The sequence below is a fragment of the Pseudomonas sp. NFPP12 genome (assembly GCF_900103205.1).
GTDB classification, from domain to species: Bacteria; Pseudomonadota; Gammaproteobacteria; order Pseudomonadales; family Pseudomonadaceae; genus Aquipseudomonas; species Aquipseudomonas protegens.
Genome location: NZ_FMWW01000002.1, coordinates 937,549 through 991,683 on the forward strand (window position 1 = coordinate 937,549; position 54,135 = coordinate 991,683).

The following is a 54,135-nucleotide window of genomic DNA, read 5'->3' on the forward strand; positions in this document are numbered from 1 at the left end:
ACCGAAGTGCTTAGGCGGTTATTTTCTGTGGCACTTTCCGTAGGCTCACGCCCCCCAGGCATTACCTGGCACTCCGCCCTATGGAGCCCGGACTTTCCTCCCCCCTCTAATTTTCATAGAGGGCAGCGACTGTCCAATCGACTCTCCGCCGCGCAGGTTAACGGCAGAGCGAACGAAGAACAAGCGCTAAAAGCCTTTGGCCACCCTGCTACGCAATTTATTGTTCTTTCTGTTTATCCAGGGCCACCTGATACAACACATTCTTGCGCTCGCCAGTGATTTCCGCAGCCAAAGCAGCAGCCCGCTTCAGCGGCATTTCCTTGAGCAACAGGTCGAGGATACGCATCGACTCACTACTGATCACCTCATCACTTTCCGGTGCTGTCCATCCCGCGACCAGCACCACGCACTCCCCACGCTGCTGATTGCTGTCGGACTCGACGAATTGGCGCAGCTCGGAAAGTGGCAGCCCCTTCAGGGTCTCGAAGGTCTTGGTCAATTCACGCGCCAGCAATGCCGGCCGCTCACCACCCAATACCGACTCCATATCCTGCAGGCATTCAAGTATGCGATGCGGCGCCTCATAGAAAATCAGCGTACGTGGCTCTTCCTTGACCGCTTCCAGGCGCGCCCTGCGCCCGACCGCCTTGGCCGGCAGAAAGCCTTCGAAGATGAACCGGTCTGAAGGCAAGCCCGCCGCCGACAACGCCGCGATCAGAGCACAGGCCCCCGGTACTGGAACCACGTTGATACCCGCCGCCCGCGCCTGGCGCACCAGGTGGTAGCCGGGATCGGAAATCAGCGGTGTGCCCGCATCGGAGATCAAGGCGACATTATCCCCAGCCAGCAGACGAGTAATGAAGCGACTGCCCTCATCACGCTCGTTGTGCTCATGGCAGGCAGCCAGGGGCGTGGAAATACCAAAATGCTGCATCAGGCGCTGGGAATGCCGGGTATCTTCGGCAGCGATCAGCGACACCTCGCGCAACAGCTTCAAGGCCCGGGCGCTGATATCGTCCAGGTTGCCGATGGGCGTCGCCACCACATAAAGCGAGCCAGCAGCGGAATTCAAAGGACCTGGAGCAGTCAAAGCGCACACCTCTTGATCGGCAAAAGCGCCATTGTAGCGCGTTGAAGCATTCTCAATACGCCTTGCGATCAGCCGGTATGGCGCTGCGCTGCGACCTTTCAGGCAGCCACGCAACATTTGCTTGAGCTAAATCGACGGTTTATCGCCAGTAACATCGCACCCCAGCCAGCGCTTGGGTACAATTCCACGCTCATTTGATCGAGTATCAGGAACACTTACATGATCGCTTGCCTGCGGCTGTTTCTTGCCCTCTGCCTGGCTACCCTTCTGGTGGCTTGCGCCAGCTCGCCCTCTTCCAGCCTTGGCGAACTTCCACGGACACCGGATGCCAGTATCGAGCAACTGCTCGAACAGGCCGCCACCAGCAAAACTCCGGAAAAAGCAGCCCTGCTGCGCCTGAGCGCCGCCGACCTGGCGTATCGTCAAGGCAATGCCGGACGCGCCGGACAAATCCTGCAGCAAGTGCCGCTGGATCAACTCAAGCCTGCCCAGCAAATCTTCGCCAGCACCCTGTCCGCAGAGCTGGCCCTGGTGCGCAACCAGCCAAAGGCTGCCCTCACCGCACTGAGCCATCCAAGCCTGCAACACCTGAGCGAACTGCCGGCAGCTCAACAGATTCGCACCGGCAGCGTTCATGCTCGCGCACTGGAAGCCGACGGCCAGACATTGGCCGCCGCCAAAGAGCGCATCGTTATCGCGCCCTTGCTCAAGGATGATGCAGCAGCCAAAAACCACGAAGCCATCTGGGCACTGATTGCCGCCCTGCCGACCGATCAGTTGCAGCCTGCCGGCAATGACGACCTGGCCGGCTGGATGAGCCTGGCCCTGGCAGTCAAGAGCGCCGGCACCCTGGAACAGCAGCAGGCAGCCATCGATACCTGGCGCGCCCAGAATCCAAAGCACCCGGCTGCCATTCAACTGCCTCAACCCCTGATCAAGCTCAAGGAACTGGCCAGTCAGCCGGTATCGAAAATTGCCTTGCTGCTGCCACAGGACGGCCCCCTCGCATCGGTTTCCAAAGCACTGCGCGAAGGTTTCATGGCTGCTCACTACCAGGCTCAGCAAGCCGGACAGAATCCACCCAGCATCGAGTTCTATGACAGCTCGCGCCTAAGCTCGCTGGATGACTTCTACCGCAAGGCTCAGGCCGCTGGCGTGCAACTGGTCGTCGGCCCACTGGAAAAGCCCCTGGTCAAACAACTTGCCGCTCGCCCGCAACTGCCGATCACCACCCTGGCCCTGAATTACAGCGAAGGTGAACAAGGCCCGGCGCAGTTGTTCCAGTTCGGCCTGGCAGCCGAAGACGAAGCCCGCGAGGTTTCCCGTCGCGCCCGCGCCGATGGCCTGCACCGCGCCGCCGCTCTGGTTCCGAAAGGCGAATGGGGCGATCGCGTGCTCAAGGCATTCCGTCAGGATTGGGAAGCCAACGGTGGTAGCGTAATCGGTATCGAACGCGTCGATCAGCCCGTCGCCCTGGCACAGCAGATTGCCGACCTGTTCCAGCTGCGCCAGAGTGAAGGCCGCGCCAAGAGCCTGCAGAGCACCGTAGGCACCCAGGTAGCCGCACAGCCATCACGTCGCCAGGATATCGAGTTCATTTTCCTCGCCGCCACTCCGCAACAGGCTCAGCAGATCAAGCCGACCTTGAACTTCCAATACGCTGGTGATGTACCGGTCTACGCCACCTCCAATGTGTTCAGCGCCAGCGGCGACCAGAACCAGTACAACGACATGAACGGCGTGATGTTCTGCGAAACGCCATGGCTGCTGGATGCCAACGGCCCGCTGCGCCGCCAGGTCACCGCACAATGGCCGCAAGCCGGCGGCAGCCTAGGGCGCCTGTATGCCATGGGCGTCGACGCCTACCGATTGGCGCCACGCCTGGGCCAACTCAAGGCCCTGCCAGACAGCCGGATAGAAGGTGAATCCGGCAGCCTGGGCATGGCTGCCGGGCAACGCATCGAGCGTCAGTTGCCATGGGCCAAGTTCGTCGGGGGCCAGGTGACCCGCCTGCCCGACACGCCGCGCTAATGCTCCAAGGATCAAGCCAGCACAGCGGACGAGATGCCGAAAGCCAAGCGCTTCGGCATCTCCAACAGCAAGGACTGCGCCTGCTGGCGCAGAACTGGTTGTGTAAACGCGGCGAGCTTGATCTGGTCATGCTTGACGGCGATACAGTAGTATTCGTCGAAGTCCGCTACAGAAAACACACGCAATGGGGTGGCGCACTGGGCAGTATCGATGGGCGCAAGCGTCAAAAACTGATCCTTGCCGCGCAGCTTTTCCTGCAAAGCGAATCACGCTGGTCCAGCCATCCTTGCCGTTTCGACGTGGTCGCCATTGACGGCGCCTCGGGTGCAGAAGCCCGCTTGAACTGGCTACGCAATGCCTTCGACAGCTGAAAGAAGCCCTCAGGCCGCACCCATTTTCACTCAACTTTTTTGCTCTTTGCTTTGCGGGCTGCACATTTACGTGCCACCAAGCCGCGCCACTTAAGGTCACACAGATGGACATGCAATCCCGAATTCGCCAGCTTTTTCAGGCCAGTATCGACACCAAGCAACAGGCGATGGACGTACTTGCACCGCACATCGAGCAAGCCAGCCAGGTCATGGTCAACGCCCTGCTGAACGAGGGCAAGATGCTCTCTTGCGGCAACGGTGGCTCCGCCGGCGATGCCCAGCATTTCTCCTCCGAACTGCTCAACCGCTTCGAGCGCGAACGCCCGAGCCTGCCGGCCATTGCCCTGACTACCGACAGCTCTACCATTACCTCGATCGCCAACGACTACAGCTACAACGAAGTCTTCTCCAAGCAGATCCGCGCCCTGGGCCAGCCCGGCGACGTATTGCTGGCGATTTCCACCAGCGGCAACTCCGCAAACATTATTCAGGCGATCCAGGCCGCACATGATCGCGAAATGATTGTCGTAGCATTGACCGGTCGTGACGGCGGCGGCATGGCTTCCCTGCTGCTGCCTGAAGATGTCGAGATCCGCGTACCGGCCACCGTCACTGCACGCATTCAAGAAGTCCACCTGCTGGCGATCCATTGCCTCTGCGATCTGATCGACAGCCAATTGTTCGGGAGTGAAGAATGACCCCTAATCGCCTTGGCCTCCTGGCCTTGACCTTGTGCCTGAGCATCACTGGTTGCAGCTCGGTGATTACCGCCACCCGCGACAAACCCATCGATGATGACCGCGGCACCCGTACCTTTGGCAGCAAGATCGACGACTCGCTGATCGAGACCAAAGTCGCCGTCAACGTCGCCAAAGCCAGCCCAGACCTGGAAAACAACTCGCACATCGTTGTCACCAGCTTCAACGGCATCGTCCTGCTGGCCGGACAAACACCCCGCCCGGACCTCAAGGCCATGGCCGAACAGGCCGCCAGTGAAGTGCAGCGCGTCAAGAAGGTGCACAACGAACTGCAGGTACTGCCACCTTCCGGCTTCCTGGCCCGCCAGAACGATGGCTGGCTGACCACCAAGATCAAGACCCAGATGCTCACCGACGCCAGCGTGCCCGCCTCGCGAATCAAGGTGGTGACCGAGAACGGCATCGTCTACCTGCTGGGCTTGCTGACCCAACAGGAGGCCACCCAGGCCACCAACCTGGTTCAAGGCGTGTCCGGTGTGCAGAAGATCGTCAAACTGTTCGAATACATCGACTGATACACAACCGCGAGATACAAAAAAGGCGATCCGGATGGATCGCCTTTTTTATTACTTGACCACTTTCAAGCTGGGCCGGCCACTGGGGCGCGGCGGCTCACTGTCCGGTGGCGGCAGGTCGTCATCCGGCTCGAGATCATCCTCTTCATCCAGAGGCGACTCCAGATCGAAGACCATGCCCTGGCCATTCTCACGGGCATAGATCCCCAGGATCGCCGCAACCGGCACATGCAGGCTGTGCGGCACACCACCGAAGCGCCCTTCGAAGGTCACTACGTCGTTATCCATATGCAGATGACGCACGGCACTGGGAGAAATGTTCAGGACGATCTGCCCATCACTGGCAAAGCCCTGGGGCACCTGCACTGCCGGATAGTCGGAATTGACCAGCATGTGCGGGGTGCAATCGTTGTCCACAATCCACTCATAGAGCGCGCGGACCAGATAAGGTCGACTGGAGTTCATAGCGGCTCCTTAAGCCTCAGCGCATATCGCGTTCGACACCAGACAGACTCGCCTGGAAAGCCTCACGCGCAAATTGGCGTTCCATATAATCAAGCAACGGCTTGGCCTGCCGCGGCAGTTCGATACCCAGGACCGGCAATCTCCAGAGTATGGGCAGTAGGCAGCAGTCCACCAGACTTTGTTCCTCACTGAGGAAAAATGGCTTGTCGGCAAACAAAGGAGAAACACCCGTCAGGCTTTCACGCAATTCCTTGCGCGCCTGCACTCGAGCAGCCTCCTTGGTCCGCGGATCAAGAATCAGATCCACTTGCCCGCACCAGTCACGCTGGATCCGGTGTATCAGCAGACGGCTGTTGGCTCGCGCCACAGGATAAACCGGCAGCAGTGGCGGATGCGGATAACGCTCATCCAGGTACTCCATCACCACTGTCGACTCCCACAACGCCAGGTCGCGGTCGACCAGCGTTGGCAAGCTCCCATAAGGGTTCACTTCGATCAGCTTCGGCGGCTGACGCCCCGCCTCCACACTGATGATCTCGGCGCTGACACCCTTCTCTGCGAGCACAATGCGCACCCGGTGGGAATAGTGGTCGGCGGGGTCGGAGTAACAGGCCAACCGATTGGTCACGCCCATGGCGATCCTCCTCGCTTGTTGAAATTATCGGAAGCAGAAAAAACGAGCGCGCCCTCAGGGCGCCTCTGGTAACCCCCGAATGATACAGGGTTGTTACAGTTTCAGAGACGCCCTTGGGCGCGCACGTTCAACAACTGATGCTTAAAACGCTATCAATGCACATCCTTCCAGTATTCGCGCTTGAGCAGATAGGCGAACACGAAGAAGAAGGCCAGGTACAGCAGTACGTAGGTACCGATGCGCTGGTGCTGCAGCTTGACCGGGTTGGCCGAGTAAGCCAGGAAGGTCACCAGGTTCTTGACCTTCTCGTCGAACTGAGCCTCGTTGAGAGTCCCGGTGTTCTCCTTGATGGTCAGCTGGTCACAGGCTTCATGAGTCAGCGGCGTGCCGGTCAGCGGATCGTATTGCTTCTTGCCGTCTTCGACGATCTGCACCTGCTTGCAACCGATCACCTGGCGACCCTGCAGGCCAACCAGAACGTTAGGCATGCCCACGTTCGGGAAAACCTTGTTATTCACACCCCAAGGGCGCGCCGGGTCCTCATAGAAGGACTTGAGGTAGCCATAGAGCCAGTCGGTACCCCGCACACGGGCCACCAGGGTCAGATCCGGTGGCGCAGCGCCGAACCAAGTCTTGGCATCTGCCGGCTGCATGCCGATGTTCATGTGGTCACCGATCTTGGCGCCGGTGAAGACCAGCTTGCTCAACATCAGATCGTGAGGAATGCCCAGATCGTCGGCAACCCGCTCATAACGCTGGAACTTGGCGCTGTGGCAGCCCATGCAGTAGTTGGCGAAGGTACGCGCGCCGTCTTGCAGGGCTGCTTTGTCGGCCAGGTCGATATCGACCTTCTCCAACTCAGGTCCGCCGTGCTCGGCCGCGAAAGACAATACAGGCATAGCAGCAAGAATCAGTACAGCAAATAGCTTTTTCATCAGCCAGTCACCCTTTCCGGAACCGGTTTGGTCTTCTCGAGCCTGGTGTAGAACGGCATCAGAATGAAGTAGGCGAAGTACAGGAAGGTACATACCTGCGACAGCAGCGTACGGCCCGGAGTCGGTGCCAATACACCCAGCACACCCAGGATCACGAACGAGATGCAGAACACCAGCAGCCAGATCTTGCTCAGCCAGCCTTTGTAGCGCATGGACTTGACCGGGCTACGGTCCAGCCAAGGCAGCACGAACAGCACGGCAATGGCAGCCCCCATGGCAATGACGCCCATGAGCTTGTCCGGCACCGCACGCAGGATCGCGTAGAACGGGGTGAAGTACCAAACCGGAGCAATGTGCTCAGGCGTCTTGAACGGGTTGGCCTGTTCGAAGTTCGGCTTCTCGAGGAAGTAGCCACCCATTTCCGGGAAGAAGAACACGATCGAGCAGAAGATGAAGAGGAACACCACTACGCCGACGATATCCTTCACGGTGTAGTAAGGGTGGAAAGGAATACCATCCAGCGGGATGCCGTTCTCATCCTTGTTCTTCTTGATGTCGACGCCATCCGGGTTGTTCGAACCCACTTCGTGCAGTGCCAGGATGTGCAGCACCACCAGACCGAGGATCACGATCGGCAGGGCAACAACGTGCAAGGCGAAGAAGCGGTTCAGGGTGATACCGGAAATCAGGTAGTCACCGCGGATCCACTGAGTCAGGTCGTCGCCGATGACCGGGATCGCACCGAACAGCGAGATGATCACCTGGGCGCCCCAGTAGGACATCTGGCCCCACGGCAGCAGGTAGCCCATGAAGGCCTCGGCCATCAGTGCCAGGTAGATCAGCATGCCGAACAGCCACACCAGCTCACGGGGCTTCTGGTAGGAACCGTAGAGCAGGCCACGGAACATGTGCAGATAGACCACGATGAAGAACGCCGAAGCGCCGGTGGAGTGGAGCAGACGCAGGATCGCGCCGTACTCGACGTCGCGCATGATGTATTCAACGGAAGCGAAGGCCTCTTCCGCCGAAGGGGTGTAGCTCATGGTCAGCCAGACACCGGTTACGATCTGGTTGACCAGAACCAGCAGCGCCAGGGAGCCAAAGAAATAGAAGAAGTTGAAGTTCTTCGGAGCGTAATACTTGCTGAGATGGTCTTCCCACATCTTGGTCGCGGGGAAGCGCGCATCAACCCAATCCATGAACTTGCTCATCACGCTTTCTCCGTGTCGACGCCAATGACGATGATGTCATCCGACTCATAGGAATGCGGGGGTACTGGCAGGTTCAAAGGCGCAGGTTGCGACTTGTAGACGCGACCAGCCAGATCGTAGTGGGAACCGTGGCAAGGGCAGAAATAGCCACCTACCCAGTCCTTGCCCAGATCCGCGGGCGCCACTTCAGGACGGAAGGTCGGAGAACAGCCCAGGTGGGTGCAGATACCGATCAGCAGCAGAATCTCTGGCTTGATCGAACGCACTTCCGGGTCGACGTAGGTTGGTTGTACTGAGTTCTTGGAGTCAGGGTCAGACAACTGGCCCTCGATCTTTTTAAGATTCCCCAGGATTTCCTCGGTACGGCGGACGATGAATACCGGCTGACCACGCCATTCAGCAATCATCTGCTGACCTGGGTCGATCTTGCTGATATTCACCTTCACCGGTGCACCTGCGGCTTTCGCCTTGGCACTGGGAAACCATGACCCCACGAACGGGACCGCAGCCCCCACCGCTCCAGCAGCACCCACCACGGATGTGGCTGCTACTAGGAAGCGACGCCGGCCTGCATTCACGCCGTCATTGCTCATTCAGTCCTCTCCCATCAGCTTTGTGGCCTGTTAAATCAGGCATCTACTAAGTAAAAATCTGAACTTATAAAAATTTTGCCGAATGGTAATGAAAAGCCCCTATTCTGACAAGGTAATTACCAAGCCGAGCCGGCCCGAAGCCTTGCAGTATAGGGCCTCCGCGGATGTGGCAAGTTGTCACAGAGCAAATTCTAGACAATAAAAAACGCCCAGCTCCGCGAGGAGACTGGGCGTTTTTGAACGCAGTAGCGAATTAACGCTTGGAGTATTGCGGACGCTTACGCGCTTTACGCAGACCCACTTTCTTACGTTCAACTTCACGTGCGTCACGGGTTACGAAACCAGCTTTACGCAGCGCGCTGCGCAGAGTTTCGTCGTAATCCATCAGAGCGCGAGTGATACCGTGGCGGATTGCGCCAGCTTGACCACTTACACCGCCGCCGATAACGGTGACATAGATATCGAACTTCTCAACGGTCTCGGTCAGCTCCAGCGGTTGACGAACTACCATGCGGGCAGTTTCGCGACCGAAGAAGTTATCCAGGGAACGGTTGTTGATCGAGATGTTGCCAGTGCCCGGACGCAGGAAAACGCGTGCGGTTGCAGTCTTGCGACGGCCAGTGCCGTAATTTTGAGTCGCCGACATAATGAACTATTCCGTTAAATCTTCAGTTCTTGGGGCTGCTGAGCAGTATGAGGGTGTGCAGCGCCCGCATAGACTTTCAGCTTACGGTACATGTCGCGACCCAGCGGGTTCTTAGGCAGCATGCCTTTTACCGCGGTCTCGATCACGCGCTCAGGGGCTTTGGCGATCAGCTTTTCGAAGTTGATCGACTTGATGCCGCCCGGGAAACCGGAGTGGGAGTAGTACATTTTGTCAGTGGTTTTAGCGCCAGTAACACGTACCTGCTCGGCATTGATCACAACGATGTAGTCGCCGGTGTCAACGTGAGGAGTGTACTCAGGCTTGTGCTTGCCACGCAGACGGCTCGCGATTTCGGTGGCCAGACGACCCAGGGTCTGACCAGCAGCGTCGACGACGAACCAGTCGCGCTTTACTGTTTCCGGTTTAGCAGTAAAAGTTTTCATTCTTTATAGCCTCAGGGGCCGCCCAGCAAAATAGACGGCGGATCTTACTGAATAGTGCTTACTTTGACAAGGTCAAAGGCAGCCGGACACAGACGCTATCGGGGGCTCGGGTCAGCGCGTCTGATATACGGCAAGATTCTTCGGCAGGCGGCGCATCACTTCCACTGCAGAAAGAGCTGCCGAATTATGCAGATTGCGAAAAAAATTTCAACCTGCTTTTATGATTGTTTTGCCAAGGGAGCACCCGATGGACTACCGCCAGCTGGGCCGAACCGATCTGAATGTGAGTGCAATTTGCCTGGGCACCATGACCTGGGGCGAGCAGAACACCGAGGCTGAAGCCTTCGCTCAGATCGAGCGGGCCAAGAACGCCGGAATCAACTTCATCGACACTGCCGAGATGTACCCGGTGCCGCCAAAGGCCGAAACCTACGCCACCACCGAGCGCTATATCGGCAACTGGTTCAAGCAGCGCGGCGACCGCGCCGACTGGGTCCTGGCCAGCAAGATCGCAGGTCCGGGCAACACCATCGACTACATTCGCGACAAACAGCTCAAGCACAACCGCAAGCATATAGTCGAAGCCGTGGATGCCAGCCTCAAGCGCCTGCAGACCGACTGGATCGACCTGTACCAACTGCACTGGCCCGAGCGCAGCACCAACTTCTTCGGCCAACTGGGCTACAAGCACCAGGCCGATGAAGACTTCACTCCGCTGGAAGAAACCCTCGAAGCTCTGGACGAGCAGGTCAAGGCCGGCAAGATCCGCCATATCGGCCTGTCCAACGAAACGCCATGGGGCACCATGAAGTTCCTTGCCCTGGCCGAGAGCCGTGGCTGGCCGCGGGCGGTTTCGATCCAGAACCCCTACAACCTGCTCAACCGCAGCTTCGAAGTAGGCCTGGCGGAAATAGCCATTCGTGAACAATGCGGCCTGCTGGCCTACTCTCCCCTGGCCTTTGGCTACCTGTCCGGCAAGTACGAAGGCGGCGCGCGGCCAGCCAAGGCACGGCTGAGCCTCTACAGCCGCTTCAGCCGCTACTTCAACCCTCAGTCGGAAGCGGCCTGCAGCCGCTATGTGGCGCTGGCCCGCGAGCACGGCCTGGATCCGGCACAAATGGCCCTGGCCTTCGTCACTCAACAGCCGTTCGTGACCAGCAACATCATCGGCGCCACCACTCTGGAACAGCTGGACAGCAACATCGCCAGCGCCGCCTTGAAGTTGTCGGATGAGGTCCTCGCCGGGATCGAGGCAATCCACAAGGATCACCCCAACCCCGCGCCTTAATCGGCCCACAGTTGCTGGCCTGCCAGCGAATGGATACGTCGCAAACCCGCTTCGCACCCTTCGCCGGCGGCCCGCTTCCTATAGTGAGCGGGCAATGATCTCCTTCATGATCTCGTTGGTCCCGGCATAAATGCGCTGCACCCGGGCATCGGCCCAGGCCCGGGCCACCGGGTACTCCCACATGAAGCCGTAGCCGCCGTGCAACTGCACGCATTCATCAAGCACCTTGCACTGCAGGTCAGTCCCCCAGTACTTGGCCATGGCCGCCGTCGGCACATCGAGCTTGCCCTGCAAGTGCAGCTCCAGGCAGCGATCGACAAATACCCGGCCGATCTGAATTTCCGTGGCCATTTCCGCCAGCTTGAAACGGCTGTTCTGGAAATCGGCAATTGCCTTGCCAAAGGCTTTGCGTTCGCGGGTGTATTCCAGGGTCCACTGCAATGCAGCCTCGGCACTGGCCAGGCCGCCAATGGCCACGGTCAGGCGCTCCTGGGGCAACTCCTGCATCAAATAGGCAAAACCTGCCCCAGCCTGCCCCAGCAGATTCTCCTTGGGTACTCGCACATCCTGGAAGAACAGCTCGGAGGTGTCCTGAGCCTTCATTCCCACCTTTTCCAGGCGCTTGCCCTTGGAGAACCCGGGAGTATCGGCCTCAACCAGAAACAGGCTGGTGCCCTTGGCTCCGGCCTTGGGATCGGTCTTGGCCACGACTATCACCAGGTCCGCCAGGTAGCCGTTGGTAATAAAGGTCTTGGAACCATTGATCACGTATTCGTCGCCGTCGAGCACTGCCGTGGTCTTCACCCCTTGCAGGTCGGAGCCCGCCCCCGGCTCGGTCATGGCAATGGCCGTGACCATTTCCCCCGAGACCAGCCGGGGCAGGTACTTGTGCTTCAGCGACTCACTGCCGTAATGCAGGATGTAGGGCGCGACAATGTCCGAATGCAGGGAAAAACCAATGCCCGTCAGCCCCAGCCGGCCAATCTCCTCGATCACCACCGCGCTGTAGAGAAAGTCCGCCCCCAGGCCGCCGTATTCCTCGGGAATGTGCGAACACAGCATTCCGGCCTCCCCCGCCTTGCTCCACAACTGACGGTCGATATAGCCCTGTTTTTCCCATTCTCCATGGAAGGGCACTGCCTCTTTCTCAAGGAATGTACGCACGCTGTCACGGAAGAGTTCGTGCTCGGAGCTGAACAAGGTTCTAGGGATCATGCAGGCACCTGTGATGGTTATTGATCATGGGTTGGCTGCCAGAGCCTAAGGCTAGCCACCTGCACGGGACACTGGACACATCCGACAAAAAATAAGACGATCCAGCCGTCTGGTGACCACTTTCCCCTATAAGAACAATTGAATTATGTCTAACCAAACCTCCACGCCCTTGCGGCGCGTCAGCATCCTGGCTATCGACCGGGTTTTCGCTTCCACCCTCATGCAAGCCAAGGATTTCTTCCATCTGGCCAGCCTGCGCTACGGCAAACAACTGGGCCAAGGCCTGACCCCGGCGTTCGAAACCCGCCTGGTCAGCCCCGACGGTCAACCCGTATGCAGTTTCAGCGACGTGATCATGCCAGTGGACGGCCCGCTGGAAGACACCGATATCATCATCCTCCCGGCGTTCTGGGACGACTTCGACACCCTGTGCCAGCGTTACCCGCAGATCCTGCCCTGGCTGCGCGCCCAGCACGCTCGCGGCGCGGTGCTCTGCGGCGAAGCCACCGGGGTATTCTGGCTGGCGGAAGCCGGCTTGCTCGATGGCAAGGAAGCCACTACCTACTGGCGCTTCTTCAGCGCCTTCAATGAGCGCTTCCCCAAGGTCCAGCTCAATCAGGACAAGCACCTGACCGACGCCGACAACCTCTACTGCGCGGGCGGTACCACCTCGGCCTGCGATCTGTACATCTACCTGATCGAACGCTTCTGCGGTGCCAACGTGGCCCAGGCCGTGGCTCGGGACATTCTCTATGAAGTACAGCGCAGCTACGCCCCAGGGCGCATCGGCTTCGGCGGCCAGAAGCTGCATCAGGACGTGATCATCCTGCAGATCCAGCACTGGCTCGAAGAGCACTTCGCCGACAAGTTCCGCTTCGAGGACGTGGCCCGCGAGCACGGCATGAGCATTCGCAACTTCATGCGCCGTTTCCAGACCGCCACCGGCGACAAGCCCCTGCATTACCTGCAGCGCCTGCGCATCGAAACCGCCAAGGGCCTGCTCTCGGGAACGCGCAAGAGCATCAAGACCATCAGCTACGAAGTCGGCTACGACGATGCCAGTTTCTTCGCCCGACTGTTCCGCCAGCACACCGAACTTTCACCCAACCAGTACCGCCAACAGTTCCAGCAACAGGCGGCATAAAAAAAGGGCCTGCAATGCAGGCCCTTTTTCATCTGGCAATGCTTATGGCTTGTGCGCCCGCGACAGGAACTCGTGGGACTGCATCTCCAGCAGGCGGCTAAGGGTGCGCTGGAACTCGAACGTCAGGCGGCCACCGGTGTAGAGGTCCTTGAGTTCGACCTCGGCAGAAATGATCAGCTTGACGTTGCGGTCGTAGAACTCGTCGACCATGTTGATAAAGCGCCGGGCGATGTCGTCGGTGGTGACGCTCATCTGCTCCACGCCACTGAGCAACACGGCATGGAAGATCTTGCCCAGCTCGATGTAGTCGTTCTGGCTGCGCGGGCCGTCGCACAGTTCCCGGAAGTCGAACCAGGCCACATCATCGCAGGTACGCAATGCGCGGATCTCGCGGTTCTCGATGATCAACACATCGTTTTCCACCGCCTGGGTGCACTCCGGCGTCAACGCCCGGAAGCTCTTGCGCAAGCTTTCCTGTGCTTCTTCGTTCAATGGATAGTGGAACAGCTCCGCCTGCTCCAGATGACGCAGGCGGTAGTCGACACCGCTGTCGACGTTGACGATCTCGGTGTTCTGCTTGATCAGGGCAATCGCCGGCAGGAAGCGCGCGCGCTGCAAGCCATCCTTGTACAAGCCGTCGGGGACGATGTTCGAGGTGGCGACCAGGGTCACGCCATTCTTGAACAGCTCCTCCATGAGGGTGCCAAGAATCATCGCGTCAGTAATGTCAGACACGAAGAATTCGTCGAAGCAGATCACCCGCGCCTCTTGCGAGAAACGCTTGGCGATGATGGTCAACGGGTTCTTCTCACCGCCCAGGGTCTTCATTTCTTCGTGTACGCGCTTCATGAAACGGTGAAAGTGCGTGCGTACCTTTTCCTTGAACGGCAAGGCTTCGAAGAAGGTGTCCACCAGATAGGTCTTACCGCGCCCCACTCCACCCCAGAAATACAGACCCTTGACCGGCGTCTGGTCCTTCTTGCCAAAGAGCTTGCCGAGCAGGCCCGGCTTGTTTTGCTCGGCCGCGATCAGATCGTCATACAGGCGCTGCAGATGACGCACAGCCGTTTCCTGTGCCGCATCATGAAAGAAATCCGGGCGTTTCAGATCTGCTTGGTATCGTTCTAGGGGCGTCATAATTCGTTAGCAAGGCAACAAAAACGGGCCGTCACTTTAGCGACGGCCCTGGGGAATGGCAATCAGCCCTTGGTCGGGAAGATGCCGATTAGTCCTGCGCCGGGGTCAGAGCAATGCGCAGTGCATCTACAGCCGCATCACGGGCGCTGGCATCGGCAAAGTCCGGGCTGTCCGCCACACAGGCGCCGTCCAGCCAGATACCGAATGCATTGCCCTCGGTCCGCAGATCCAGCTCCTGGCCCGATTGCAGTTGCTTGGTGACAGCACCTGCAGCCTTGCCATCAGCGAAATTGCGCGACAGCAGCAGTTGCTCGCCATCGGCCGACAGCAAACGGAAACGGAAGCTGCCGTCATCCTCGCGAAAGCTAATGAAACGCGCGGCCTTGGCGGCTTTTTTCTTGGTGGTGGCTGCCACCTGTACCTGGGCGGCGAAAGAGCGCAGGCCCACGGCTTCGCGCAGTTCGTTGAGGAACGGCGTGGCCACGGCACGGGCCTTGACGGCACCGGCACGCAAGATGTCTTCCAGGTCCGAAGGACGTGCGATCAGTTGGTGATAACGCTCGCGGGCTTCGCCCAGTTCGGCATCCAGCAATTGGAACAGGCGGTTCTTGGCTTCGCCCCAACCCAGGCCCTGAAGCAGCTCGCTGCGGAACTCGGCGGCTTGCGCAGGGGTGGAGAACGCCTGGTACAGGGTGAACAAATGAGAGTTGTCCGGATCCTTGGCCTCGCCTGGCGCCTTGGAGTCGGTGACGATCCGCGAGATCGCGTCCTTCATGTCCTTGGCGCTGGTGAACAGCGGGATGGTGTTGTCGTAACTCTTGGACATCTTGCGGCCATCGAGGCCTGGCAAGGTGGCAACACTTTCCTCGATCAGCGCCTCGGGCATGGTGAAGAACTCCTTGCCCTGGCCGAACAGGTGGTTGAAACGCTGGCCAATGTCCCGGGCCATTTCCACGTGCTGGATCTGGTCGCGGCCCACCGGCACCTTGTGCGCGTTGAACATCAGGATGTCCGCCGCCATCAGTACCGGGTAGCTGTACAAGCCCATGGTGATGCCGGCGTCCGGGTCTTCACCGGCCTCGACATTCTTGTCCACCGAAGCCTTATAGGCATGGGCACGGTTGAGCAGCCCCTTGGCCGCCACGCAGGTCAACAGCCAGGTCAGCTCCGGGATCTCAGGGATGTCCGACTGGCGATAGAAAGTCACGCGTTCCACATCCAGGCCACCGGCCAACCAGGTGGCGGCGATTTCCTGGCGCGAACGCTGGATACGCAGCGGGTCATCGCACTTGATCAGTGCGTGGTAGTCGGCCAGAAAGTAGAAGGAGTCGGCATTGCTGTCGCGGCTGGCGACGATCGCCGGGTGGATCGCACCGGCATAGTTGCCCAGGTGCGGGGTGCCGGTGGTGGTGATGCCGGTGAGGATACGCGTACGAGTAGTCATGGGTAATCGCTTATCAGACTGCTATCAATTCGAAAGTCGCGGCAGCACCAGATCTTTCAGATCGGTGAGCTTGCCATGAAAAAAGTGCCCGCATTCTGCCACTTTCAGCAGCTCATGGGGGCGGACAAGCGCGTCGGACCAGTCGTAGACCGCCTGAGGGTCGATGACCTCATCGGTTTCCGGCTGGATCAGGGTCAACGGGCAGTTCTGCGGCAGCAGGTCGCTATCACGCAGGCGGGTGACTGCCGGCGCCACCATGAACAAGTGCTTGAGCTGCGTGCCCTGGCCTTCCAGACGCCCGCCAAGGCTGGCCGCGACAAAACCGCCAAAGGAGAACCCGAACAGGGTCAAGGGCAGTTGCGGATGCTGGGCCTGCAACCACTGGGCAGCCGCCTGGGCATCGTCGACTTCACCGCTGCCCATGTCGTGGCTGCCTTCACTGGCGCCCACGCCACGGTAGTTGAAGCGCAGGGTGGTCAGGCCGGCATCCCGCGCAGTGCGCTGCAGGGTGGATACCACCTTATTGAGCATGGTGCCGCCCTGCACCGGATTGGGGTGGCAGATCAGCGCCATCCCACGTGCATCGGGCACCTGCAGATACAGGGCTTCCAGTTGGCCCACCGGGCCGGCAATCACTACAGGGGTTTCACGCATAAGCAAGGAAGGAACTCCGTGACCTCGAAGGGGGTCGACTCGTCTAGCAAATGGTCTGTGCCAATCTATTGCGAGTGAATCGCGGTATACAGCGCAGGTTCGAGCCGTTAACGTAAAGCAAAGCCGTTTATAGAGGAAGGACTCGTGGAACACTCGCTCTTAGTTTGGTTGTTGCCGACTCTTGCCCTGGTCGCGGGTGTCGCCATTGGATTCCTGGTCGCTCGCCTGCTGCCCAATGCCGCGCCTAACCGCACGCAGCGTCAGTTGGATGATATTCAGGAACGTTTCGACAATTATCAGAATGAAGTGGTCACTCACTTCAACAGCACCGCAACCCTGGTCAAGAAACTGACCCAGAGTTACCAGGAAGTGCAGGATCACCTCGCCGAGGGCGCCAATCGCCTGGCCTTGGACGAACTGACCCGCCAGCGCCTGCTGGCCGCCTTGCACTCGGAGTCGGTGCAGGCTCCACGTGAGCGCCTGACCCCTCCACGGGACCAGGAACCACCACGGGACTACGCGCCGAAGACGCCGAATGCCCCAGGCATGCTCGACGAACAATATGGCCTGAAGAAGTAATACGCCTCAGCCATTAAAAAAGCCCGCCCGATCTGCATCGGGCGGGCTTTTTTATGCCTGGGGTTCAGCCAGTCCGGTCAGGGATACTGCTGGTATTGCTGACCTTGCTGCTGATAGGGCTGCTGGTACTGCTGGTTCGGTTGCTGGTATTGCTGGCCCGGAATCGCCTTGAGGTTGACCTCGACCCGACGGTTCTGCGCACGGCCGTTGACATCGGCGTTGCTGGCGATCGGGTTGTCCGGACCGGCGCCACGAGCGGACAGGTTGGAACCGCTGACCCCCTGGGACGTCAGGTAGGTCGCTACGCTCTGGGCGCGACGCTGGGACAGATCCATGTTGTGCTGACGGCTGCCGGTGCTGTCGGTATAGCCAACAATCTCGATCTGGTTCTGGTTGAACTCACGCAGGGAGTTGGCCAGGTTGTTCAGGGGCTGGTAGAAGCTGGGCGCGATATTCGCCGAGTCAGTGGCGAAGGTGATGTTGCCCGGCATGATCAGCTTGATCTGATCGCCCTGGCGCTGCACCTCGACCCCGGTGTTAGCCATGCTGGCGCGCAGTTTTTTCTCCTGCTGGTCAGCGTAGTAGCCATAACCTGCAGCGGAAGCACCGACCACTGCTGCACCGATCAGGGCCCCCTTGCCACGGTTGTTGTGGTCGATGGCAGCACCAGCCAACGCACCGGCCAAGGCTCCCAGCCCACCGTACTTGGCGGTTTTACTCATGCCAGACGAGCCGCCGTCGGCCTGCCCCTGGTTGTCATAGGGGTTAGGCGAAGCGCAGCCGGACAACAAGGCCACAGCAGTAGCGACAACAATCAAACGACGTGAGGTGAACATGGAAAGCTCCTACATTTTGCATTCTGTGGTGCAGCGGACGTTGGCAATAGACCTTTGCCGGCGTTGGAACACGCAGAACGGCAAAAATTCCGTGAACCAACGGGCAAATAGTCAGGCTCGCACGAACGGGTTCTGACGCATCTCATCTCCCAGCCGGGTGTCTGGGCCGTGCCCGGCAACCACTGTGGCGTCTTCGTCGAGGGTATAGAGACGCTGCTTGATCGAACGCACCAGCGTGGCCTGGTCGCCACCCCACAAATCCGTGCGCCCGACCCCGCGTTTGAACAGCGTGTCGCCGGCTATCAAAAGCTTAGCCTCGGAAAACCAAAAGCTCATGGAACCTGGGGTATGCCCTGGAGTGTGCAAGGCCACGCCGCAACCGCAGGCCAACTCTTCGTCATCACCCAGCCAGCGATCCGGGGACGGCACAGGGGTGTAGGGCACGCCGAACATGCTGCACTGCATCTCAAGGTTGTCCCAGAGAAACTGGTCGTCCTTGTGCAAGTGCAGGGTGGCGCCGGTCTTTTCCTTCATCTGCCCGGAGGCCAGGAAGTGATCCAGATGGGCATGGGTATGGATGATGCTCACCACCTTCAGGCCCAGTGCGTCCAGGCGCGCCATGATCAGGTCGGGGTTGCCGCCCGGATCGACGACTATGGCTTTCTTGGTCAGCGGGTCGCCAATGATGGTGCAGTTGCACTGCAGCGGGCCGACGGGGAAGGTTTCGCGGATGAGGCTGGGCTTGGCGGCGTCCATGGGAAGGCTCCAGAAAAATCGATGGGCCATTCTGTCACAGCTCGCCGCCACTGCTTACTCAGAACGCCAGCTGCAACGTCTCCTCGCCTTCCAGTGCCAACAGGAACTGCTTGGCCTCAAGACCGCCGGCGAAACCGGTGAGGCTGCCCGAGGCGCCGATCACCCGGTGGCAGGGGGCGACGATCGAGATCGGATTACGCCCATTGGCCGCCCCTACCGCACGCACTGCAGTGGGATTGCCGATCTGTCGGGCGATCTGGCTGTAACTGCGGGTCTCGCCGAAAGGAATGGTCAGCAGGGCTTGCCAGACCTGGCGCTGGAACTCGGTGCCGACAAAGTCCAGCTCAAGCTCGAAACGCTCGCGGGTACCGGCAAAGTATTCGCGCAACTGGCGCTCGGTCTCCAGCAACAGTGGATGCTCCGCGGCTTCCTGCAGTGGGCCCAGGCGCACTCGGTTCTGCCGCTCGTGCTCCCACAGAATCGCCGCCAGCTTCGCTCCCCGGGCGACCAGGGTCAGTTGGCCAACCGGGGACGCCATTTTCTTGAATACGCAGGACATCGCAGTTCTCCTTCAATCCGCCAGGGAAATCAGGCCGGCAACCCTGGGGTTCGCCGCCTTTATCTCAGTACGCCTGCACTGTAGAACGAGATTTCAGCGCAAGAACCTCGTTTCTTGCGCTGGAACTCGAAGGCGGATCATTCTGGGCGCTGCCAGGCGGCGAGGCTAGTCGTCTTCGTCCACCAGGTAGCAATTGTCGCTGCTGCTAAGCCGGCCATGGGGGTCGACGATAAAGGCCCCTCGCCCCTGACCACACTCCAGCAAGTGCACCGGCGACAGCTCGCGCTGGCGGTCGATCTGCGCGTTGAAACGCACGATATAGGCACCCAGGGAAATCGATACACACAGGATCAGCATCAGACACAGCACCAGCTGGTCGGTGTAGCCGGCGCCGCTATCGTCAGACGATGCCCGCGACATGCTCGGCCTCCGCCTGTTGCAGGTCATGCCCCAGCAGGAACAAGCTCAAGGGGCCGCCGTCCCCAAGGCGCACCATGGGTGCCCCGGACGGCAGGACGCAAGCCATCAGGCCGAGAAGAATCAACACCAGCAGGATGCCTTTGAGCACTGAAGACAGGTTCATGGCTGTGCCGCGCTCTGCAGTTAAGAAGAGCCTGAGCTTAGAGAGCGCCGGGTTAACAGCGGGTAAACATCAATGGAAAGGCCTCGGCTTCCGCTATCCTTCGGCCCATCGAGTGCCAAGGGTCCAAGGGGACGTTTCCGTGCATATTCACCTGCTGCTGGTCGAGGACAACCTCGACCTGGCCAATACCGTCATCGAGTACCTGGAAATCGGCGGCATCGTCTGCGACCACGCCAGCAACGGCCAGACCGGCCTTAACCTGGCCCTGAGCCAGCATTACGACGTGATCCTCCTGGACATCATGCTGCCGCGGCTGGACGGCCAGCAGCTGTGCGAACAACTGCGCCAGCACGGCAGCCAGACCCCCATCCTCATGCTCACCTCGCTGGATGCCCTGTCGGACAAGCTCGCCAGCTTTGCCGCCGGTGCCGACGATTATCTGGTCAAGCCCTTCGAACTGGCCGAGCTGGTGGCCAGGATCCGCGCCCTGAGCCTGCGCCGCAGCGGCCAGGCCAGCCGCCTGCAGGTGGCCGACCTGGTGATGGAGCTGACCACCCGCAAGGTCAGCCGCGCCGGCCAGGAACTGCACCTGTCGCCCATCTGCTGGACCCTGCTGGAATGCCTGATGCGCGCCAGCCCCGAGCCTGTCACCCGGGAACGCCTGGAGGCGACGATCTGGGGCGACGAGCCGCCCGACAGCAACACCCTCAAGGTGCATATGCATCGGCTGCGCAAGACTGTGGACAAGTCCTTCGACCAGCCCCTGATCCACACCCTTCCCGGTATTGGCATACAGCTGAGGTCACATGCGTAACGGCCTGAGTTTGAAATGGGTGATCAGCGGCAGCTTCCTGCTGCTGATTGCCGTGGTACTGCTGATCTACAGTCTGCTGCTGCCGGAATACAGCGTCCGCGGCCTGCTCTACACCGCCAGCGCGATGATGGAGGAAGAAGCCCAGTACTTCGCCAGGCACTACAACAAGGACCCCACGACCCCGCCGCCGCACAACTATTTCTATACCAGCGTCATCGGCAAGGAGGCGCTGCCCGAGAAGGTCCGCCAATTGCTGGACACGCCCCCGAGCCTGTCCTTCGGTGCAGTCCAGGTCTTTGGCGACCTGGATTCCGATGACGACGATGAAGGCCGGGCGATCCTTGCCCAACCCCTGGCGGACGGCAAGACCCTGTACATGTACGACGTCGACCATGACCAGGAAGAAGGCGGCGAAGTCGAGACGCCACTGTCCGATGCCTACCTGGACCGTGAACTGCACGGGGTGATTTTCATCAGCCTGGCGGTGTTCATACCGGCGCTGATCATCATTGCCCTGCTGGTCTGGTGGCTGGTGCGGCCCCTGGGCCGCCTGTCCCAGTGGTCCAGTACCCTCAAGGACCCCGACACGGTGGCCGGCGAACGGCCCAATTTCAGCTTCAAGGAATTCAATATGCTGGCCGACGCCCTGGCCCAGAGCATCCAACAGGTCCAGGCAGCCAGCCTGCGTGAAGGTCGGCTGCTACGCTACACCAGCCATGAACTGCGTACCCCGCTGGCAGTGCTCAAGGCCAATATCGAGCTGCTGACCCTGCAATCCGGCGGCGCCCTGCCGCCGCCCCTGCAACGTATCGAACGCTCGGTGCTGAACATGCAGCGCATCGCCGAGACCTTGCTGTGGATGAGCCGCGAGCTGCCCGAAGCCCTGCCCGAGGAGCCCATCGACATGAGCGGGCTGGTCAACGAGCTGATCCAGGAGCAGCGCTACCTGATCGGGACACGGGATATCGAACTGACCCTGGACATCAGCACCACGCCCTGCCGCCTGCCCCTGACCGCCTGCCGAATCGTGGTCGGCAACTTCCTGCGCAATGCCCTGCAATATGCCGATGACGGCACCATCGAGATCCACTTCGACTACCCGCGCCTGCGCATTCTCAACCGCATCCGCGAAGCCAAGCAGATCGAGCCTTCCAGCGACTACGGCTACGGCCTGGGCCTGGAACTGATGCGCCAGTTGTGTGCCCGCCTGGGCTGGCGCATCGATGTGCTGGTGGAGGAGCAACGCTTCAGCGTCACCCTGGACTTCGACGCCACCCCGACCGAGGAAGCCCCGCCCGCCGATCCCGGCGAGGAGAGTGCCTGAAGCCAAGCGAGGAAAAATGTGCTCGCAAGCGATGAAAAAACTGCCTTGGTCATGCCCTCCCTCCCGGCACTTGTGAGTATTGTTGCGGGACAAAAAAACACGCCGGGGGAGCCTTGCCGGTGCGTAACTTGCTTGCATCAAGCGCACTGCATGCGCGGTGATGCATGCAAGTCCCGGGTCACCCTGACCCGGCCGCCCTTCCCCCGTGCCCGGGCAAAGAACGAGGTTCGCTGTGGCTGCCTACAATCTGCGTCAACTGAAGTACTTCATCACCACCGTCGAGTGCGGCAGCGTCGCCGAGGCATCACGCAAGCTGTACATCGCCCAGCCGTCGATCTCCACAGCCATCAAGGGCCTGGAGGACAGCTTCGGCGTGCAATTGCTGATTCGTCACCATGCTCTCGGCGTCTCCCTGACCCCCAGCGGGGCACGTTTCTACCGCAAGGCCCAGGAGCTGCTGCGCATGGCCAAGGAGTTCGAGCAGAACGCCCTGGCAGACAACGACGTGGTCGCCGGGCAGATCGACATCGGCTGCTTCGAAACCGTGGCACCGTTGTACCTGCCACAACTGATCGCCGGCTTCAGCGCGCTCTATCCCGGGGTGGAAATCCGCATCCGTGATGGCGAGCAGCAGGAACTGGTACAGGGCCTGACCGGTGGCGCGTTCGATCTGGCGATCCTCTATGAGCATGACCTGGACGGCACCATCGAAACCGAGCCACTGATGCCGCCGCAACGGCCTTACGCCTTGCTGCCGGCCGGCCATCGCTACGCCAAGCAGCCCCAGGTATCGCTGCGCGACCTGTGCCTGGAGCCGATGATCCTGCTGGACGTGCAACCGAGCCGCACCTATTTCGTCAGCCTGTTCGAAGAACTGGGGCTGACGCCGCAGATTGCCTTCAGCTCACCGTCCATCGAGATGGTGCGCGGGATGGTCGGCCAGGGCTTCGGTTTCTCGATCCTGGTCACCCGCCCCCACTCGCCTTTTTCCTACGATGGCAAGCCGGTGGTGTGTGTCGACATTGTCGAGGACGTCACAGGTTCAGGCCTGGTGGCCGCCTGGCTCAAACGTGGCCAATTGACCAAGCCGGCGCGGTTGTTCGCCGACTACTGCAAGGAGCACCTGGCCCGCTAGCCCCGGCAGCCAGTGGCGCAGCGCCTACCCCAGCAACCCCAGCTCCTGGGCCCGGGCCACGGCCTGGGTCCGGCGCTCTACCCCCAGCTTGCTGTTGATATGGCTGGCATGGGTCTTCACCGTATGCAACGAGATGAACAGGCGCTCGCTGATTTCCTGGTTGGAGCAGCCCTGGGCGATCAACTGCAACACTGAAAGCTCTCGGGAGCTCAAGGACTCGTTATGGGCTGCGATCTCCTGAGGCTCACGCGATGCTGCCGGCAACCGCTCCAGCAATGCCTGGGTCAGCGCTGTCGATACGCCCTGCTGCAACTGCTCACGCATCCAACCGGGATGGCCATGGAGCAATGCCATGAACGGCTGCATCGCGCCTCCAACCCCGGCCTCCAGAGCCTGGGCCAGGTCCTGGCGGGCCTGCGGACCGCGACCGGCCGCCAGCAACAGTGCGGCTTTCTGGGTCAGGGCCATCACGCTCAGCAACTGCCGGCCGCTTTGCTGGCCATGTTCGACCAACCGATTCAAGCGCTGCTCCGCCCGGCCCAGATCGCCCTTGATGCTTTCAAGCTGGGCTTGCTGCAATTCGATGTGCAACGGCAGTTGCGGGTGGAATTCCGGTGGCGCCGCCGCCTGTTCGCCGGTGTAGGTCTGGCCCAGGCGGGCCAGCCAGGCTTCGGCCAGATCGGTACGCCCCTGGGCCAGCCACAGCTCGCATTTCACCAGGGTGATCATTGCCAGGTAATAGATCGGTGGCACGTCCCAGATGTGCATCAAGCGCTCGGCTTCCGCCAGCTCGGCGAAGGCTCGGGAGAACTCGCCACCCAGGCCTTCCTGCTTGGCGATCACGCAGTGACCGATCAGCACGCTGATATCGCGACAGGCCCGGGCCTCCACCAGGCCGGCCTGCAAGCGCAACAGGCCGGCCTCGGGCTGGGCACGCAGGGTCAGCAGATAACCGTCATACAGGGTCAGCCGGGCCCGCACCGCATACAACCGTTGGGCCGACAGGCCCTGCAAGCGCCGCAGTCCCTGGTGTACCTCCTCCTGCGCCCGCAGCACTTCGCCGCGGGCCTGCAGGACCCGGGCACGGTCGTAGTGGGCCAGGGCTTCGAACAACGGATTGCCGACCCGTTGCGCCAGCTCCAGGGATTCGCGATTGAGGCTGCGGGCCCGCCACAGATCGGCATCGGTAATGGCCAGGTTGGACAAGGTCGACAGGCACATCAGGCGCTGCCCATAACGTTTGGGCGGCAGGCTTTCCAGGGCCTCGCTGCAATAGGCCAGGGTGTTTTCCCGCTGGCCGCGGCCACGGGCGATGATCCCGCTCAGGGCCAGCCATTGCGCCAACATCGACTTCTGCGCCGTGGCCGAAGGGGCCGGCAGGAAACGACTCAGGTGATTGGCCAGTTCCTCCGCCGCATCCAGCTGACAGGCCAGGCCCAGGGCCCAGCTGTAGAGCACGATCAGCCGCGGCGTGCTGATCAGCAGGCTGTCGGGCAGGTCCATCTTCCAGCGCAGCAGCATGCCGACGTTCTGTTCCGCCAGTAGTTGCTCTTCGGACAGGTTCTGCACCAGGTTGGCCGCCACGTCCAGGTGCCCGGCGCGCAGCGCCTGCTCCACCGCTTCGTCGAGCAGCCCCTGGGCGTTGAACCAGCGACAGGCGCGCAGGTGCAGGCTGGCCGCTGGCACCAGGGCATTGGCCGTGGGCCGGCTGCGCAGCAGGTCGGAAAACAGGTGGTGATAACGATACCAATGGCCGTGCTCATCCAGGGGCACCAGGAATACCTGGTGGGCCTGGAGGAAACCCAGGATCTCGGCGCTGTCATGGGCTTCGCGCAGGGCATCGCACAGCTCGGCGCAAAACCGCTCCTGGGGCGCCGTGTCATACAGGAATGACTGCACTTCGGCGGGCAGGCAGTCGATGACCTCTTCCAGCAGGTAGTCGCGGATCAGTCCTTCCCCGCCATGCAGGCCCTGGGGTAGCGCGCCCCCGGCTCCCGCCTCGGACGCCGCCAGCAGCCAGAAACGCAGCCCGGCCACCCAGCCTTCGCTGCGCTGAATCAGGTTTTCCAGGGCTTCGCCGCGCAGCGAACTGCTGTGCCGGTCGAGCAGGCTCAGGGACTCGTCGTGGGTCAGGCGCAAATCCTGCTCGTGCAGCTCCAGCAGTTGCCGGGACAACCGCAGCCGCGCCAGGTGCCAGTCCGGACGTTGGCGGCTGGTGACCAGCACCAGCAAACCATCGGGCAGGTGATTGAGAAAAAACTGCAGGCAACGATCGAGGACCGGCCCCTGGGCCAGGTGATAGTCGTCCAGCACCAGCAATAACGGACTGGCACCGGTCAATTGCACCGCCAGCTCATCCAGCAGGCCGTCCAGCCACTCTTCAAAGGCGAAGGGCTGGTGACGCTGACGCATTTTCAACAGGCCCAGGGACTGCCGTCCCAATTGGGGAAAGTACTGCTGCAGACCGGCCAACAGACGCTCGAGGAAACGCCCGGGATCGCTGTCCCGGCGGCTCAACCCCAGCCACAGGCTCTGCCAGTTATCCGGCAGGCCCTGGCAAAACTCCACGGCCAGCGAGCTCTTGCCAAACCCGGCAGGCGCACAGACCAGCAGCAATCGCCCCTTCAACCCGGCGCCCAGGCGCTCGCAAAGACGCGGCCGCTGCACGTATCCATCGGGCAGGGGGGGTCGATAAAAACGCCCCTCCAGAGCGGGGATCACCGCGCTGGCAGGCCGTTGCAGGGGGGACAGGTCAGTCATGGCCAACTCTTATTGATGTACGGTTGTCGGCGTAGCAGATGTCCGCAGACTAGCGGTAAAAGGACACCTGTTGAAGATTTTTGCGACCATTCGGGCGAAAAAGACTATGAGCAAATTGGTCAGATAACTCCGAATGATTGAAGGATATTTCGTTTATTTATTGATTAAGTGGCTAATTAGCTTAGAGAAAACCGTCTGTACCCCGATGGATTCCAAGGCCGGGCCTCAGGCAAAAAAAAGCCCCGAACCAGGTCGGGGCTTTTTCCGAGGATGCGGCCTCTATTTGCAGCGGCTCAGCGAACCCCGTCCTGACGCAGGGCGGCTGGGGTGAAATCGCTGGTGGTGGCGGTGAAACCGAAGTCGTAGGCCTGTTTCTCTTCGTTCTTCATGCCCAGGGCCAGGTAACGGCCGGACTGCAGGTCGTAGAGGGTTTCCAGGGCGTACCACGGCACTTGCTTGTCGTAGTAGTTCTCGGCGTGAGCCTCGGCCACGCGCCACAGCTGGCCACGACCGTCGTAGTGGTCGATCACCGCGGCCTGCCAGGTGTCTTCGTCGATGTAGAAGTCACGCTTGGCGTAGATGTGGCGCTGGCCTTCCTTCAAGGTTGCCACCACATGCCAGACCCGGCGCAGTTCATAGCGAGCCAGGTCCTGGTTGATGTGGCCGGCCTTGATGATGTCGGCGTACTTCAGGGTCGGCGAGTCGAGCTTGTAGCTGTCGGAAGCGATGTACATCTCCTTCTTGCCTTCCAGCTTCCAGTCGTAGCGATCCGGCGCACCGTTGTACATGTCCAGGTTGTCGGAAGTACGCAGGCCGTCGGCAGCGGTACCCGGGCCGTCATAGGACACTTGCGGGGCGCGGCGTACGCGGCGCTGACCCGCGTTGTAGACCCAGGCCGAACGCGGCTCCTTCACTTGGTCGAGGGTTTCGTGCACCAGCAGCACGCCACCGGCCAGGCGCGCTGGCGCGGTCACTTTCTGCTTGAAGTAGAACAGGATGTTGCCCGGGTTTTTCGGATCGTAGTCCTTCATCTTGTCGCGGAACACGAACTGGTCCTGGAAGTACACCAGGCTGTAGGAGCCGTTGGCCTGTGGCGTAGCCTGGGTCACTAGGCGGGTCACACTGCCACCGCGATAGCGGGTGATGTGGTTCCAGATGACTTCCACGCCGCTTTTCGGGATCGGGAACGGAATCGCGGTTTCGAAGTTCTCCAGGCCGTTGCCGCCGGACACCAGGTTGGTGCTGGTAGCGTTGCGCTTGATCGCGGCGAACACGTCAGCCGGCACGGTGGCCCCGCGATGGGACGGGTAGACCGGCATCTTGAAGGTTTCCGGGTAGCGCTTGAACATCGCATACTGCCCCGGCGCCAGCTTGTCCTTGTACTGCTCGACGTTCTGCGCGGTGATGGTGAACAGCGGCTGCTCGCTGCCGTAGGGGTTGGACAGGAAACCCTTGCTATCCACGGTGCCAGCATTGGTCGCCAGTGGCTTCCAGGCCGGAATGGTGCCGGCGGCATTGCCGGCCATTTCCGCGCCCATCGGCGTCAGGCTGGTACCCAGCTTGGCGGCTTCATCGGCCGAGACCGCGGCCATGACCCCGGTGGCCAGCAGTGACAGTCCCAGCACACCGACGTGCAACAGACTCTTGGTGATTTTCATATTGTTGTTCTTCCTGAAAATGCAGTGTGCTTAGAAGTTCACGCCAACGCTCAAGGCGAGGAAGTCCCGGTCATCCACGGTGCTGTAGTCGCCACCGAAGAAGTTGGTGTAGGCCAGGCTCGCGGTGTAGGTGTTCTGGTACTCGGCATCCAGCCCCAGGCTGATGGCCTTGCGGCCTTCTTCGAAGTTGCCGCCAGGACCTGGCGAGTAACCCTTGACGTCATGGGACCAAGCCACGTTCGGCTTGAGGTTCACACCAGCGAACACATCCGGGTACTCCCAGATGGCACGGCCGCGGTAGCCCCAGGAGGTGGCGGTGGTGAAGCCATCGTTGTTGCAGTTGGCGCTGACATTGCTGGCATCTGCACCAGGACCCGCACCGGCGATGGTGGTGGAGTTAAGCGCACGACAGGTGTTTTGCCCGCCGGTGGCTGGCAAGGCGCCAGGACCAAACACCGGATCACGTCCATAGCGGACATCCGACTTGCTCTCAAGGCCACCGACGTGGGTAACCCCCACCTCCCCTACCAGCGTCAGACGGCTGGCGCCCATGACCTGATCGAAGAAGTGCGTGAAGGTAGTCTGGAACTGAGTGATTTCCTTGCGGCGATAGCCATTGAGGTCCTGCCCCGCTACACCTTCAAGCAGAGAGGCGTTGGTGTATGCCCCCTTCAGAGGTCGAACGGCGGAATAGAGAATATCGGTAGAGTTGAGTTGCACAGGCGCATTCGGCCGGTAGCTGATTTCACCACTCCATGCGGTCCCCGTAGGCAGGGTGGTGGAGAAGCTCAAGCCGTACAGGCGAATGTCTTCTGGATACTCAACGAAGTACTTCGAATTACCGGCGATCCATACCGGCGCCAGGGTGCCGAATCCTGCTGCGATGTCGTAAGCCGACTGTGGAGCTGCCGTGGCACTGAAAATCGGCGCCCGGCTGTGATAGTTCATGAAGTAGGCACCGAACTCGGTGTCCAGCGGCTCGAAGTTGTAGTGGAACGCCGCGCCGAACTGGCCGCTGTCACGGGCATCGCGGTCGCCACTGCGGCGCACCAGCGTGCCTTCTTCGTTGACATCGACGCCACGAGCCTGCATCGCGGCCAGGGCCGCGCGCCCCGGCGCCGTGGCGGTGATGGTCGAACGCTTGGCCAGCAGGCGCAGGTTGTCGTCACAGCCATCGGAAATGTTGTCCGGCTGCGAGAAGAAGGTGCCGCAGTTATCGGTAACGGTCTGGTCCCATTCCAGCTGGTAGAAGGCTTCGGCTGACAGGTTCTCGGTCAGGTTCTGGGAGATGTAGAACATGTTGACCGGGATCAGGCCTTCCTTGATCTCGGCGCCAGGACGGCGGAACGCCGACACATCGATGGGGTTGATCGAGTTGATACCGCCACCGATGAAGGTACTTTCGCCCCAGCTCACCACCTGCTTACCGAAGCGCACCGAACCTGGCTCATCGGCAATGGAGTAGTTGTGATAGACGAAGGCATCGAGGATCTGACCGCCGGAAGACTTGGCGCCTTCCTTGCGGTTGTTGTCGCTGATGTTCTTGAAGTCCATGTCTTCGTCTTTGAGCTTGAAGTCATACCAGTACTTGCCACGGACAAACACACCGGTATCGCCGTACTTCAATTCCAGGTCATGGATACCCTTGAAGATCTTCGAGAAGGTCTGGCCCTTGTTGAAGTTCAAGTGGCCGTCATCGGTGGTCTGGGACAGGCCCTTGCCGCCGTTGTTGACCCCGATCAGGTCCTTGTTGCGCCCGGCGGTCGACCAGCTGGCCCCCACCGACAGGGACGAATCGAAGCTGCCTTCGATTTCACCGATGTTGAAGCTGACGCCGAATGCCGGCCCGGCGAGCGTGGAGGCGAGACCGACGGCCAGGGGCAGTTTCGCCCGGCGCCAGAACTGGTTTGCTGATGTCATCGACGCTACTCCATGTGCATTATTGTTATGGCAGTACGCTTTTCTGAAAACGCTTCGAATACCGGTTGAATGAACACTTGTCCCGGCTCCGAAGTTGCGTGGCGCGAGCACCCCACAATGCTCCGTTGTTCAGAAAAATCCGTGAACGGACTATATCCAGCAGGGATTACTGCTTGATCCCTCTAAAGTGTGATTTGCAGCCACCCACCGCACTGGAACAGCCCTTTGCCATAACCTTTGAAAAACGGCGCGGCAAGAATGACTGAAAAATCCGTGAGCACAAGGCAAAGGCTTGCCGGGTGGGCGTGCCGTGCCCGAGCGGGCACGGCCGGGGACGCTCAGAGCGTGGAGAGGAAGGTGCTGTTGCTGGCTTGCCACTCGCTGATGTCGACGCGGATGCGCTTCTTGTCGAGCTTGCCAACGCTGGTCTTGGGAATTTCAGTAACAAGGGCGATCTGACTGGGAATCGCCCACTTGCTCAGGTGGCCCAGCTCGACGAAGGGCTTGAGGTGTTCCTTGAGCTCGCGGGCGCCAATCTCATGGCCCTCGCGGATGACCAGCAGGGCGAATGGGCGTTCGCCCCACTGCGGATCGGCGATGCCCACCACTGCTACTTCACGTACCGCCACGTGGCGGCTGATGAGGTCCTCCAGGTCCAGGGAGGAGATCCACTCGCCACCGGTCTTGATCACGTCCTTGATCCGGTCGCGGATGTCGATCACCCCCATGCTGTCCAGGGTCGCCACGTCACCGGTATGCAGCCAGCCGCCTTCCCAGAGCTCGGCGCCTTTTTGCGGCTCGTTGAAATAACCTTCGCTCAGCCAGGGCGCCCGCAGCACCAGCTCGCCCTGGGCCTCGCCGTCCGCCGGGAGGAAGTTGCCTTCGGCATCGATGATCGCCGCCTCCACCAGCGGCCCCGGTACTCCGGCCTTGATGCGGTAGGTGGTGCGCTCGTCCTCGCTGCCCGCCATCAGTTCATCGTTCAGGTGTGCACAGGACACCAGCGGTCCGGTTTCCGACATGCCGTAGGCAGCCGTCAGCTGGATGCCCTTGGCCTTGGCCGCCTCGTACAGCGCGCGGTTCAGCGCACTGCCGCCGATGACGATCTTCCAGCCGCCGAAATCCGTACCCTGGGCCCCCTTGGCATTGAGCACCATCTGCAGGATGGTCGGCACGCAGTGAGAGAAGGTGACCTTCTCCCGGCGCCACAGCTCCACCAGGTACTCCGGGTCGTAGCGCCCGGGATAGACCTGCTTGAGCCCGAGCATGGTGGCCACGTACGGCAAGCCCCAGGCGTGCACGTGGAACATCGGGGTGATGGGCATGTACACATCGTTGGTGCCCAGCAGGCGCACGCTGTCGATGGCCCCCATGATGGTGGACACCCCCAGGGTGTGCAGCACCAGCTGGCGGTGGGTGAAGTACACGCCCTTGGGGTTGCCGGTGGTGCCGGTGGTGTAGAAGGTGGTGGCCACCGAGTTCTCGTCGAAATCCTCGAACGCGTACTGGGGGCTGGCCGCGGCGAGCAAGGTCTCGTACTCGCCCACCAGGTTCGGCAACTCGGCGGTTTTCTCCGGGGCATCGGTGAGCAGCAGGGTTTTCTCCACCGTGGTCAGGTGCCCGGCAATCGCCTGGTACAGGCCGACGAACTCGCTGTTGACCAACACGAAGCGGTCCTCGGCATGGTTCATGGTGTAGAGAATCTGCTCCGGCGACAGACGCACGTTGATGGTGTGGATCACCGCACCGATCATCGGGATGGCAAACATGCACTCCAGGTAGCGATGGCTGTCCCAGTCCATGACCGCCACGGTGTCCCCCGCCTTGACCCCGGCCGCGGTCAGCACATTGGCCAGGCGCGCCACCCGCTCGATCAGGGTCGGATAGGTGTAGCGCAACTGGTCACGGTAGATGATCTCGCGGGTTTTTTCGTAGCGGGTGCCGGACATCAGCAAGCGCTTGATCAGAAGTGGGTATTGGTAGGCGCCTTCGGCGGGAGGAATAACGCGAGTCTGCAACATAAGAATCCCTTTTCTGACGGCTCGGTCGTGACTGGAGGATAACCACTCTAGAGCTCCTGCGCGCCCGCTAAATCAGCCAAAGGAATGATTTGCAGGGCCGCACAAATACTAGCTTCAGGCCAGTATTGTTACGGCCCTGCACGACCTCAGGCGCTTTGCCCCACTGCCGCTTCCGCGGGGGTGCGGGGAAAGGCCAGCGCCGCGGCAAACGTCAGCGCCGCGACACCCGCCAGAACCAGGTACAGGCCGCTCAGGCCCTGACGCGGTTCCACCAGAGCAATCAATGGAATCGCCGTGGCACTGGCACCGAACGACAAGCAGTAACGCAAGGCGAAGACTCGCGACTGCCACTGGGGCGCAACGAAGTTGGCGACCATGGCATCGTTCACCGTGACCTGGCCGAACACCACGAACATGAAGGCCGCACCCAGGACGATCACGCCCCAACCCTGGCTGTCGGCCATCGCCAGCAGCAACGGGGCCTGGAGCAGGGTCAAAATGATGAACGGCCACTTCAGGCTGAAGCGGTGCAATACCCGGCCGATCAACAACTGCGCCACTGCGCCGAAGGCATAGGCCAGGCTGACCACCACCCCCAGGGTCTGCGGCGAGGTGAACAGTTCATGCAGGCGTTCCTGGAACAGCTTCGGGTAAGTCATGGTGGTGGCGTTGAAGACCACCCCGCCAGTGGCTGTGGCCAGGGCCAGCACGCCGAACACCAGGAGCATGGAGATCTGCTGCCCGCCCTTGCCCTTGAGCGGCACATGGGCGCGTGCGGGGGCAGGCTCGTCACGCACCTGCCAGGCAAAGCCGACACCCAGAAGGATGGCCACGCTCCCCGGCAGGATGAACGCCGAGCGCCAGCCGAACCGCGTCACCAGCAAGCCGGTAATCAAGGCCGAGAAGGCCACGCCGAGGTTGCCCCACATACCGTTGATGCCGATCTCGCGCCCGCGATTCTGCGCATAGGCCACCAGCATCGCGGTGCCGACCGGATGATAGATAGCGGCGAATATTCCCATCAGGGTCAGCCCGATCACCAGCATGCTCGGGCTATTACTGAGCCCGGTGAGGATCGAGGCGCCACCGATACCGAAGAAGAACAGCAGCATCATCTGCCGCCGACTCCAGTGATCCCCCAGCCAACCGGCCGGTAGCGAACAGGCGCCAAAGGCGATGAAACCGCCCAGGGACAGACCGATCAGCCCGGCATAGTCCAGGCCAAAGGCCTGGGTCATGCCCAGCACGGCAGCGGGAAAGATCAGCATGAACATGTGATCGATGACATGGGCGGCGTTGACGTAGCGGATGACGTTTCGGGCTTGATTCATGGCGACACACCGGGGTTGGTTGTTGTACCGCCTATGCTAATTTGGCAATCCACCGCATTTCTGACAACAAAGTCATTGGACCGGACATGTTAATCGACCACTTCCACCATGGGCCGGTCAGCGCCTATCCCCGGGACTACCCCGACGCCGCGCACCAACCGTTGCACCGCCATCGCGAGGCGCAGTTTCTCTACGCCGCCTGCGGCACCATGCGCCTGGTCACCGCCCAGGGCGCCTGGGTGATCCCACCGAGCCGGGCGGTGTGGATCCCGCCACTGGTGGAGCATGAAATCTTCATGGTCGGCGAGGTGCGCATGCGCTCTGTGTTCATCGACCCGGAGCTGTCAGCGCCCGCATTGCGCCAATGCTGCGTCCTGGCGGTCACACCGCTGCTGCGGGAGTTGATCCTGCGTGCCGTGCAAGGTCCGGAACAAGCGGAAAACCCCTTGATCCAGCAATTGATGCTGGAAGAAATCGCCGCCCTGGAAAACCTTCCGCTGCACATTCCCATGCCCCAGGACCGGCGCTTGCAAGCCATCTGCCGGACCTTGATACAGACCCCGGATCACCCCCACACCCTGGAAGACTGGGCGCAGCAGGTCGGCGCCAGTTCACGAACCCTGGCGCGGCTGTTCCAGCAGCAGGTGCAGATGAATTTCAATGCCTGGCGCCAGCAGGTGCGCCTGATGGAAGCTCTGCCACGCCTGCTCGCCGGGGAAAGCGTGCACAGCGTGGCCGACTCGCTGGGATACGGCAGCGCCCGGGCCTTCAGCGCGATGTTCTGCCGTTTGCTCGGGGATACGCCACGGCATTACGTGGCGGCCCTGAATCAGCTCAGCGCAATCAATGCATCTCGGTGAAGGCCAGCTTCACGCCGATGGCGATCAGTACTGCGCCCATGGTGCGGTCGAACCAGTGGCCCATGCGGGCAAAGCCGGCACGAACCCGCTGCTGGCTGAAGAGCATGGCCACCAGACAGAACCACACAGCGGTGGCCACCGCCAGATACACGCCATACCCGGCCTGGATCGCCAGCGGCGTATGCGGGTTGATCACCACGGTGAACAGCGAGAGAAAGAACAGCGTCGCCTTGGGGTTCAGGCCATTGGTGACAAAGCCTGAAGTGAAGGCCCCACGCGCGGTGCGGACCCCGGCCTCCTTGTGCAAGTCGTCGGCCGCCGGTTTGGCCGGCTGGGCACGCAGGGCCTTGTAGCCGATGTACAGCAGGTAGGCCGCTGCCAGCCACTTCAGTGCGTTGAACAGGACGATGGACTGGGAAACGATCAGGCCGATCCCCAGCAGCGAGTAACCCACGTGCAGGAAGATTGCGCAGCCCACGCCCAGCGCGGTCCAGGTGCCGGCTCGACGGCCGTGGGTCACGCTTTCACGCACCACCACGGCGAAGTCCGGGCCGGGGCTGGCCACTGCCAGAAGATGGATGAGGGCAACGGTCAAGAACTCGGTGAAGTACATGCAGGCTCCTGTGTATGTCTAATTATTTCATCTGTTAGGCTCGGCAGATTACGCCTTAGAACCCTCGTGCAAAAGGTACAGTTCATGACTAACAATCGCCGCGCCGTCTTCCTCGATCACAGCTCACTGGACCTCGGTGACCTGGACCTGGGTGCGCTGCATGACAGTTTCAGCTCTCTGCAAGTACATGCCCACACAGCGCCGGAACAGGTCGCCGAACGCCTGCAGGGCGCCCAGGTGGCCATCAGCAACAAGGTGGCACTGACAGCCGAAACCCTGGCCGCCTGCCCCGACCTGCAACTGATCCTGGTGGCCGCCACCGGCACCAACAATGTCGACCTGGCCGCAGCCCGCAAGCAGGGGATCACCGTCAGCAACTGCCAGGGCTACGGCACTCCCTCGGTGGCCCAGCACACCCTGATGCTGCTGCTCAACCTGGCCACCCGGGTCGCCGATTACCAACAGGCCGTGGCCGCCGGGCGCTGGCAACAGGCCAGTCAGTTCTGCCTGCTGGACTACCCGATCATCGAACTGGCGGGCAAGACCCTGGGCCTGCTGGGCAATGGCGAACTGGGCAGCGCGGTGGCCCGCCTGGCCGAAGCCTTTGGCATGCGTGTGCTGCTGGGGCAGATTCCAGGCCGCCCGACCCGCCCGGACCGCCTGCCGCTGAAGGAACTGCTGCCGCAAGTGGACGCCCTGACCCTGCACTGCCCCCTCAACGAGCACACCCGCCACTTTATCGGTGCCCCGGAGCTGGCCCTGCTCAAGCCCGGAGCCCTGGTGGTCAACACCGCCCGCGGCGGGCTGATCGATGAACAGGCCCTGGCCGATGCATTGCGCAATGGTCACCTGGGTGGTGCGGCCACCGATGTGCTCAGCGTCGAACCCCCGGTGGCTGGCAACCCCCTGCTGGCCGGCGACATTCCGCGCCTGATCGTCACTCCACACAACGCCTGGGGCAGCCGCGAGGCCCGCCAGCGAATCGTCGGTCAATTGACGCAAAACGCCCACGCCTTCTTCAGCGGCGCCCCGCTGCGGGTCGTGAGTTGATAAACTTCGCCACTTTTTTCGGGGGCGGATCATGGACACACGCAGTGAAGTACTGTTGCGTCAGGCTGAATTGTTTCAAGGCTCACTGCTGCTGGCCGGCCTGGCCGCCGACGATCTGCTGGGCCGCCTGCCCAATGCCCGGGGCTGGAGCTGGCACGCCGGCGACCAGGCAGCCCTGGAGGCGCGCTTTCCCGGCCGCAGTCACTTTGGCGTAGACGCACCGGCCCAATCCTTCGACAGCGCCGTGCTGTTCCTGCCCAAATCCAAGGACCTGACCGACTACCTGCTCAACGCCCTGGCCTCGCGCCTGGCCGGGCGTGAACTGTACCTGGTGGGCGAGAAGCGCAGCGGCGTGGAGAGTGCGGCCAAGCAACTCAACCCCTTCGGCAAGCCGCGCAAGCTCGATAGCGCCCGGCACTGCCAGCTGTGGCAGGTCACGGTGGCCAATGCTCCCGAACCGCTCACCCTGCAGAGCCTGGCCCAGGAGTACGAACTGCCGCTGGCCGAAGGCCCGCTGAAAGTCATCAGCCTGCCGGGGGTGTTCAGCCATGGCCGGCTGGATCGCGGCACCGCGCTGCTGCTGGAGCACCTGGACCACCTGCCCGCCGGCCACCTGCTGGACTTCGGCTGCGGTGCCGGAGTGCTAGGGGCCACAGTGAAACGCCGCTACCCGGACAGCCGCGTGACCCTGCTGGATGTGGACGCCTTCGCCGCCGCCAGCAGCCGCCTGACCCTGGCGGCCAACGGCCTGGAAGCCGAGGTGCTGACCGGTGACGGAATCGACGCCGCGCCCATGGGGCTGAACGGCATCCTGACCAATCCGCCCTTCCACACCGGGGTCCATACCGACTACCAGGCAACGGAAAACCTGCTGCGAAAAGCAGCCAAACATCTGCAAAAAGGTGGAGAACTGCGAGTAGTTGCCAACAGCTTCCTGCGCTACCAGCCGCTGATCGAAGAGCACCTGGGGCCCTGTGCGATCAAGGCCGAAGGCCAGGGCTTTCGCATTTATCGGGCCAAGCGCGGCTGAAATCCTTTTTCGCAAACAAGGCTTGCCGAAAGGGTTTTGCCTAGGCAGAATCCGCTCCGTCCTAGGGGAGTAGTCTCCCACGAGCGCCACGCTCGTCCGGCATGCGTCAACATACTTGGTCAACAGACCATGGCGCATGCGACCCAAGAGTCCGCACAGACGGACCGCAGGGTTTGACAAGACCTATGACACGCACACCTTACCCGGGGCGGGAAGGCTGTACGTGTCATAGCCGTGTCGACCCGCCCCTTAGGAAAACCCTGATGATGCTGGACTCCCTGCTCGTTCCCACCGCAATCGTTGCCTTGGCCGAAATCGGCGACAAGACGCAACTGCTTGCCCTGATTCTCGCCGCACGTTTTCGCAAACCCTGGCCGATCATCGCCGGCATCGTTGCCGCGACCCTGGCCAACCATGCGGCGGCCGGTGCGGTAGGCGCCTGGTTCGGCAGCTTCTTCTCGGACTCGACCCTGCACTGGATCCTCGCCGCCAGCTTCACCGCCACCGCGCTGTGGACCCTGGTACCGGACAAGATGGACGACGACGAAGCCAATACCGCACGCAAGTTCGGCCCTTTCCTGACCACCCTGATCGCCTTCTTCCTGGCAGAAATCGGTGACAAGACCCAGGTCGCCACCGTCATGCTGGCGGCGCAGTACCCGGACCTGTGGCTGGTGATCATCGGTACCACCCTGGGCATGCTGATTGCCAACGTACCGGTGGTCCTGGCAGGCAACTTCGCCGCAGACAAGCTGCCCCTGACCCTGATCCGTCGCCTGGCGGCGTCGGCCTTCTTCATCCTCGCCGTGGTGGCGGTGTACAAGGCCATGCAGATCAGCGGCTGGGTATAAAAGAAATCGCCGGCAAGCTGGCCCCTACGCAACCCGTAGGAGCCGGCTTGCCGGCGACAGCGTCATCGACAATGACGCGAAGGGATCAGGACTTCTTGGCGGCCTGATACAGCGGCATCACCTTGGGAATCGCCGCCTGCAAGGAAGCGATACGGCTGGTGGAAGCCGGGTGAGTGCTCATGAACTCGGGCGGCGCGGAGCCACCGGCAGCCTGGCCCATCTTGTTCCACAGGCTGATGGCCGCATTCGGGTTGTAACCGGCACGGGCGGCCAGTTCCAGGCCGATCAGGTCCGCTTCGTTTTCATTCTCGCGGCTGTTGGGCAGGGTCATCAGCAGGTTCACCCCGTTGTCACCCAGGGCTACGGTTTCCTGCGGAACGCCGAACAAGGTGGCGATCTGCTTGCCGGCACCGACCGCGTACTGCTTGGACATGGCTTCGCGACCGTGCTCGCGCAGGGCGTGGGCAATTTCATGGCCCATGACCGCGGCGATTTCATCGTCGGTGAGTTTGAGCTTCTCGATCAGCCCGGAGTAGAAAATGATCTTGCCGCCAGGACCGCAGTTGGCGTTGAGCTCGTCGCTCTTGATCAGGTTGACTTCCCATTTCCACTGCGCGCAGTCGGGGCGGAAAGTCGGCGCCTGGGCAATCAGGCGGTTGGCAATGACCTGCAGGCGCTTGGCGTTGGCGCTGGTCTTGTCCAGTACGCCCTGGCTGCTGGCTTCACCCAGAGTCTGCTGATAGGACTGGGCATAGGACTGGTTCACTTCAGCGCTGGAAACCATGCTGAACATGGATTGCTTGCGATCCACACCGACCACGCCACCGCTGGTGGTATTGACCGTTTCACAACCGCTGAGCAGTACTGCGGCACTCAATGCACATACGACCAATGACTTCTTCATCATGAAACCTCCCTGAAAACGTGGCGCGTATCCTAAGGGCGGAAATGTATCCGCGCCAGATGTAAAAACAGCAATCGGTCGCATTTCAGATACATATTTGCCTTGCAGGAGAAAATTCATTCCTCCCGCAAATCCCGCCCGGGTTACCCCCACAGCTCGCCAAGAACGACATCAAGCTCCCTGAAACAGTCATTTTTCCGTGTAAGGCTAATGGCCAGCGCTGCAGCGGCCGATACAGCTCGGCAGACCTAAATTCCTGCGCCCGGAGCCTCTATGAAGTTCAAGTCGATCCAGTTTTCCGTCGCCGCCCTGGCCGGCGCCATCGTTCTCAGCGTGGTTGCAGCCCTGGTGCTGTACGCCCTGTTCTCCGGGGCCAGGACCCAGCAGATGGTGCAAGACCGTACCCAGGCCCAGTTCGAACAGGTCATCGAACAACGCCTGAGCGGCCTGGCGCAGACCCAGGTCAGCCAGATCCAGCGCGAACTGGAAGCGCCCCTGCTGATCGCCGGCGGCCTGGTGCGGGTCAATGCGCTGATGGGCACCCAGGACTCGCAAGGCCATGCCGGGCTGAGCATGAGCCGTGAACAGCTGATTGCCCTGATCAAGGAAAACGTCACCCAGAACCCGAAGATCCTGGGTGCGTACATTGGCTGGGAACCCGGCGCCATCGACCATGACGACGCTGCCTACGTAGGCACCTCGGTGGTGGGTATCGATGCAGCAAACGGCCGCTTCCTGCCCTGGTGGTTCCGCAATGAAGACGGCAGCCTGGGCCTGGACAAACTGGCCGACGTCAATGATCGGACCCTGCTTTCCACCGGCGTGCGCGCCAGCGAGTACTACCTCTGCTCCCAGGACAGCCTAAAGCCTTGCGCCATCGACCCCGCACCCTACAAGGTCGGCGACAAGGTGGTGATGCTGGCCTCCTTTATTCAGCCGATCCTGCTCAACGGCAAGTTCCAGGGCATCGTGGGTGCCGACCTGTCAGTGAACTTCATCCAGGACATGCTGGTGGGCGCCAACCAGAAGCTCTACGGTGGCGCCGGGCACATGGCCCTGATCGGCGGTAACGGTCGCCTGGTCGCCTATACCAAGGACTCGAGCAAGTTCGGTGAAAAAGTCAGCGACGTGCTCAGCAGTGACGCACTGACCAAGCTGTCCAGCCTCAAGCGCGGCGAAGTGACCTACGACGTCGACCAGGCCAACGGCACCATCAGCCTGTACCTGCCCTTCGGCATCGGCCAGACCGATGCGCACTGGACCCTGATGCTGCAACTGCCGCTGAGCGCGGTGATGGCCGACCTCGACAAACTGCAAGGTGACCTGGCCGAACAACGCAAGGCCGACACCTTCGGCATGGCCATGGTCGGGCTGGTGATTGCCGGCCTCGGCTTGCTGGTGATCTGGCTGGTGGGCCACGGCATTGCCCGGCCGCTGCGGCAGATGGTGGCAATGCTCGACGACATCGCTCAGGGCGAAGGCGACCTGACCCGACGCCTGACCAGCGATCGCGCTGACGAGCTGGGCTCCATCGCCAAAGGCTTCAACACCTTTTTGGCCAAGCTGCAGGCGATGATCAGCCAAGTGGTGACCTCGGTTCAGAGCGTCAGCGATTCTTCGGAACACACCGCAGACATCGCCATTCGCACCAACCAGGGCGTGCACAAGCAAATGGTTGAAATCGATCAGGTAGCCACCGCGGTGCACGAAATGACCGCCACCGCCCAGGACGTCGCGCGCAATGCCACCCAGGCCGCGCAAGCCGCCAGCCACGCCGACCAGGCCGCCAGCCAGGGCATGCAGATCGTGCGCGACACCTCCAGCGCCATAGGCGCCCTGGCCGAGGAAATCGGCCGTGCGGTGGGCGTGGTGCAGACCCTGGCCAAGGACAGCGAGAACATCAACGCCATCCTCATCGCCATTCGCGGGATTGCCGAGCAGACCAACCTGCTGGCGCTTAACGCGGCAATCGAGGCGGCGCGGGCCGGCGAGCAAGGCAGGGGCTTTGCGGTGGTTGCCGACGAGGTGCGCAACCTGGCGCAGAAAACCCAACAGGCCACCGAAGAAATCCAGTCGATGATCCAGCAACTGCAGCAGGGCACCCGGGAAGTGGTGCGGGTAATGGAGGACAGCCAGCACAAGACCGACCAGAGCGTGGAACACGCGGCCAAGGCGGCCCAGGCCCTGGAAACCATCACCCAGGCGGTGTCGGTGATCAACGACATGAACACCCAGATCGCCAGCGCCGCCGAGGAGCAGAGCGCGGTGGCCGAGGACATCAACCGCAATGTGATCAATATCGGCCAGGTGGCCAATGAAGTGGCGGGCGGTGCCGATGAGTCCAGTGCGGCCAGCGCCGGGCTGACCAAGCTCGCCGAACAGCAACGACGCCTGATCAACCAGTTCAAAGTCTAATCACGGACCTGCAGGAGCCGGCTTGCCGGCGAAAGCGATCCTGGCTTGGACAGCAAACCAGGGGCCTCTTCGCTGGCAAGCCAGCTCCTGCAGCCAGCTCCTGCAGTTGATGCTTCAGGCGGGGGTCAGGCACTCGGGGCCGTTGAGCTTGGGGTCATTGACCAGGTTGGCCAGGACCCGCTCGCGCAGGGCTGCCGGCGGGCTGGCCAGCAAGGCTTGCAGGGCATGCAAGGGGGTTTCTGGATCGAGCCAGGCTTGCTGGCCGGCGGCATCGAGGATCAGCGGGCGACGCAGATTGGAAGCCGCCTGGGTTACCACTGCAGTGCTCAGCCAGACCTGCTCCTGCACCGGGTAGGCCTCCCATATCGCGGCAAAAAAGATCGACGAACCTTCCCCCGGCGTCAGCCAGTAGGGGCGCTTGCGGGTGCCGCCGCGCCATTCGTAGAAACCATTGGCCGGCAGCAGGCAGCGCCGCTCGCGAAAGGCCTGGCGAAACATCGGCTGCTCCGCCAGGGTTTCCGCCCGGGCATGGGCGGGCGTCCGGGAAAGGTCCGTGAGCCACGGCGGTGTCAGCCCCCAGCGGGCCCGGGCCAGGGTGCGCTGGCCGTTTTCCGCGCGCTGGATCAGCACCGAATCATTGGGCGAGATGTTCCACTGCGCCTTCTGGTCGGCGGGAAATCCCGGCAAGGCGGCAAACGCGGGGTTCCAGCGAAACAGGGCATAACGTCCACACATGGGGCAATACAACTCTCGGCAAATCGGCGCTCAGCCTAACAGACCAGCACCCCGGCAAAATTGTCCGGTTCATCAAAGGGCAACGGCAGGGCCGCATTGTACGCAGCGATCAGCTCTCGCGCCTGTTGCGCCTGGTGGTTTTCCACCGACAGCCCCAGCAGCCCGAACAGCGGCAGCTCCCCTGCCCCGCCCAACAGATCGCGCCCCTGCAGATGGGCCTCGATCCCCTCGCTGGCCAGCATGCACTGGAGCAACTCGCCTTCCAGCAGGTTTTCCGGCTCGTAGATGCGCTGCATAAGGGCCACTCCCCATTCAGTCGTTTTCACTGTGAACGTCGAGCATCCATTCCCGACCGTCGGTTTGCAGGGTGAATACAATGGGCCGGCAGCACACCGGGCAGTCTTCGATATAGGTCTGGTCGCCGCCAGACAGGTCCAGCACCGCCTCTGCCTGTTCGCCACAGTAAGGGCACTGATAATGGTCGGTTTCCAGCATCGCCGTCTCCAGAGTGACTTATGCGTATAATCGCCGGTCTATTTGCAGGGCTTTTTTTGTTTGAGCTGAATTTTCAGACCGTGCCCGGCTTTTTTTCGATCCGAACCTTTTCTTACCCTAGCCGTTTCTAACAAGAGAGCATGATGGGCGAATTCGATGCCATCCGACCTTACCACGACAGCGAAGTACCAGCGGTGCTGGCCCGGCTGCTCGGTGACAAGGCGTTTCTAGATATCCTCACCCACTTTCGCTTCCCGCGTTTTGCCAAGACTTTCGGCTGGCTGCTCAAACCCCTGATCGCTCACCGCCTGCGCCGTGAGTTTGCCGGGGTCACTTCGGTGGCCACCCTGCAGGACAAGGTCGAATTCTACGTCGACCACACCATCGAGCGGGCCACCGACGGCGTGACCTACACCGGCGTCGAGCAGTTCAAGTCGGGCACCGCCTATGTGTTCCTGGCCAACCACCGCGACATCGTCATGGACCCGGCCTTCGTCAACTACGCGGTGTACCACGCCGGCCTGCCGACGCCACGCATCGCCATTGGCGACAACCTGCTGCAGAAGCCGTTTGTCAGCGACCTGATGCGCCTGAACAAGAGTTTCATCGTGCACCGTTCCATCAGCGGTCGCCGGGAAAAGCTCGCGGCCTACCAGCTGCTGTCGGCCTATATCAACCATTCGATCCGCAACGACGGCCAGTCGATCTGGATCGCCCAGGCCGAGGGCCGGGCCAAGGATGGCGACGATCGCACCGAGTCGGCGATCCTCAAGATGTTCCACATGAGCCGCAAGGACGAGCCGTTCGGCGAGGTCATCCAGTCGTTGAACCTGACACCGGTGTCCATCAGCTACGAATACGACCCCTGCGACCAGGCCAAGGCCCGCGAGCTGTACATCCGCGCCACCACCGGCACCTATACCAAGGCACCAGGCGAGGATGACGTGAGCATCGCCAAGGGCATCACCGGCTATAAAGGCCGGGTCCACGTGAACTTCGCCGCGCCCATCAGCGAATCCTTCGAGGACACCAAGCAACTGGCCATGGAAATGGACCGGCAGATCCTCGGCGGCTACCGCCTGTTCCCGGTGCACTACCTGGCCTATGCCCAGTGGAGCGATGCCGATCCACAACTGCAGGTGCCAACGGCCGCCGAGGTCTTCCCGGCCCAGGAGCTGGCCAAGGCCGAACAGGAATGGCAGCGCCGGCTGGATGCCTGCCCGGCAGAACACCGGCCGTACCTGGTACTGCAATACGCCAATCCGGTGCGCAACCAGTATCGGGTCAAGGCCGGTCTGGCGCTGTAACGGCCGGACTGGAAAGCACAACGGCGCCTGCGGGCGCCGTTGTCGTTTCTGCAACCTGGGGGTTGATCAGAACCGGGTGCTGATCCAGGACACCAGCAACGCCAAGCCAAGGCAGGCGAAGCCGAAGCGGTAGAAAAATCTATTGATGCGCAAGGTTGCGGGATCCAGCATCAGCAGCGGCTGATCCACCGCCCGTCCCTCGCTCTGCACGGCCAGATTGGCCAGGGCCCGCAGTTCACGACGGCGGGTGGCGTGCAGCAGCCAGCTGCCTGGGCAGGCGAACAGCAGGGCAAGCAGGTTGATCAGTTTGGCGGGATGGGCGTTGAACATCGACCAGATCAGTTGCAGCGACATCATGAACCTCGGAGGAAAGCCGTATACGGGCCGTCGAGTGCACCCGCGGCGCGGATTCTACTCAATCCCCGACAAAACGCGGGGGGCTTTCCGACCAGTAACGAGACGCCGGTCCATTAATTTAAAGCGTCATCTTTTCGTCATCTAAACAAGCCAGTCTGTCGCCCCTCGAAACCCACGGAGCTTGTCATGCTGCACGCCGAAAACCAGGACCGCCTTTACCTGATCGCCCCCAGTGAAGAACAGCAGGCGCTGGTGGGCGCCCTGGCGTTCAACGTGCAGGACCGGCACTGGCTGGTGTATTGCGCCCTGGGCGGGCACCAGCACGCGGACCTGCCGGAAACAGACCTGCTGACGGGCGTCAGCATGCTGGACTTCTACGTCGAGGCGGCCTGATCCGCGCCCATAAAAAAGCCCGGCGCGCTATCAGGCAGCCGGGCTTTTTCGTTGCTTGGCCAGGGCTCAAACCCCGGCCAGGCGCGGGTTACTCGCCGAGGATCTGGCCCACGGTCGGATCCTTGAACAGACGGGTCAAGGCATCGCTGAGCACATCACCCACCAGCTTGGTGTTGGTGTCCTGGTTCGGCGCCATGCCGAAACGCTGGTCCAGGGAAGCACCGTAACGGCCGCTGTAACGACGGTTGGCGTTCTGCACATCCGAGCGGAAGGTGGCACCGATGGTGGCTTCGGTCACGTACAGGCCTTCTTTAGGCGACTGGTACTTGAGCTCGGCCAGGGTCACGGTCAACTGAGGGGCGTTGGTACCACCGGCGGTCGGGGTAAAGCCCAGCAGGCGCACTGCCGCTTCGGCCTGGGCCTGCAGCTTGGGCAGGATCTGCGCGCTCTGCACGGTGATGGCACTGGTTTCCGGGTACAGGCCACCACGGGTGCCCAGGGTCGGCGAAGGACGTCCATCAACCACTTTCACCACCACCGGCTGGCCATGGCCGACAGGCGCCAGCTGGGCAGTGAGCTTGGGCTCCGGGCTGAGTTGTTGCGGGCTGTGGGCGCAACCCACCAGCGACAGGCTGGTCACAGTGATCAAACCGAACAACAGGCGTTGCAACATGCTCATCTCTCCAGGAATCAGGCACAAACAGGCCCGCAGTATAGCGGTGCACAAGGACGGCAAACCAGCGCCAGGCATGACTTAGTCAAGACTCAGACAGGTCCCGTACAACCGGGTTCCTGTAACCTGCCGTTCACTGGCAATACATCATGATGTAACGGCTCAAGGGCATTCTTATCGTCAATGACACATTCAGGTACCTGGTCATGAACTTCCTCCGTTCCCTGTTCGCCCCCCGTCAACAGTTTCGCAGCTTCGCCCTGCTGGACAACCAGGGACGTTGCCAGGCCTTCAAGCACTGCCTGCTGGCCCCGGTAGGCGATGGCTGGGTGGAAATCCAGGAAATTCGCCTGAACTGGTTGCACCAGGCTCTGCCCGCCAGCGCCCGGGTCAGCCCGCGCTGCGCTCGCTCCCGGGTGCAACCGATACTGGCCACCTGACCAAAAGCCTAATAAAAGTCGCGAAACAGGATCATTTCTGCGCATTTCTTCGTTACAATCTCCCCCCGATTATAAGGACGTCTCCTGATCGGGCCTCGCAGTACCGCCAACGCCACTGCTTTGGCACCCCGCACCGCCCACAGAGAGCCGCCCACACAGTTCGAGTGAAGCTGGCGTGCTTGCTGTTCACCTTGCAAACCTCCACTTTTCGCGAAACTGCAGAGCTGCCGTTGCTCGGCCACTTAAAGCTGTTTGCCCGTCGTGCCCGCATCCTTTGCCGGCATCACCGCGCGGGCCAGGTGCCAGGCTGAGGCAGCCCTTTTTTGAGGTTCACGTCTTCAAAAGAGCGTGAAAAAACGGGTTTTCACAACTTCACAAGAGTGTGGCGAGCAAATGAATAGTTTTGCGTCTGAACTGGCACCATTGGCCTCTACAACAGCCCGATTACACAGGACCGAGCACTCCTCAAGAACTGGTGCTTGAAGCCTGTCCGCTGACGGATTTGGTTGCACGAGCGGATGTATCGACCATAAGTCGAATTGCCCGAGGCTCCCCGAGATGCGTTCATACGCACCTTGAGGCCCGGTTGGCAGCGTCCGTGGTAGTTGCAAAAAATTGCGAAGATTCGGACATGGCGATCCTGGCCATGGGTAACCTGGGGCATTACGTGAACCGCCCCGTCACTCCTGGCAGCCATGCCGTCAATTTGGTGCTGCAGATTTTGGAGACGCGTTAATGGCGCATAACGAAGCAGTAGACGTCGTATTGGTCGGGGCCGGCATCATGAGTGCCACCCTTGCTGTACTGCTCAAAGAGCTCGACCCCGCGATCAAGCTGGAAGTCGTCGAGCTGATGGATTCGGGTGCCGCGGAAAGTTCCAACCCGTGGAACAACGCCGGTACCGGCCACGCCGGCCTCTGTGAGCTGAACTACACGCCACAGGCCGCCGATGGCAGCATCGACATCAAGAAAGCCGTGCACATCAACACCCAGTTCGAGGTGTCGAAGCAGTTCTGGTCCTACCTGACCAAGAAAGGCACCTTCGGCTCGTCCAAGTCCTTCATCAGCCCCGTGCCGCACCTGAGCTTCGTACAGGGCGAAAAAGGCGTTTCCTTCCTCAAGAAACGCTTTGAAGTACTGAGCCAGCACCATGCCTTCGCGGACATGGAATACACCGAAGACAAGGCCAAGATGGCCGAGTGGATGCCGCTGATGATGCCGGGCCGCCCAGCGGACGAAACCATCGCCGCCACTCGCGTGCTCAACGGTACCGACGTCAACTTCGGCGCCCTGACCAACCAGTTGCTCAAGCACCTGACCAGCGCTCCCGATGCCCAGGTCAAGTACTGCAAGCGTGTCACTGGCCTCAAGCGCAACAAGGCCAACGGCTGGACCGTGAGCATCAAGGACGTCAACAGCGGCAGTACCCGCGAAGTCGACGCCAAGTTCGTGTTCCTCGGCGCCGGTGGCGCGGCCCTGCCCCTGCTGCAGGCCTCGGGCATCGAGGAGAGCAAGGGCTTCGGCGGTTTCCCGGTGAGCGGCCAGTGGCTGCGTTGCGACAACCCGGAAGTGGTCAAGCAGCACCAGGCCAAGGTCTACAGCCAGGCGGCCGTGGGCTCGCCACCGATGTCCGTGCCGCACCTGGACACCCGCGTGGTCGAAGGCAAGAAGTCCCTGCTGTTCGGGCCTTATGCCGGCTTTACCACCAAGTTCCTCAAGCACGGCTCGTTCCTCGACCTGCCGATGTCGGTACGCGCCGGCAACATCGGCCCGATGCTGGCCGTGGCCCGGGACAACATGGACCTGACCAAGTACCTGGTCAGCGAAGTCATGCAGTCCATGGAGCAGCGCCTGGAATCCCTGCGCCGCTTCTACCCCGAGGCCAAGGCCGAGGACTGGCGCCTGGAAGTGGCCGGCCAGCGGGTGCAGATCATCAAGAAGGATCCGAAGAAAGGCGGCATCCTGCAGTTCGGTACCGAACTGGTGGCAGCCAAGGACGGCTCTCTGGCCGCCCTGCTCGGCGCCTCGCCAGGTGCCTCGGTAACCGTTTCGATCATGCTGGAGCTGATCGAGCGATGCTTCCCGGCCAAGGCCAGCGGCGAATGGGCTGCCAAGCTCAAGGAAATCTTCCCGGCACGAGAAAAGGTCCTGGAAACCGACGCAACGCTGTACCACCAGATCAACAGCGAAAACAACCTGAGCCTGGAGCTGGTCGAGCCAAGCAAGGAAACCGAAAGCTGCGCCTGATCCGCGCTGAATGAAAAACGCCCCGTCCTTCGCAGGACGGGGCGTTTTTTTATGCCTGGCGAGAAGATCAGCCGCGGGCGTTGTCCATCAGCTCGATGTAGTCGGCGGCGTTGCGCTGATCGCGGATCAGGTCGACGAAGCTCTGGCCGTGCTCATCCTTGCCATCCAGGTCGAAACCGGCTTCGACGAAGAAGGTCAGGAAGCGTTCGAAATCATCGATGCGCAGGCCACGATAGGCCTTGATCAGCTTGTGCAGGGACGGCGAAGTTGCATCGACCGGCTCGAAATCGAGGAACAACTTGATCTGCTCGTCGCTGATCTCGTCACCAATCACTTGTTTCTTATCTTTACGCATTGCCGACTCCAGCTCGCAGACATTTCACGGGGCGGGCAGTTTACCCCCAGCCCGCATATGGCCTCAACGCGAACGCACGCTGCCGGTATGCAGGTCAGCCCAGATGTGCCCGTTGGCATAGCTGAGGAACTGGCAATACACCGTGTCGTTGCGCAACAGGTCCATCACCGCACGGTACTGGGCCAGCGGGTAATACAGGGTCAGGGTCCGGCTCTTGGCATCGAACTGCGGCTTTTTCAGGCTTTTGCTTTCACCGTCGAAGTTCACCAGCACCTGGCTGATGGTGGCGCCCTTGTTCAACGGCTTGCCCTTGAGCCGCACCCACACTGGCGAAGTCACGGGAATCGGTTGCTGGTTCGATTGGCGCTGGCTGCCGATCACCACCGAATACTCGGTGACCTGCAACAACTGCTGCTGTTGCGGGACGCTGTCGCGCAGGGTCAGATCATCGGGAGGCAGGAACTGCCCGTGCAAGGGGGCCGGGGCGGCTGCCAGGGGCAGGCTCAAGCACAGAAGAAGGGCCGCGCTACTGCGAATCAACAGGCTCATGACAGGCTCCAGACAAGGGCCGAGCACTCTAGCACGGGTTTTTACCGCAAATCTTGCACCGTTATCGACGGTAGGCCGCTGTCACGGGCGCGGGCCTGTTCAGTCGAACTGGGCGCGCATCCAGGCCTGGTATTCGGCCACGCCGGGCTCGCCTTCACGGGGCGCCCAACTGGCCTGCTCACCCTCGCCCACTGGGCGATAAGGGCCGGCCTTGCATTCGAACATCAGGCTGTCGGGCTCCAGCACCACCAGGCCGTGGAAAACCCCGGCCGGCAAGTCCACACCGACGCAGTCGCCGCCGGCCTGCAGCACCCGCTTGCCCTGGACCTGGCCCGCTTCATCGAAAATCAGCACGCCCAGGCGCCCCTTGAGCACCAGCAGGGTCTCGGCCTTGTCAGCACTCAGGTGGCGATGCGGCGGAACATAAGTGGAGGGTTGCAGCCCCACCGCCATGCGGTGGCAAGGCTCTTCCATGGCATGGAAGTTGTGGTGCTGACGACCGCGGGGGTTGGCCGCGGCTTTCTCAGCCAGGTCGCTGAACAACGCTTGATCGAGAAAGCTCGGCCCGGTCATCGCTTACATGCCCTTCACGGCATAAATGCCGGCAGCGTTACGCCAGTAGCCCTTGTAGTCCATGCCGTAGCCGAACACGTAGCGGTCCACGCAAGGCAGGCCCATGTAGTCGGCCTTGAGGTCCGGACGGGCCTTGCGGTCGTGGTCCTTGTCGATCAGCACGGCCGTGTGCACGGCGCGGGCGCCGGCGTGTTTGCAGAAGTCGATGATCGCACCCAGGGTGTGACCTTCATCGAGGATGTCGTCGATGATCAGCACGTCGCGGTCGATAAAGGAGACTTCCGGCTTGGACTTCCAGAACAGCTCACCGCCGCTGGTTTCGTTGCGGTAGCGGGTAGCGTGCAGGTAGGAGGCTTCCAGGGGAAAGCGCAGGTGGGTCAGCAGCTTGCCCGCGAAGATCAGGCCACCGTTCATGACGCAGAATACCACCGGATTGCGCTCAGCCAGTTCTTCAGTGATTTGTGCACCGACCCGGGCGATGGCCGCCTCGACTTCAGCTTCGGTGTACAGGCAGTCAGCCTCGCGCATGATTTGACGGATATGCTCGAGATCAGCGGACATGGCGCTCTCCAAGGGGTGGCAGTTTCGGAAAAGCGGGCAAAGGTACGCATCCGGCCCGGTCAGATCAAGCGTTTCTGGACTAACGTACTTTATGTCTATAGGACAACAACCCCGGATAGATTAATCTAGGCCGTTTTTTTTGCCCGCCGCCGGAGCCTTTCCCTATGCCCATCCGTGAGATCCGCCATCCGCTGATCCGACACAAACTTGGCCTTATGCGCCGCGCAGACATTAGCACGAAGAACTTTCGCGAGCTCGCTCAGGAAGTCGGTGCCCTGCTGACGTACGAAGCCACCAAAGACCTGCCCCTGGAAAGCTACGAGATTCCAGGCTGGTGCGGCCCTGTCCAGGTCGAGAAGATCGCCGGCAAGAAGATTACCGTGGTACCGATCCTGCGTGCCGGCATCGGCATGCTCGAAGGCGTGCTGAGCCTGATCCCGGGCGCCAAGGTCAGCGCCGTAGGCGTGGCCCGCAATGAGGAAACCCTGCAAGCCCACACCTACCTGGAAAAACTGGTACCGGAAATCGACGAGCGCCTGGCGATGATCATCGACCCGATGCTGGCCACCGGCAGTTCCATGGTCGCCACCATCGACCTGTTGAAAAAGGCCGGCTGCCGTGACATCCGCGCCATGGTCCTGGTGGCCGCCCCCGAGGGCATCGCCGCCGTCGAGCAGGCGCACCCGGACGTGACCATCTACACCGCTTCCATCGATCAGAAGCTCAACGAGCATGGCTACATCATTCCTGGCCTGGGTGATGCCGGTGACAAGATCTTCGGCACCAAGCAGAAGGATTCCTGATCATGCAGGATGAGTTCAACGATCCGCTCTGGCGCCAGGTACTGTCTGGCGCGCAGATGCTCTTCGTGGCCTTCGGTGCCCTGGTGTTGATGCCGCTGATCACCGGTCTCGACCCGAACGTGGCGCTGTTCACGGCGGGTCTCGGGACTCTGTTGTTCCAGGTGGTGACCGGGCGCCAGGTGCCGGTCTTCCTGGCGTCGAGCTTTGCCTTCATCACCCCGATCATTCTCGCCAAGGGCCAGTTCGGCCTCGCCGCGACCATGGGCGGGGTAATGGCGGCGGGCTTCGTCTACACCTTTCTCGGCCTGGCCGTGAAGATCAAGGGCACCGGTTTCATCGATCGCCTGCTGCCGCCGGTGGTCATTGGCCCGGTGATCATTTCCATCGGCCTGGCCATGGCCCCCATCGCCGCCAACATGGCCATGGGCAAGGCCGGTGACGGCAACGAGCTGATTCATTACCAGACGGCGATGATGATCTCGATGCCGGCGCTGCTCACCACCCTGATCGTCGCGGTGTTCGGCAAAGGCATCTTTCGCCTGGTGCCGATCATTTCCGGCGTGCTGGTGGGGTTTGCCCTGTCGTTCTACTTCGGCGTGGTGGACACCGCGAAGATCGCCGCCGCCCCCTGGCTGGCGCTGCCGCACTTCACCGCACCGGAGTTCAACTGGCAGGCGATCCTGTTCATCGTCCCGGTCGCTCTGGCACCGGCCATCGAGCACATCGGTGGCGTGATTGCGGTCGGCAGCGTCACCGGCCGCGACTACCTGAAGAAGCCCGGCCTGCACCGCACCCTGTTCGGTGACGGCATCGCCACCACCGCTGCCGGCCTGTTCGGCGGGCCGCCCAACACCACCTACGCCGAAGTCACTGGCGCGGTGATGCTGACTAAGAACTACAACCCGAAAATCATGACCTGGGCGGCGGTCTTCGCCATCACCCTGGCCTTTATCGGCAAGTTCGGCGCGCTGCTGCAAAGCATCCCGGTGCCAGTGATGGGCGGGATTCTCTGCCTGCTGTTCGGCTCGATCGCCGCAGTGGGGATGAACACCCTGATCCGCCACAAGATCGACCTGGGCGAAGCCCGCAACCTGGTGATCGTCTCGGTGACCCTGGTGTTCGGCATTGGCGGCGTGCTGGTGGGAACCGGTACCGGTCCGGATGACTTCGGCCTCAAGGGCATCGCCCTGTGCGCCGTTGTCGCCATCGTGCTGAACCTGGTGCTGCCGGGGAACGACGGCTGGAAGAACAAGAAGGCCGATGAGCCGTTGATCTAGAGAACCCTTCGCCGGCAAGCTGTCTCCCACGCAGGAGCCGGCTTGCCGGCGAAGCTATTTACAACGCCAGCGGCGCTCGCTCGCACAAGGCGTTCAAGGCCTTGGCCCATTGTGGGTCGTCATTCAGGCAAGGGATCAACACCAGGTCCTCCCCTCCCGCCTCGCGAAACTGCTCGCGACCGCGATCACCGATCTCCTCCAGGGTTTCGATGCAGTCGGCGACAAATGCCGGGCACATCACCAGCAGCTTCTTCACCCCTTGTTTACCCAGTTCATCAAGGCGTGCCTCGGTGTAGGGCTCGATCCATTTCGCTCGCCCCAACCGTGACTGGAAGGAAACCGACCATTGCCCGTCGGCCAGGCCCATCTGCTGGGCAAAGGCCCTGGCGGTACGGAAACACTGGCCGCGATAACAGTTGGCAAGCACCTGGGGCGATGACTCTGCGCAGCAGTCCCCGGCACCATCGAGGGAGTGCCCCGGGTTGAGCTTGTTCAAGTGCCGCTCGGGCAGGCCGTGGAAACTCAGCAGCAGATGATCGAAAGGCTGTTGCAGGTGCGGCCGGGTGCTGGCCACCAACGCCTCGATGTACTCGGGTTGATCGTAGAAGGGTTGCAGCACGCTGAATTGCACGTCCAGCTTATGCTCGCGTACCACACGCCTGGCCTCCTCGACCACGGTGGTGACCGTGCTGTCGGCAAACTGTGGATACAGCGGGGCCAGGGTGATCTTGCGTTGCCCCTGGGCCACCAGCTTGAGCAGCACGGACTCGATCGAAGGCTCGCCGTAGCGCATGGCCAACTCTACCGGGCCCTGCTTCCACTGCTCGCTCATTACCTTCTGCAGACGCCGGCTGAGCACCACCAGCGGCGAACCCTCTTCCCACCAGATCGACGCGTAGGCGTGGGCCGATTGCTCTGGCCGCTTGATCAGGATCAGCGACACCAGCAAACGTCGGACCGGCCAGGGCAGGTCGATCACATAAGGGTCCATGAGGAATTGGTTGAGGTAGCTGCGCACGTCCGCCACCGAAGTGGAAGCCGGCGAACCCAGGTTGACCAGGAGCAACGCGTGATCGGTCATGCAACGTCCTATTTCAGAGGCGGCTGGACACAGGCGTCCAGGGCCGCAGGCAAATCAGTGAACTGGAAAGTGAAACCCGCTTCCAGCAACCGCGCGGGAACGGCACGCTGGCCTCCCAGCAACAGCAACGACAATTCACCCAAGGCCAGGCGCAGGAAAAACGCCGGCAGCGGTATCAGTGCAGGCCGGTGCAGCACCCGCCCCAAGGTCTTGGCGAACTCGCGGTTGCGCACCGGTTTTGGCGCGCAGGCATTATAAGGACCCTGCGCCCCAGGCTGATGCACAAGAAAATCAATCAGGGCGATTTGATCGTCGATATGAATCCACGGCATCCATTGCCGGCCGTTGCCGATCGGCCCGCCCAGCCCCAGCTTGAAGGGCAGCAGCAGGCGCGACAAAAAGCCGCCCTCGGGCGACAGCACCAAACCGGTGCGCACCAGCACCACACGCACGCCCATGGCTTCGGCGCGCTGGGCAGTTTCTTCCCAGGCAATGCACAACTGGCTGGCAAAGTCCTCGTTGACCGGGGGCGAATCCTCGCTCAGTTCCCGTTCGCCACCGTCGCCGTACCAGCCCACCGCCGAGCCCGACACCAGCACACCGGGTTTGTGTTCGCGGCTTTCGAGCCAGGCCAACAGGGTTTCGGTCAGGGCGATGCGGCTGTGCCAAAGCAGCGCCTTGCGCTTGTGGCTCCAGGGCCGATCGGCGATCGGCGCCCCGGCCAGGTTGATCACCGCGTCCACCGGGATCTGGTCCAGCTCTTGCAGCGTCTTGACAGCCCGAACCTGGGGACCGCACAGGGCGGCAACCTTATCGGGTTGGCGAGTCCATACACTCAACTGGTGACCCTGGGCCTGCCAGTGACGACACAGGGCACGCCCGATCAAACCAGTACCGCCGGTCAGCAATATATGCATGACATCTTCCTCGCGTGGCGTTTTACCCGAATCACTAGTCTATTTTTATAAGCAGGGATCTTTTCAATCGGACAGGCTGTGTTTTAACGATAGACAACCTGAACAACCGATGACGCCGAAAGCTATACCAAAAAACAATATTGTACAGGTTTTGGCGGCGGCGTAATCTGTACAGAAAGGTAAACGAGGCCCCTATGACAGTACCCATCGCAATCATTGGTACCGGCATCGCCGGACTCTCCGCCGCCCAGGCGCTACGAGATGCCGGGCATACCGTCCACCTTTTCGACAAAAGCCGCGGCAGCGGCGGGCGCATGTCGAGCAAACGCAGCGATGCCGGCAGCCTGGACCTGGGAGCCCAGTACTTTACCGCCCGTGACCGTCGTTTCGTCACCGAAGTCCAGCGCTGGCAAGCCAAGGGCTGGGTCGCCGAATGGACGCCACAACTCTACAACTCCCACGGCGGCCAGCTCAGCCCCTCGCCGGATGAACAGACCCGTTGGGTCGGCACTCCCCGCATGAGCGCCATCACCCGCGCGCTGATCGGCGACCTCGAGGCCCACTTCGCCTGCCGCATCACCGAAGTCTTCCGCGGCGAACAGCATTGGCATCTGCAGGACGCCGAAGGTTTCACCCACGGCCCTTTCAGCCACGTCGTGATTGCCACGCCAGCGCCACAGGCCACCGCCCTGCTGGCCGCCGCACCGAAGCTTGCGGGCGTCGCCGCCGGGGTGAAAATGGACCCGACCTGGGCCGTCGCCCTGGCCTTCGATACCCCTCTGGAAACCCCCATGGAAGG

Annotated in this window: 57 protein-coding genes, 1 other RNA gene and 1 riboswitch (2 of these 59 cut by a window edge); of the genes, 22 read left to right on the forward strand and 36 right to left on the reverse strand. The window is 61.5% G+C overall.

Going from position 1 to position 54,135, the window contains the following annotated elements:
* Both rnpB and rsmI read right to left on the reverse strand, forming a co-directional pair.
* Positions 1-145, reverse strand: an RNA gene (gene rnpB, locus BLS75_RS12000) — RNase P RNA component class A (it extends 209 nt beyond the left edge of the window).
* Positions 146-217: 72 nt separating this feature from the next.
* The gene (gene rsmI, locus BLS75_RS12005; RefSeq protein WP_072450924.1) at positions 218-1,090 is read right to left on the reverse strand and encodes a 16S rRNA (cytidine(1402)-2'-O)-methyltransferase; all 873 of its coding nucleotides are present in this window, start codon (positions 1,088-1,090) and stop codon (positions 218-220) included.
* 219 nt (positions 1,091-1,309) lie between these two features.
* Between rsmI and BLS75_RS12010 the strand changes: the two genes are divergently transcribed.
* From BLS75_RS12010 to BLS75_RS12025, 4 genes are all read left to right on the forward strand, one after another.
* The gene (locus BLS75_RS12010) at positions 1,310-3,121 is read left to right on the forward strand and encodes a penicillin-binding protein activator (RefSeq protein ID WP_072450925.1); all 1,812 of its coding nucleotides are present in this window, start codon (positions 1,310-1,312) and stop codon (positions 3,119-3,121) included.
* Positions 3,121-3,492, forward strand: a complete 372-nt coding sequence (locus BLS75_RS12015) for a YraN family protein (RefSeq protein WP_072450926.1) — start codon at positions 3,121-3,123, stop codon at positions 3,490-3,492. The genes BLS75_RS12010 and BLS75_RS12015 overlap by 1 nt, the downstream gene beginning before the upstream one ends.
* A gap of 104 nt (positions 3,493-3,596) precedes the next feature.
* Complete coding sequence (locus BLS75_RS12020; RefSeq protein WP_015636934.1) at positions 3,597-4,190, forward strand: phosphoheptose isomerase; 594 nt, start codon at positions 3,597-3,599, stop codon at positions 4,188-4,190.
* Entirely contained in the window at positions 4,187-4,765 is a 579-nt protein-coding gene (locus BLS75_RS12025) for a BON domain-containing protein (protein WP_011063324.1), read from the forward strand. The genes BLS75_RS12020 and BLS75_RS12025 overlap by 4 nt, the downstream gene beginning before the upstream one ends.
* A gap of 51 nt (positions 4,766-4,816) precedes the next feature.
* On the opposite strand, the gene BLS75_RS12030 is transcribed toward BLS75_RS12025, so the two are convergent.
* From BLS75_RS12030 to rplM, 7 genes are all read right to left on the reverse strand, one after another.
* Positions 4,817-5,230, reverse strand: coding sequence for a ClpXP protease specificity-enhancing factor (locus BLS75_RS12030; RefSeq protein WP_011063325.1), 414 nt, complete (start codon positions 5,228-5,230; stop codon positions 4,817-4,819).
* Positions 5,231-5,246: 16 nt separating this feature from the next.
* Positions 5,247-5,864 carry a glutathione S-transferase N-terminal domain-containing protein gene (locus tag BLS75_RS12035; RefSeq protein WP_011063326.1) on the reverse strand — a complete coding sequence of 206 codons (618 nt, stop codon included), beginning with the start codon at positions 5,862-5,864 and terminating at the stop codon, positions 5,247-5,249.
* Positions 5,865-6,016: 152 nt separating this feature from the next.
* A complete protein-coding gene (locus tag BLS75_RS12040; protein ID WP_011063327.1) occupies positions 6,017-6,799 on the reverse strand; it encodes a cytochrome c1 in 783 nt (260 codons plus the stop codon).
* Positions 6,799-8,010, reverse strand: coding sequence for a cytochrome b (locus BLS75_RS12045; protein WP_011063328.1), 1,212 nt, complete (start codon positions 8,008-8,010; stop codon positions 6,799-6,801). Before BLS75_RS12045 ends, BLS75_RS12040 begins: the two co-directional genes overlap by 1 nt.
* Entirely contained in the window at positions 8,010-8,603 is a 594-nt protein-coding gene (gene petA, locus BLS75_RS12050) for a ubiquinol-cytochrome c reductase iron-sulfur subunit (protein WP_011063329.1), read from the reverse strand. The genes BLS75_RS12045 and petA overlap by 1 nt, the downstream gene beginning before the upstream one ends.
* Positions 8,604-8,856: 253 nt before the next feature.
* Positions 8,857-9,249 carry a 30S ribosomal protein S9 gene (gene rpsI / locus BLS75_RS12055; RefSeq protein WP_003228056.1) on the reverse strand — a complete coding sequence of 131 codons (393 nt, stop codon included), beginning with the start codon at positions 9,247-9,249 and terminating at the stop codon, positions 8,857-8,859.
* Between the two features lie 14 nt (positions 9,250-9,263).
* Positions 9,264-9,692 carry a 50S ribosomal protein L13 gene (gene rplM, locus BLS75_RS12060; RefSeq protein WP_007928449.1) on the reverse strand — a complete coding sequence of 143 codons (429 nt, stop codon included), beginning with the start codon at positions 9,690-9,692 and terminating at the stop codon, positions 9,264-9,266.
* Positions 9,693-9,939: 247 nt separating this feature from the next.
* On the opposite strand from rplM, the gene BLS75_RS12065 reads away from it, so the two are divergent.
* Positions 9,940-10,980, forward strand: coding sequence for an NADP(H)-dependent aldo-keto reductase (locus tag BLS75_RS12065; protein ID WP_015636936.1), 1,041 nt, complete (start codon positions 9,940-9,942; stop codon positions 10,978-10,980).
* A 78-nt stretch (positions 10,981-11,058) separates the two neighbouring features.
* Here BLS75_RS12065 and BLS75_RS12070 read toward each other — a convergent pair whose 3' ends face one another.
* Positions 11,059-12,195 carry an acyl-CoA dehydrogenase family protein gene (locus BLS75_RS12070; protein ID WP_011063331.1) on the reverse strand — a complete coding sequence of 379 codons (1,137 nt, stop codon included), beginning with the start codon at positions 12,193-12,195 and terminating at the stop codon, positions 11,059-11,061.
* 244 nt (positions 12,196-12,439) lie between these two features.
* Between BLS75_RS12070 and BLS75_RS12075 the strand changes: the two genes are divergently transcribed.
* Positions 12,440-13,339: a GlxA family transcriptional regulator gene (locus BLS75_RS12075; protein WP_169892244.1), complete on the forward strand. Its 900-nt coding sequence runs from the start codon at positions 12,440-12,442 to the stop codon at positions 13,337-13,339.
* A 42-nt stretch (positions 13,340-13,381) separates the two neighbouring features.
* On the opposite strand, the gene zapE is transcribed toward BLS75_RS12075, so the two are convergent.
* From zapE to BLS75_RS12090, 3 genes are all read right to left on the reverse strand, one after another.
* The gene (gene zapE / locus BLS75_RS12080) at positions 13,382-14,476 is read right to left on the reverse strand and encodes a cell division protein ZapE (protein WP_019093692.1); all 1,095 of its coding nucleotides are present in this window, start codon (positions 14,474-14,476) and stop codon (positions 13,382-13,384) included.
* Positions 14,477-14,564: 88 nt separating this feature from the next.
* Positions 14,565-15,920, reverse strand: a complete 1,356-nt coding sequence (locus BLS75_RS12085; protein WP_072450927.1) for a tryptophan--tRNA ligase — start codon at positions 15,918-15,920, stop codon at positions 14,565-14,567.
* A gap of 24 nt (positions 15,921-15,944) precedes the next feature.
* A complete protein-coding gene (locus tag BLS75_RS12090; RefSeq protein WP_015636938.1) occupies positions 15,945-16,574 on the reverse strand; it encodes an alpha/beta hydrolase in 630 nt (209 codons plus the stop codon).
* 144 nt (positions 16,575-16,718) lie between these two features.
* Here BLS75_RS12090 and BLS75_RS12095 point away from each other — a divergent pair, with 144 nt between their 5' ends.
* Positions 16,719-17,153 carry a Z-ring associated ZapG family protein gene (locus BLS75_RS12095; protein WP_011063336.1) on the forward strand — a complete coding sequence of 145 codons (435 nt, stop codon included), beginning with the start codon at positions 16,719-16,721 and terminating at the stop codon, positions 17,151-17,153.
* Between the two features lie 77 nt (positions 17,154-17,230).
* Here BLS75_RS12095 and BLS75_RS12100 read toward each other — a convergent pair whose 3' ends face one another.
* From BLS75_RS12100 to BLS75_RS32075, 5 genes are all read right to left on the reverse strand, one after another.
* Positions 17,231-17,989 carry a YiaD family glycine zipper/OmpA-like lipoprotein gene (locus BLS75_RS12100; RefSeq protein ID WP_011063337.1) on the reverse strand — a complete coding sequence of 253 codons (759 nt, stop codon included), beginning with the start codon at positions 17,987-17,989 and terminating at the stop codon, positions 17,231-17,233.
* Positions 17,990-18,100: 111 nt separating this feature from the next.
* A complete protein-coding gene (locus tag BLS75_RS12105; RefSeq protein WP_015636939.1) occupies positions 18,101-18,745 on the reverse strand; it encodes an MBL fold metallo-hydrolase in 645 nt (214 codons plus the stop codon).
* Positions 18,746-18,803: 58 nt separating this feature from the next.
* On the reverse strand, positions 18,804-19,304 hold the full coding sequence (locus tag BLS75_RS12110; RefSeq protein ID WP_011063355.1) for a methylated-DNA--[protein]-cysteine S-methyltransferase: 501 nt from the start codon (positions 19,302-19,304) through the stop codon (positions 18,804-18,806).
* A gap of 165 nt (positions 19,305-19,469) precedes the next feature.
* On the reverse strand, positions 19,470-19,724 hold the full coding sequence (locus BLS75_RS12115; RefSeq protein ID WP_072450928.1) for a hypothetical protein: 255 nt from the start codon (positions 19,722-19,724) through the stop codon (positions 19,470-19,472).
* Positions 19,705-19,887, reverse strand: coding sequence for a hypothetical protein (locus tag BLS75_RS32075; protein ID WP_143031425.1), 183 nt, complete (start codon positions 19,885-19,887; stop codon positions 19,705-19,707). The genes BLS75_RS12115 and BLS75_RS32075 overlap by 20 nt, the downstream gene beginning before the upstream one ends.
* Before the next feature lie 139 nt (positions 19,888-20,026).
* Between BLS75_RS32075 and BLS75_RS12120 the strand changes: the two genes are divergently transcribed.
* The 3 genes from BLS75_RS12120 to BLS75_RS12130 all read left to right on the forward strand — a co-directional run bounded on the left by BLS75_RS12120 (position 20,027) and on the right by BLS75_RS12130 (position 23,160).
* Entirely contained in the window at positions 20,027-20,701 is a 675-nt protein-coding gene (locus BLS75_RS12120; RefSeq protein WP_019093010.1) for a response regulator transcription factor, read from the forward strand.
* The gene (locus BLS75_RS12125; RefSeq protein ID WP_041119813.1) at positions 20,694-22,025 is read left to right on the forward strand and encodes a sensor histidine kinase; all 1,332 of its coding nucleotides are present in this window, start codon (positions 20,694-20,696) and stop codon (positions 22,023-22,025) included. Before BLS75_RS12120 ends, BLS75_RS12125 begins: the two co-directional genes overlap by 8 nt.
* 232 nt (positions 22,026-22,257) lie before the next feature.
* Positions 22,258-23,160, forward strand: a complete 903-nt coding sequence (locus BLS75_RS12130; protein ID WP_011063360.1) for a LysR family transcriptional regulator — start codon at positions 22,258-22,260, stop codon at positions 23,158-23,160.
* A gap of 24 nt (positions 23,161-23,184) precedes the next feature.
* Here BLS75_RS12130 and BLS75_RS12135 read toward each other — a convergent pair whose 3' ends face one another.
* The 5 genes from BLS75_RS12135 to BLS75_RS12155 all read right to left on the reverse strand — a co-directional run bounded on the left by BLS75_RS12135 (position 23,185) and on the right by BLS75_RS12155 (position 32,850).
* A complete protein-coding gene (locus BLS75_RS12135; RefSeq protein ID WP_072450929.1) occupies positions 23,185-25,920 on the reverse strand; it encodes a winged helix-turn-helix domain-containing protein in 2,736 nt (911 codons plus the stop codon).
* 293 nt (positions 25,921-26,213) lie between these two features.
* Positions 26,214-27,578: a DUF1329 domain-containing protein gene (locus tag BLS75_RS12140; protein WP_011063362.1), complete on the reverse strand. Its 1,365-nt coding sequence runs from the start codon at positions 27,576-27,578 to the stop codon at positions 26,214-26,216.
* A gap of 30 nt (positions 27,579-27,608) precedes the next feature.
* A complete protein-coding gene (locus tag BLS75_RS12145; RefSeq protein WP_072450930.1) occupies positions 27,609-29,498 on the reverse strand; it encodes a DUF1302 domain-containing protein in 1,890 nt (629 codons plus the stop codon).
* A gap of 338 nt (positions 29,499-29,836) precedes the next feature.
* On the reverse strand, positions 29,837-31,519 hold the full coding sequence (locus BLS75_RS12150; RefSeq protein WP_072450931.1) for a fatty acid--CoA ligase: 1,683 nt from the start codon (positions 31,517-31,519) through the stop codon (positions 29,837-29,839).
* A gap of 146 nt (positions 31,520-31,665) precedes the next feature.
* Entirely contained in the window at positions 31,666-32,850 is a 1,185-nt protein-coding gene (locus BLS75_RS12155; RefSeq protein WP_072450932.1) for an MFS transporter, read from the reverse strand.
* 86 nt (positions 32,851-32,936) lie between these two features.
* On the opposite strand from BLS75_RS12155, the gene BLS75_RS12160 reads away from it, so the two are divergent.
* Positions 32,937-33,710, forward strand: coding sequence for an AraC family transcriptional regulator (locus BLS75_RS12160; protein WP_072450933.1), 774 nt, complete (start codon positions 32,937-32,939; stop codon positions 33,708-33,710).
* Here the strand turns inward: BLS75_RS12160 and BLS75_RS12165 are convergent.
* Positions 33,694-34,323: a LysE family translocator gene (locus BLS75_RS12165; RefSeq protein ID WP_011063367.1), complete on the reverse strand. Its 630-nt coding sequence runs from the start codon at positions 34,321-34,323 to the stop codon at positions 33,694-33,696. The genes BLS75_RS12160 and BLS75_RS12165 overlap by 17 nt on opposite strands.
* Positions 34,324-34,407: 84 nt before the next feature.
* Here BLS75_RS12165 and BLS75_RS12170 point away from each other — a divergent pair, with 84 nt between their 5' ends.
* The 3 genes from BLS75_RS12170 to BLS75_RS12180 all read left to right on the forward strand — a co-directional run bounded on the left by BLS75_RS12170 (position 34,408) and on the right by BLS75_RS12180 (position 37,254).
* A complete protein-coding gene (locus BLS75_RS12170) occupies positions 34,408-35,373 on the forward strand; it encodes a 2-hydroxyacid dehydrogenase (protein ID WP_072450992.1) in 966 nt (321 codons plus the stop codon).
* A 31-nt stretch (positions 35,374-35,404) separates the two neighbouring features.
* On the forward strand, positions 35,405-36,403 hold the full coding sequence (locus BLS75_RS12175; protein WP_011063369.1) for a class I SAM-dependent methyltransferase: 999 nt from the start codon (positions 35,405-35,407) through the stop codon (positions 36,401-36,403).
* A 52-nt stretch (positions 36,404-36,455) separates the two neighbouring features.
* A riboswitch (yybP-ykoY riboswitch) is annotated at positions 36,456-36,577 on the forward strand.
* A 92-nt stretch (positions 36,578-36,669) separates the two neighbouring features.
* Positions 36,670-37,254 carry a TMEM165/GDT1 family protein gene (locus BLS75_RS12180; RefSeq protein WP_011063370.1) on the forward strand — a complete coding sequence of 195 codons (585 nt, stop codon included), beginning with the start codon at positions 36,670-36,672 and terminating at the stop codon, positions 37,252-37,254.
* Positions 37,255-37,339: 85 nt separating this feature from the next.
* On the opposite strand, the gene BLS75_RS12185 is transcribed toward BLS75_RS12180, so the two are convergent.
* Positions 37,340-38,158: a M48 family metallopeptidase gene (locus BLS75_RS12185; protein ID WP_011063371.1), complete on the reverse strand. Its 819-nt coding sequence runs from the start codon at positions 38,156-38,158 to the stop codon at positions 37,340-37,342.
* Positions 38,159-38,431: 273 nt separating this feature from the next.
* On the opposite strand from BLS75_RS12185, the gene BLS75_RS12190 reads away from it, so the two are divergent.
* Positions 38,432-40,573 (forward strand): methyl-accepting chemotaxis protein, encoded by a 2,142-nt coding sequence (locus BLS75_RS12190; RefSeq protein WP_072450934.1) that lies wholly within the window; start codon positions 38,432-38,434, stop codon positions 40,571-40,573.
* A 114-nt stretch (positions 40,574-40,687) separates the two neighbouring features.
* Here BLS75_RS12190 and BLS75_RS12195 read toward each other — a convergent pair whose 3' ends face one another.
* The 3 genes from BLS75_RS12195 to BLS75_RS12205 are packed head-to-tail and all read right to left on the reverse strand — an operon-like array spanning position 40,688 to position 41,803.
* A complete protein-coding gene (locus tag BLS75_RS12195; protein ID WP_011063373.1) occupies positions 40,688-41,308 on the reverse strand; it encodes an SOS response-associated peptidase in 621 nt (206 codons plus the stop codon).
* Positions 41,309-41,343: 35 nt separating this feature from the next.
* Positions 41,344-41,604, reverse strand: a complete 261-nt coding sequence (locus BLS75_RS12200) for a putative signal transducing protein (protein WP_011063374.1) — start codon at positions 41,602-41,604, stop codon at positions 41,344-41,346.
* Between the two features lie 16 nt (positions 41,605-41,620).
* On the reverse strand, positions 41,621-41,803 hold the full coding sequence (locus BLS75_RS12205) for a CPXCG motif-containing cysteine-rich protein (RefSeq protein WP_011063375.1): 183 nt from the start codon (positions 41,801-41,803) through the stop codon (positions 41,621-41,623).
* 140 nt (positions 41,804-41,943) lie between these two features.
* Between BLS75_RS12205 and BLS75_RS12210 the strand changes: the two genes are divergently transcribed.
* Positions 41,944-43,110, forward strand: coding sequence for a 1-acyl-sn-glycerol-3-phosphate acyltransferase (locus BLS75_RS12210; protein ID WP_015636954.1), 1,167 nt, complete (start codon positions 41,944-41,946; stop codon positions 43,108-43,110).
* 66 nt (positions 43,111-43,176) lie between these two features.
* On the opposite strand, the gene BLS75_RS12215 is transcribed toward BLS75_RS12210, so the two are convergent.
* Positions 43,177-43,464 carry a hypothetical protein gene (locus BLS75_RS12215; protein WP_015636955.1) on the reverse strand — a complete coding sequence of 96 codons (288 nt, stop codon included), beginning with the start codon at positions 43,462-43,464 and terminating at the stop codon, positions 43,177-43,179.
* Positions 43,465-43,653: 189 nt separating this feature from the next.
* On the opposite strand from BLS75_RS12215, the gene BLS75_RS12220 reads away from it, so the two are divergent.
* Entirely contained in the window at positions 43,654-43,860 is a 207-nt protein-coding gene (locus tag BLS75_RS12220; RefSeq protein WP_011063378.1) for a hypothetical protein, read from the forward strand.
* 88 nt (positions 43,861-43,948) lie between these two features.
* On the opposite strand, the gene BLS75_RS12225 is transcribed toward BLS75_RS12220, so the two are convergent.
* Positions 43,949-44,533: a YajG family lipoprotein gene (locus BLS75_RS12225; RefSeq protein WP_047285306.1), complete on the reverse strand. Its 585-nt coding sequence runs from the start codon at positions 44,531-44,533 to the stop codon at positions 43,949-43,951.
* 206 nt (positions 44,534-44,739) lie between these two features.
* Between BLS75_RS12225 and BLS75_RS12230 the strand changes: the two genes are divergently transcribed.
* Together BLS75_RS12230 and mqo are read left to right on the forward strand one after the other, a co-directional pair.
* Entirely contained in the window at positions 44,740-44,973 is a 234-nt protein-coding gene (locus BLS75_RS12230; protein ID WP_015636956.1) for a hypothetical protein, read from the forward strand.
* 735 nt (positions 44,974-45,708) lie between these two features.
* On the forward strand, positions 45,709-47,220 hold the full coding sequence (mqo, locus tag BLS75_RS12235; RefSeq protein WP_019095052.1) for a malate dehydrogenase (quinone): 1,512 nt from the start codon (positions 45,709-45,711) through the stop codon (positions 47,218-47,220).
* 67 nt (positions 47,221-47,287) lie between these two features.
* Here the strand turns inward: mqo and BLS75_RS12240 are convergent, their stop codons facing one another.
* The 4 genes from BLS75_RS12240 to BLS75_RS12255 all read right to left on the reverse strand — a co-directional run bounded on the left by BLS75_RS12240 (position 47,288) and on the right by BLS75_RS12255 (position 49,258).
* Positions 47,288-47,575 carry a PA4642 family protein gene (locus tag BLS75_RS12240; RefSeq protein WP_019095051.1) on the reverse strand — a complete coding sequence of 96 codons (288 nt, stop codon included), beginning with the start codon at positions 47,573-47,575 and terminating at the stop codon, positions 47,288-47,290.
* Positions 47,576-47,638: 63 nt separating this feature from the next.
* Complete coding sequence (locus tag BLS75_RS12245) at positions 47,639-48,124, reverse strand: hypothetical protein (RefSeq protein ID WP_053153731.1); 486 nt, start codon at positions 48,122-48,124, stop codon at positions 47,639-47,641.
* Between the two features lie 99 nt (positions 48,125-48,223).
* Entirely contained in the window at positions 48,224-48,697 is a 474-nt protein-coding gene (locus BLS75_RS12250) for a WbuC family cupin fold metalloprotein (protein ID WP_011063384.1), read from the reverse strand.
* A gap of 3 nt (positions 48,698-48,700) precedes the next feature.
* Positions 48,701-49,258, reverse strand: coding sequence for a hypoxanthine-guanine phosphoribosyltransferase (locus tag BLS75_RS12255; RefSeq protein WP_011063385.1), 558 nt, complete (start codon positions 49,256-49,258; stop codon positions 48,701-48,703).
* A 164-nt stretch (positions 49,259-49,422) separates the two neighbouring features.
* Between BLS75_RS12255 and upp the strand changes: the two genes are divergently transcribed.
* Both upp and BLS75_RS12265 read left to right on the forward strand, forming a co-directional pair.
* Positions 49,423-50,061 (forward strand): uracil phosphoribosyltransferase, encoded by a 639-nt coding sequence (gene upp, locus BLS75_RS12260; protein ID WP_011063386.1) that lies wholly within the window; start codon positions 49,423-49,425, stop codon positions 50,059-50,061.
* A gap of 2 nt (positions 50,062-50,063) precedes the next feature.
* On the forward strand, positions 50,064-51,338 hold the full coding sequence (locus BLS75_RS12265) for a uracil-xanthine permease family protein (RefSeq protein ID WP_072450935.1): 1,275 nt from the start codon (positions 50,064-50,066) through the stop codon (positions 51,336-51,338).
* 58 nt (positions 51,339-51,396) lie between these two features.
* Here BLS75_RS12265 and hemH read toward each other — a convergent pair whose 3' ends face one another.
* Positions 51,397-52,419, reverse strand: coding sequence for a ferrochelatase (hemH, locus tag BLS75_RS12270; protein WP_065365201.1), 1,023 nt, complete (start codon positions 52,417-52,419; stop codon positions 51,397-51,399).
* A gap of 8 nt (positions 52,420-52,427) precedes the next feature.
* Positions 52,428-53,336 (reverse strand): TIGR01777 family oxidoreductase, encoded by a 909-nt coding sequence (locus tag BLS75_RS12275; protein ID WP_011063389.1) that lies wholly within the window; start codon positions 53,334-53,336, stop codon positions 52,428-52,430.
* A 194-nt stretch (positions 53,337-53,530) separates the two neighbouring features.
* On the opposite strand from BLS75_RS12275, the gene BLS75_RS12280 reads away from it, so the two are divergent.
* Positions 53,531-54,135 carry the 5' portion of an NAD(P)/FAD-dependent oxidoreductase gene (locus BLS75_RS12280; protein WP_011063390.1) on the forward strand. Its footprint extends 382 nt past the window's final position, so only the first 605 of its 987 coding nucleotides appear in the window; it begins with the start codon at positions 53,531-53,533; its stop codon lies beyond the right edge, outside the window.

What these genes read in the sequence shown, in the direction of transcription:
- BLS75_RS12010 (WP_072450925.1), top strand. Translation starts at nt 1,310, where the DNA reads ATGATCGCTTGCCTGCGGCTGTTTCTTGCCCTCTGCCTGGCTACCCTT.
- BLS75_RS12015 (WP_072450926.1), top strand. Translation starts at nt 3,121, where the DNA reads ATGCTCCAAGGATCAAGCCAGCACAGCGGACGAGATGCCGAAAGCCAA.
- BLS75_RS12020 (WP_015636934.1), top strand. Translation starts at nt 3,597, where the DNA reads ATGGACATGCAATCCCGAATTCGCCAGCTTTTTCAGGCCAGTATCGAC.
- BLS75_RS12025 (WP_011063324.1), top strand. Translation starts at nt 4,187, where the DNA reads ATGACCCCTAATCGCCTTGGCCTCCTGGCCTTGACCTTGTGCCTGAGC.
- BLS75_RS12030 (WP_011063325.1), bottom strand. Translation starts at nt 5,230, where the DNA reads ATGAACTCCAGTCGACCTTATCTGGTCCGCGCGCTCTATGAGTGGATT.
- BLS75_RS12035 (WP_011063326.1), bottom strand. Translation starts at nt 5,864, where the DNA reads ATGGGCGTGACCAATCGGTTGGCCTGTTACTCCGACCCCGCCGACCAC.
- BLS75_RS12040 (WP_011063327.1), bottom strand. Translation starts at nt 6,799, where the DNA reads ATGAAAAAGCTATTTGCTGTACTGATTCTTGCTGCTATGCCTGTATTG.
- BLS75_RS12045 (WP_011063328.1), bottom strand. Translation starts at nt 8,010, where the DNA reads ATGAGCAAGTTCATGGATTGGGTTGATGCGCGCTTCCCCGCGACCAAG.
- petA (WP_011063329.1), bottom strand. Translation starts at nt 8,603, where the DNA reads ATGAGCAATGACGGCGTGAATGCAGGCCGGCGTCGCTTCCTAGTAGCA.
- rpsI (WP_003228056.1), bottom strand. Translation starts at nt 9,249, where the DNA reads ATGTCGGCGACTCAAAATTACGGCACTGGCCGTCGCAAGACTGCAACC.
- rplM (WP_007928449.1), bottom strand. Translation starts at nt 9,692, where the DNA reads ATGAAAACTTTTACTGCTAAACCGGAAACAGTAAAGCGCGACTGGTTC.
- BLS75_RS12065 (WP_015636936.1), top strand. Translation starts at nt 9,940, where the DNA reads ATGGACTACCGCCAGCTGGGCCGAACCGATCTGAATGTGAGTGCAATT.
- BLS75_RS12070 (WP_011063331.1), bottom strand. Translation starts at nt 12,195, where the DNA reads ATGATCCCTAGAACCTTGTTCAGCTCCGAGCACGAACTCTTCCGTGAC.
- zapE (WP_019093692.1), bottom strand. Translation starts at nt 14,476, where the DNA reads ATGACGCCCCTAGAACGATACCAAGCAGATCTGAAACGCCCGGATTTC.
- BLS75_RS12085 (WP_072450927.1), bottom strand. Translation starts at nt 15,920, where the DNA reads ATGACTACTCGTACGCGTATCCTCACCGGCATCACCACCACCGGCACC.
- BLS75_RS12090 (WP_015636938.1), bottom strand. Translation starts at nt 16,574, where the DNA reads ATGCGTGAAACCCCTGTAGTGATTGCCGGCCCGGTGGGCCAACTGGAA.
- BLS75_RS12100 (WP_011063337.1), bottom strand. Translation starts at nt 17,989, where the DNA reads ATGTTCACCTCACGTCGTTTGATTGTTGTCGCTACTGCTGTGGCCTTG.
- BLS75_RS12105 (WP_015636939.1), bottom strand. Translation starts at nt 18,745, where the DNA reads ATGGACGCCGCCAAGCCCAGCCTCATCCGCGAAACCTTCCCCGTCGGC.
- BLS75_RS12110 (WP_011063355.1), bottom strand. Translation starts at nt 19,304, where the DNA reads ATGTCCTGCGTATTCAAGAAAATGGCGTCCCCGGTTGGCCAACTGACC.
- BLS75_RS12115 (WP_072450928.1), bottom strand. Translation starts at nt 19,724, where the DNA reads ATGTCGCGGGCATCGTCTGACGATAGCGGCGCCGGCTACACCGACCAG.
- BLS75_RS32075 (WP_143031425.1), bottom strand. Translation starts at nt 19,887, where the DNA reads ATGAACCTGTCTTCAGTGCTCAAAGGCATCCTGCTGGTGTTGATTCTT.
- BLS75_RS12125 (WP_041119813.1), top strand. Translation starts at nt 20,694, where the DNA reads ATGCGTAACGGCCTGAGTTTGAAATGGGTGATCAGCGGCAGCTTCCTG.
- BLS75_RS12135 (WP_072450929.1), bottom strand. Translation starts at nt 25,920, where the DNA reads ATGACTGACCTGTCCCCCCTGCAACGGCCTGCCAGCGCGGTGATCCCC.
- BLS75_RS12140 (WP_011063362.1), bottom strand. Translation starts at nt 27,578, where the DNA reads ATGAAAATCACCAAGAGTCTGTTGCACGTCGGTGTGCTGGGACTGTCA.
- BLS75_RS12145 (WP_072450930.1), bottom strand. Translation starts at nt 29,498, where the DNA reads ATGACATCAGCAAACCAGTTCTGGCGCCGGGCGAAACTGCCCCTGGCC.
- BLS75_RS12150 (WP_072450931.1), bottom strand. Translation starts at nt 31,519, where the DNA reads ATGTTGCAGACTCGCGTTATTCCTCCCGCCGAAGGCGCCTACCAATAC.
- BLS75_RS12155 (WP_072450932.1), bottom strand. Translation starts at nt 32,850, where the DNA reads ATGAATCAAGCCCGAAACGTCATCCGCTACGTCAACGCCGCCCATGTC.
- BLS75_RS12160 (WP_072450933.1), top strand. Translation starts at nt 32,937, where the DNA reads ATGTTAATCGACCACTTCCACCATGGGCCGGTCAGCGCCTATCCCCGG.
- BLS75_RS12165 (WP_011063367.1), bottom strand. Translation starts at nt 34,323, where the DNA reads ATGTACTTCACCGAGTTCTTGACCGTTGCCCTCATCCATCTTCTGGCA.
- BLS75_RS12170 (WP_072450992.1), top strand. Translation starts at nt 34,408, where the DNA reads ATGACTAACAATCGCCGCGCCGTCTTCCTCGATCACAGCTCACTGGAC.
- BLS75_RS12175 (WP_011063369.1), top strand. Translation starts at nt 35,405, where the DNA reads ATGGACACACGCAGTGAAGTACTGTTGCGTCAGGCTGAATTGTTTCAA.
- BLS75_RS12180 (WP_011063370.1), top strand. Translation starts at nt 36,670, where the DNA reads ATGCTGGACTCCCTGCTCGTTCCCACCGCAATCGTTGCCTTGGCCGAA.
- BLS75_RS12185 (WP_011063371.1), bottom strand. Translation starts at nt 38,158, where the DNA reads ATGAAGAAGTCATTGGTCGTATGTGCATTGAGTGCCGCAGTACTGCTC.
- BLS75_RS12190 (WP_072450934.1), top strand. Translation starts at nt 38,432, where the DNA reads ATGAAGTTCAAGTCGATCCAGTTTTCCGTCGCCGCCCTGGCCGGCGCC.
- BLS75_RS12195 (WP_011063373.1), bottom strand. Translation starts at nt 41,308, where the DNA reads ATGTGTGGACGTTATGCCCTGTTTCGCTGGAACCCCGCGTTTGCCGCC.
- BLS75_RS12200 (WP_011063374.1), bottom strand. Translation starts at nt 41,604, where the DNA reads ATGCAGCGCATCTACGAGCCGGAAAACCTGCTGGAAGGCGAGTTGCTC.
- BLS75_RS12205 (WP_011063375.1), bottom strand. Translation starts at nt 41,803, where the DNA reads ATGCTGGAAACCGACCATTATCAGTGCCCTTACTGTGGCGAACAGGCA.
- BLS75_RS12210 (WP_015636954.1), top strand. Translation starts at nt 41,944, where the DNA reads ATGATGGGCGAATTCGATGCCATCCGACCTTACCACGACAGCGAAGTA.
- BLS75_RS12215 (WP_015636955.1), bottom strand. Translation starts at nt 43,464, where the DNA reads ATGTCGCTGCAACTGATCTGGTCGATGTTCAACGCCCATCCCGCCAAA.
- BLS75_RS12220 (WP_011063378.1), top strand. Translation starts at nt 43,654, where the DNA reads ATGCTGCACGCCGAAAACCAGGACCGCCTTTACCTGATCGCCCCCAGT.
- BLS75_RS12225 (WP_047285306.1), bottom strand. Translation starts at nt 44,533, where the DNA reads ATGTTGCAACGCCTGTTGTTCGGTTTGATCACTGTGACCAGCCTGTCG.
- BLS75_RS12230 (WP_015636956.1), top strand. Translation starts at nt 44,740, where the DNA reads ATGAACTTCCTCCGTTCCCTGTTCGCCCCCCGTCAACAGTTTCGCAGC.
- mqo (WP_019095052.1), top strand. Translation starts at nt 45,709, where the DNA reads ATGGCGCATAACGAAGCAGTAGACGTCGTATTGGTCGGGGCCGGCATC.
- BLS75_RS12240 (WP_019095051.1), bottom strand. Translation starts at nt 47,575, where the DNA reads ATGCGTAAAGATAAGAAACAAGTGATTGGTGACGAGATCAGCGACGAG.
- BLS75_RS12245 (WP_053153731.1), bottom strand. Translation starts at nt 48,124, where the DNA reads ATGAGCCTGTTGATTCGCAGTAGCGCGGCCCTTCTTCTGTGCTTGAGC.
- BLS75_RS12250 (WP_011063384.1), bottom strand. Translation starts at nt 48,697, where the DNA reads ATGACCGGGCCGAGCTTTCTCGATCAAGCGTTGTTCAGCGACCTGGCT.
- BLS75_RS12255 (WP_011063385.1), bottom strand. Translation starts at nt 49,258, where the DNA reads ATGTCCGCTGATCTCGAGCATATCCGTCAAATCATGCGCGAGGCTGAC.
- upp (WP_011063386.1), top strand. Translation starts at nt 49,423, where the DNA reads ATGCCCATCCGTGAGATCCGCCATCCGCTGATCCGACACAAACTTGGC.
- BLS75_RS12265 (WP_072450935.1), top strand. Translation starts at nt 50,064, where the DNA reads ATGCAGGATGAGTTCAACGATCCGCTCTGGCGCCAGGTACTGTCTGGC.
- hemH (WP_065365201.1), bottom strand. Translation starts at nt 52,419, where the DNA reads ATGACCGATCACGCGTTGCTCCTGGTCAACCTGGGTTCGCCGGCTTCC.
- BLS75_RS12275 (WP_011063389.1), bottom strand. Translation starts at nt 53,336, where the DNA reads ATGCATATATTGCTGACCGGCGGTACTGGTTTGATCGGGCGTGCCCTG.